We start from the raw sequence: 56,975 nt of genomic DNA, 5'->3' as shown, positions 1-56,975 counted from the left end.
GTGCATTGGGGCGCCACCAGCCAGGACATCATCGACACGGCGACGGTGCTGCAATTGCGCGACACCTTCGATCTGCTCGACAGCAGCCTGCAATCCACCTGTAACGCCGTGGCAAAACTCGCGGCCACCCATCGCGCCACGCCGATGATCGGCCGCACCTGGTTGCAGCAGGCGCTGCCCATCACGCTCGGCCTGAAATTCGCGCAATGGCTCGACGCATTGCTGCGTCATCGCGAGCGGCTCGATGCGTTGCGCGCCCGCGTGCTGGTGCTGCAATTCGGTGGCGCGGCGGGCACGCTGGCGAGTCTGCGCGATGCCGCGCCGCAAGTGACCCGATCGCTCGCACAGGAACTCGGCCTCGCCGTGCCGACCTTGCCGTGGCACACGCAGCGTGATCGCATTGCCGAAACGGCCTCGCTGTTCGGCATGCTGATCGGCACGCTCGGCAAGATCGCGCGCGACATCTCGCTGCAGATGCAAACCGAAATCGACGAACTCGCCGAACCGGCCGCGGCCGGCAAAGGCGGTTCGTCGACCATGCCGCACAAGCGCAACCCGGTCGGCTGCGCGGCGGTGCTGACGGCGGCCACGCGTGCGCCGGGGCTGGTCGCCACGGTGTTCGCGGGCATGGTGCAGGAGCACGAACGCGCGCTCGGCGGCTGGCAAGCCGAGTGGGATGCGCTGCCGGATCTGGCGCGCCTCGCGGGCGGCGCACTCGCCAACATCGAACAGATCGCCGTGGGGCTGAACGTGAACGTGCCGCGGCTCGCCGCCAATCTCGACATCACGCATGGCCTGATTCTCGGCGAAGCGGTCATGCTCGCGCTCGGCGACAGCATCGGCCGGCTCGACGCGCATCATCTGGTGGAGCGCGCGTCGAAAGCCGCGATCCGCGACGGGCAAACGCTTTTCGACGTGCTTGCCGCAGACACCGCCGTGACCGAACATCTTCCGCTCGAGCGTCTGAAGCAATTGCTCGATCCTGCTCAATATGTCGGCCAGGCGCACGCTTATGTGGACGCCGCGCTGGCACTTCACACCACGCGCTCGCAGCGCGACCATTTCAGGGAGTAACCGGCATGCCTTACGCCGCAGTCAACGGCACCGAGCTTCATTATCGAATCGACGGCGACCGCCACGGCAATGCGCCGTGGATCGTCCTGTCGAATTCGCTCGGCGCCGATCTGTCCATGTGGGCGCCGCAAGTCGCGGCGCTGTCCAAACACTTTCGCGTGCTGCGCTACGACACGCGCGGCCACGGCCATTCGGAAGCGCCGAAAGGCCCCTACACGATCGAGCAACTCACCGGCGACGTGCTCGGCCTGATGGACACGCTGAAGATCGCCCGCGCGAATTTCTGCGGACTGTCGATGGGCGGCCTGACTGGCGTTGCGTTGGCGGCGCGTCACGCGGATCGTATCGAGCGCGTCGTGCTGTGCAATACGGCCGCGCGCATCGGTTCGCCGGAAGTGTGGGTGCCGCGCGCCGCGAAAGCGCGCAACGAAGGCATGGCCGCGCTGGCCGATGCCGTTCTGCCGCGCTGGTTCACGGCGGACTATATCGAGCGCGAGCCGGTGGTGCTGGCCATGATTCGCGACGTGTTCACGCACACCGACAAGGAAGGCTACGCGTCGAATTGCGACGCGATCGACGCCGCCGATCTGCGCCCCGAGGCACCCGGCATCAAGGTGCCCGCGCTGGTGATCAGCGGCACGCACGATCTGGCCGCCACGCCGGCGCAAGGCCGCGAACTGGCGCAGGCGATAGCGGGCGCGCGTTACGTGGAACTGGACGCCTCGCATATTTCGAATATCGAGAAAGCCGACGCTTTCACGAAGACCGTGATCGACTTCCTGACGGAGCAGAAATGAACGACGAAGACCGTTACGAAGCCGGGCTCGGTGTGCGCCGTGCGGTGCTTGGCAGTGCGCACGTCGACCGGTCGCTTGCGAACCGTACTGAACTGACGGAAGAGTTTCAGAATTTCATCACGCGCTATGCGTGGGGCGAAATCTGGACGCGCGACGGTTTGCCGCGCCACACGCGCAGCCTGCTGACCATCGCGATGATGGTCGCGCTCAACCGCAGCGAAGAGCTCGCCCTGCATCTGCGGGCCGCGAAGAATAACGGTGTGACGCGTGAGCAGATCAAGGAAGTGCTGCTGCAAACCGCGATCTATTGCGGTGTGCCGGCGGCGAATTCGGCGTTTCACCTGGCGGACAAATTGTTTCGTGAGGATGATGCCGCGGCCGCGCAGCCGTAAGCAATGCAATCGAGATGACGTGCCAGGCAGCGTGCGAATGCACGCTGCTTCTGAACATCGACGATGTTCGATTTCATCCGGCCTGCAACGGGCTGTGATACGGATACCTGGTATCCGGCGGGCGTTCGACATGAACGCCGCGCACTGCGGGATTCGGTCGCATTCCACTTCCCTCGATTTTTGCAGAAAATTCCTGCACTGAAGTCGAATATTCCCGCAACCGTTTCTGACTTTCTTCTTTGTGCCTCATCATTTTCTAAGGTTTTAGCCGACCCAATTCGTTGACAATACGAATGCTGGTGAACTCTCGGTTATTAATCTTTTGCACATTTTAGATGTGAATTTAACTACTTCAAGATAGTGATATTCGTTCGCGCGAGTTTGGCAAGACCGTAGGATTATTCAAGAGCAATGGAGCAGGCACCGACTGGCGAAATCCCGGCAGGTTCATTCGTCGCCGCATGATTTGCCTCTTCGTTGACCGTTAAATCAGCCGGCGCTGTTCAAGGCGATCTGCCAATATGAGCTTTACCTATAAACACGATGGTCGCGAGGAATCTCATCCTCGTGCTCATTTTCGCGATCTTTTGTTGGTTCCCTGGCAGCAACGCCAGCTTATCGTCGCGCTAACCAGGCGGGATATATTGAGCCGATATCGCGGATCGGTAATGGGACTGGCGTGGTCTATCGTTCAGCCGTTGATCATGCTCGCCATGTACACGGTTGTTTTCGGCACGCTGTTGAAATCGCGCTGGCCAGGAACTGACAATAGTTTTCAGTTCGCGGTGATTCTGTTCGTGGGCCTCATTCTGTTCAATTTCTTCGCCGAGTGCCTGAATAGAGCGCCGACCGTTATCACGACCAACGCGAACTACGTCACGAAGGTCGTCTTTCCTCTTGAAATCCTGCCGTGGATTACCGTCGCCTCGGCGGCATTTCACTTCATGACGAGTCTTGCCGTCTGGGTTGTCTTCGCGCTGTGCGTCTACGGAAAGCTTCAATGGACGATCGTCTTTTTGCCGGCGCTCTTCATTCCGCTCGCGTTTGTCGGCGTGGGTGTGGGTTGGCTGTTCGCCGCCACCGGCGTCTACGTGCGTGACCTGACCTATGTCACCACGCTGCTTTCATCCCTGTTGATGTTCCTGTCGCCGGTTTTCTACGCGCTCGATACTTTGACGCCCGCTTTCAGGGCACTCATTCTGGCCAATCCGCTAACTTTCATCATCGAGCAGGCACGAGCGGTCATGATCGCGGGCGAGTTGCCTGACTTTGCGGGGATCGCGATCTATCTGCCATGCAGCATCGCTTTCGCGTGGATCTGTCTGGCCTGGTTCCAGAAGACACGCGAAGGATTCGCGGACGTTCTGTAAAGGCCGAAGCTCATGGAAATGAATCAGGTTGGCAAGCCTGAAACCACGATTCAGGTAACAGGTGCCTCGAAGCGTTTCGACATATACGAAACGCCGCTCGACCGTCTCAAGCATATCGTCTTCCCAAAACGCACCGGGTATTCGCGGGAATTCTGGGCGCTTCGGGACGTTTCGCTGTCGGTCACACGCGGCGAAACGGTCGGCATCATTGGGCGCAACGGTTCCGGCAAGTCCACGCTCTTGCAGATAATTTGCGGAACACTGCGCCCCACCCAGGGTGACATCGCGATCAACGGTCGCGTGGCGGCGCTGCTCGAATTGGGAGCCGGTTTCAATCTGGAGTTTTCCGGCCGTGAAAACGTCTATCTGAACGCCGCCATGCTGGGAATGACTGCCGAGCAGATCGATCGGAAATTCGCCAGCATCGAGCAGTTCGCGGAAATTGGCGATTTCATCGATCAGCCAGTCAAAACTTATTCGAGCGGCATGTATGTGCGCCTTGCGTTTGCCGTGGCCATTCACGTCGACCCGGCGGTCTTGATCATCGACGAAGCCCTTGCCGTGGGCGACGCGCGCTTCCAGGCCAAATGCTTCAACAAGATCAAGGAACTCAAGGAATCAGGCGTCACGATTCTTTTCGTGTCGCATGACGTCGGCTCGGTGCGAACCTTGTGTGAGCGTGCCGTCTGGCTCGATGGTGGGCGGGTTCGGATGGCGGGCAACGCGTTCGCCGTTACCGCGCAATACACGCAGTTCATGTCCGAAGGACTCGGCGAAAGCGAAGCGATCGGAGTGTCTGGTCAGTCGGCAGACAGCTCGGCCGGTGTTGAGGAAGAAGCGAAGCAGAACGATCAGACCGCGGAACGCGTGGGGCGGCTCGCCTCAACTGCCAGTGACGAACCGATCAACCACTGGGGGACACATGTCGGATCGATCGTGTCGGCCCAGGTCCTGAACTCGGCCGGTCGGCACCAAAGCGTGTTCACGGCATTCGAGCCGATGATCGTCCGCCTGGCGATCCAGATTCCTGGAGGCATCGATCGCCGCGCGCTGAGCGTGGCTTTCTCCATCAAGGATACGAAAGGCACGGATCTGATCGTCCGGACCACTCACGACGAGAAAGGCATTGACTTCGATTTCGAAGGCAGTGAGTTCGGCATCGAGTTTCGCCTGAGAAACCAGCTCAACACAGGCCGGTATCTGCTCGTGGCGGCCCTCGAAGACCGGTCTGCCGCAGTGCCGCAGTACTACGAGTACATCGAGGGCGCCTGCTATTTCTCTTCCTATGTTGAAAGCGATAGATACGGGCTGTTCCTGCCGGAGATCACAGAAGAAATACGCATGGAAGAAACGCCTTCAGACAGGCGGTGACGGCATCAGAAAGAGCAATTGGAATAACGGCGACTCGAGAGGTTGGCCATGGACAGACAAGAAGCAATGCCAAACGTAACGCGGAGACACACCCTCGCATCGGTCACGAAGCGGAGCACTTCGATCTCCGACGCGGATGCTCTCATCACGCAACACGAGCAGATTGCAGAGGAGCAGCGTCTCGCGCGCAGAGACCGGTACACACTGGCGAAGCGGTTGTCGGACGCGCTGTCGGAAATCCATAGTCTCAAGCGCTCGCTGAACGACGTATCGAGCGAGCTTGTGCGCGAGGTTCGCGAGCGCGAGCGTGTGCAGGGGTCCCTTGGCGAAATTTTCGAAAGCAGTTCGTGGAAGTTGACCGCGCCAATGCGACGGATTGCGAGCGCGGTTTATGCGCTGGCGGCGCGCGGCAAGACGCAGACGCCGGCGGATGCCGTTGTACCCATGCATGACGTCCTGCCCGTAGCCGGCGGAGACTACGAAGTCCATACACGCGCCCAGGCGACATACTTTGGGAACTACGCGAAGGAACCCTCGAAACAAAGAAGGCACCAGATCAGCCGCCTGCTTACGGCGCATCCGGACCGCCGGGGTGTGGTGCTGTGCCCGGTTGCCTACGATCTTTCGCTCAAGCAGCGTCCCGACCACCTCATGGCCGAGTTCGCAAAGGCGGGCTATCTTTGCGTGATGCTGGAGTACGGCGGGCCTTATCCCGTGATCCAGCCCAAGTCAAACAACCTGTACGTGTCCAACATGGTCGAGGATTTCCTCGGCTATTTTCAGGACGAGCCGGTCACGCTCTATCTTCACTGGCCGGGTTTCAAGTACGTGGCCGAAATCTGCCGTGCCGCATTGACGATTTACGATGTTCTCGATGACCTGACCATTTTCGCGAACTATTCCGACGTCATGCGTTGCGACCATGAGGTCTTGCTGCAGATCGCGAATGTGTGCCTGTTCTCGTCGAATCGGCTGTACGAGGCGAACCGCGCGAAGGTCGCGAATGCGCTGCTGCTGGAAAACGGCGTTTATCCGGAAGACTTCGTTCACGGCGAGCGCGAGCGATGCGACGTGCCGGCGAAGCTGTACGAGATGGTGGCGAACCGGAAGGTTGTCGGCTACCACGGTGCAATTTCCGAGTTGCTCGATTTTGATTTGCTCGACGAAATCGTGCGACTCGACGGGGTGGTGATGCTGTTCGTCGGTCCTGTCGTCGCTTTCGAGCCGCAATACAGCGTCGAGGTTCAGGAGCGCATGGCGCGTCTGAAGACGTTCGACAATTTCATTCACCTCGGCCCGAAACCGTATGCCGAACTGAAGCACTATCTCGCCTGGATCGATGTCGGTATTGTGCCGTTCGTTGTGAGCGAGAAAACCGACCCCGTTTCGCCGCTGAAGCTGTTCGAGTATCTGGCCGCCGGGAAACCGGTGATCGGCACGCCGACCCGGACCATCAGGGAATACGAACACGCCATTATCGTCGCCTCGGGAATCGACTTCGTCGACGCAGTAGCGAGCGGCCAGTGGTCCTCCGCGTACACGGAGGCGTCCGCAGAGGTTGCGAACGCGCACGCCTGGCCGGTGCTTCACGCGCCGTTGCTCAGACAGGTCAACGCCGGGAACGTGACGAGGCTGACGGCCGCTTGCGCGCGGCGCACGGTGAAGGTGGACATCATCAACGTCAACTTCTACGACTGGAACGGCGAAACCGTCTATAAGGGCGGGGCGGAACGCTACGTCTACGACCTCGCAGTCGTGCTGCATGGCATGGGCTGCGAGGTTCGTCTGCTGCAGAACGCCCGCGAGCCGTTCGAGCGCGATTTTCGAGGCGTCAAGGTAGTCGGGATCAATGCCGCCGACAACTTGGATTTCGACGCGATGTCTGGCAAATACGCCCAATTCTGCGCGGATGTCGATCTCATTATCGCGTCACCGACTGAACTTGCCGCGTCGCTCGGGAAAAACAAGCGCGTTATCTCGATCAACCACGGCATTCATTGGGACGGAGCCTCCAATAACCTCGCCACATTTGACCGGGCACGCTATGAACCGTTGTTCCGCGCGCTGCGCAACAGCGACCAATGCGTGTGTGTCGATACGAATTTTATCAACTGGGTGCGAACCTATGACTGGGCGCTCGCCAATACACTCACGTACGTCCCGAACTACGTCGATCTCGAGTCTTTCAGGAGCCATCCGAAGAACTTCGAGACAGAGGAGTTATGCGTTCTGCTGCCGCGCCGGCTTTATGAAGCGCGCGGTCTCTATCTGACCATCAACGCGTTCGATCTTTTGTTTTCGCGGCGCCCGGATATCCGCCTGGTCCTGTGCGGTCAGGCGATCGACCACGATGCGCAAGCGGTGAAAGCGTTCATGGCGCGTCATCCGCACAGGGTGACGTGGATCGAATACGACATGGAGGACATGTACAAAGCCTATGTCGACAGCCATATCGTGCTGGTGCCGACCATGTATTCGGAAGGAACCTCCCTATCCTGTATCGAGGCGCTGGCGACCAATAACGCGGTCATAGCGACCAACGTCGGCGGACTGCCGAACCTGATCGTCGACGGGTACAACGGCAAGCTGATCCGTGCGGACTATATCGAGCTTGCGGCCGCTATCGAAGAACTGGCCGACGATCGAATGAGGCTCGCGAAACTCGCGGCGCACGGACTCGAGTCCTCGGCCGCGTTTGCCAAGCAGGAATGGGAAAAGCGCTGGCGCGAAGTCATCGAAAGCACACTGACTGTCGACTAGGCATCTTTGCTCCCTATCGCGAACGTCCGCGCATTCAATCGAATGAGCAGACCAACAGGCCTTGTAATGACAGACATCAACTCAAAGCAATACTGGGACCATCGTTTTTCGACGGACTGGGTCTCTGCCGGCGGACATGGCCAAACGCGATTTTTCGCGACGATTGCGGCTACGCTGATGCCGGACTGGTTCAAGGACCTGATGTTGCGCGAGCAATGGAAGATTTGCGACTGGGGTTGTGCGGAGGGGCAGGGCGTAGATGAACTGAGCAAATGGCTTGGCGTGAACTCGATCACCGGAGTCGATATTTCGGAAGTGGCGATCGAGAAGGCCCGGGCCTCCTTTCCCCATCGGTGTTTCAAAGCGCAGTCTCTCGACGAGCTAGACGACTACGACGTCATTTTTTCGTCGAATACGCTTGAGCATTTCGACCGCCCGTTCGATGTTGTCGCACGGCTTGCGGAGCACACCAGGCGTTTTCTGGTTCTGCTTCTGCCGTTTCAGGAATATGACCGGATCCCCGAGCATTTCTTCACGTTCGACCTGGCCAACATTCCCGTCTGTCCGGTGCCCGGTTTCGCCGCGGTGGCCTGCCGCGTCGTCGACACGTCGAAAATCAATATCAACTACTGGAACGGGAAGCAGATATTGCTCGTCTACGCGCGGCTCTCGGCGCTCGGAGGCACTCGGCCCGATCTGCGCAATTTCTTTGTTGGCGACGATACTTACGAGGCGTTTGCGCGAAAGCGCAGTGAAGGCATTGCACAGATGCATGCCTTAGAGAGGGAGCAGTTCGCGGCACAGCTTGCTCAAACTCATAGCGAGCGTGCTGCGACGACCGCGCGTCTCGAATCGACAGAGAACAAGCTGCAGCAAGTATGCGCAGAACTCGATGCGGAGAAGATGAAGCAGAAGCGCTTGCAAGAGACGCTCTCCGAACGGGATCAAGCACTCGACGAATTGAAGCAAGCGCTCAGCGAGCGGGAGCAGACAGTCCGCGACCTAACACGAGCAATCACCGAACGCGACCAGACAATGGGCGAAGCGAGCCAGGAACGCCGCGCTCTGTCCGTGGAGATTGCTTCGCTTCATGCGGGCATCAAAAAACACAAGGACGAAGGCGAACATTGCGCCGCGTTGCTGACCGAAGTCCGAGCGCATGCGGACGCGGTCGAAAGGCAATTGAACACGACGCTGCGCTCGAAGACCTGGCGGCTCAGAAGCGCGATCCGCCGGTTGGTCGGTAGAGCCTGACCGTGCAAAAACACACCATCGACTGCGACTCCCCATCCTTTATCAAGTCCCCATACCGGAAAACGCCGTGAAAAAACGTAAGATTATCGTCACTATCGGAACGCGTCCCGAAGCTGTGAAAATGGCGCCGCTCGTCAAGCGGTTGCAGCGCGAAGAGTGGGCGGACTGCCGCGTCCTGGCAACGGCGCAGCATCGCGGCATGCTCGATCAGGTGTTGCGTCTGTTCGAGATCAAAGCCGATATCGACCTCGATATCATGCAACCCAATCAGTCGCTACCCATGCTGACTTCACGGCTCATAGTTCGCCTCGATGAGGTGCTTGCCGCCGAACAGCCCGACGTGCTGCTCGCGCAGGGCGATACGACCACTGTTCTGACGGCAGCGCTCGCATCCTTTTACCGGCGCGTGCCGGTCGGGCATGTCGAAGCCGGACTGAGAACCGGTGATCTGTCGAATCCGTTTCCGGAAGAAATGAATCGTGTGGTCGCAAGCCGGCTTGCGCGCTGGCATTTCGCACCGACGGAGACCGCGAAACAGAATCTCCTCACAGAAGGTATCGATGCAGCGAGCGTGTTCGTCACCGGTAACACGGTCATCGACGCGTTGCTGGACGTGGCAGGGCGCTGCGATGGTGCAACGCCTTTCAAAGGCGATAGCCGGCTGATTCTAGTGACCTCGCACCGTCGCGAGAATTTTGGCGAGGCGTTTCAGAACATTCTTCGAGCAATCAAATCGATCGCCGATAACAATCCCGACGTTCATGTGCTCTATCCGGTTCACCCGAATCCGAACGTGCGTGAAACGGCCTACGCCCATCTCGACAACCATCCACGGATCACGCTGTGCGAACCCCTGGATTACCTACCGTTCGTTGCGGCGATGAAGCAGGCCTATCTGATCCTGACCGACTCCGGTGGCGTGCAGGAGGAGGCGCCCGCGCTCGGCAAACCGGTGCTCGTGCTACGGCGCGAGACAGAGCGCCCGGAGGCGGTCGCGCACGAGGTCGTCAAGCTCGTGGGCACCGAATACGCCGACATTGTCTCGAACACGCAACGGCTACTCGACGACCCGGCCGAATACAAGCGTATGGCGCGAGGCGTGTCGCCTTATGGTGACGGCCACGCGTGCGGACGAATCGTAAGCGTATTGAGAGATCACTTTCAGGTGTAGCGCCATCTTGCGGCGGAGCGGTTATGCCTCGCTATTCTGGCTTGCCTCGTTCACCGCGACCGTGAGCGCCGCCGCATCCGGCGGCACCGGCAAACTCGACCGCACCGCGCGCAGCACCGTGTCCTTGATCACCTCGCACCAATGCTCGAGCGCCGCCTTCTCCATGAGCGGCTCACCCAGAAACGCGCCCAACGTGTACTGATTGGCGTTATAAAAATACCCGAGCGAGGCGATCATCAAATACACATCGCGCGCTTTGACATCCGGACGGAACACTTGCTGTGCCTGCCCCGCGTCCAATAACTTCTGCACCACCGAAATTGCATAGCCGGAAATCTCCTTCAGCTTCAGGGATTTCTTCGCGTGCTTGCCTTGATGCAGATTTTCGCTGGAGAGCAGCGTGACGAACTCGGGATGATCGAGGTAGTACTGCCAGACGAACTCGACCATCTGTTCGAGCCCATGCACCGGGTTGGCCAGATCGAGATCGAGCTTGCTTTCCGCCTCGTTGAACTGCGTGTAGATCGTTTCCAGAACCTCGACGAACAACTGTTCCTTGCTGCCGAAGTAGTAATAAATCATGCGGTCGTGCGAGCGCGCCGCCTTCGAAATACTCTCCACACGGCCACTCGCATAGCCCTGCTTGGCAAAGACCTTGATGGCCGCTTTCAGAATCTTGGCGCGAGTGTCCTGCGCCTGTTTCGCACGGATGCCGGTAGCGCCCGGTTTGCGGGCGGCGGTGGGACTCATGGCGGTCTCGGATCTCTTGTTAGCGTAGGTTGAATGGCACGCGCCGCAGCCGGCCAGGCAGGGGCGCGCCTTCATCATACAGCCCGCATGGACGGTTGCGGGATGCGCTGCGCGATCATTCACTTCGGCGTAGATTGAAGCGTCATTCACACGGTGATGTGGCGTTGCACCAATCACGCGCATGCCAGTAAATACGTTGCGCAGACTAAATTGATCGAGTAGATTTCTAACGAGTTTGGTGTAGCGGATACTACACGAACGGTGAGTGACCGCAACATGGAAATGAGCGGATCACGCGAAAGTGCCTTCAAACAAGGACTATTCGTGAGCCGGAGCGGGACCGATTGTAATGTCGTCGTATGGGAACCCCACCATGACAGAACATACGAAGGTCGATTTCGGAGCGGAGAGCGTCGACGGTGAAACCGCCTCGACGCCGGGTCCGACCGTGCTCGAGAAGGCGGCGCCGCGCAGCGAGCGGATGGCGTCGAACAAGATTGAATGCAACGCGTGCCCGGTGCTGTGTCAAATATCAGCAGGACGCACCGGCGCATGCGACCGTTATGCGAACGCCGACGGCAGGCTCATTCGTGTCGATCCGGTGGTGTTCCTGTCGCGCGCGCCTTTAACAGCCGAAGCGGGCGCAGGCAGTGCGAACGCCACGATCGAATTTGGTGCGGCTTCCGAAGTGCGGGACCCCGCGGCCGAACAGGCGTTGTTCGTGACCGGCGTCGGCGCATCCTCCACGTATCCCGACTACAAGCCGGCGCCCTTTATCGTCGCTTCGAAACTCGACGACGTCGACATGATCACGGTCGTCACCGAAGGCATTTTCAGCTATTGCAGCTTCAAGGTGAAGATCGACACCGACCGCTTCCTCGGGCCGGAGCAGTCGAACGTGCGTTGCCAGGGCGAGATCGTCGGCCATGTGACGACGGCCGAATACGGTTCGCAGATGCTGAGCCTCGGCGGCGTGCATCATCTTACCGGCGGCAGCAAGAAAGAAGGCCGCGTGACGTGCGACATGATGCTCGCGCTCGGCAACAAGGAGGCGGTGGAACTGAGCATCGATGGCGGCGCGAGTCTGGTGATTCGCGCGGGCGCTGCGCCGATTGTCGACGGCGTCGTGGAGCAGCGCATGCGCGTGGGCTGCGGGTCGGCCACGATCGGCATCTTCGCGAAGCAATGGTTCGGTCATGCCGACGAAGTGGTGGTCGTCGACGATCACATTACCGGCGTGCTGACCGAGCATCAGGCGGGTCGCTGTCTCGGCATGACGCGCTCAGGTCTGAAGATTCGCGGACGCAAGTCGACGCCGGGCCGTTATTTTCAGGTGGCCAATCCCGGCACGGGTTGGGGCGGCACCGACATTCAGGACCCGCTCGCGATTGTCGAAGGCTTCGATCCTGCCGTCGCCAGGCCCGGTATGCGCCTGCTGATGGTATCCACCACCGGCGAGCACGCGCAGTGGTACGAACTCGATCAGGATCTCGTGCCGCGCATCGCGGCGATGCCGGAGGCGGTGCGCCGCACGGTCGAACGGATCGGCGAGAACTGCGAGCCGTCGCTGGCCACCGTGCTTTTTCTCGGCGGCGCGGGCGGCAGCCTGCGGGCGGGTGCCACGGAAAACCCGGTGCTGCTCACGCGCGCGATCAAACAGAAACTGGTCAATGTGACCTGCGGCGGCGCACCGGCTTACGTGTGGCCGGGCGGCGGCATCACGGTGATGGTGGATGTCTCGCGCATGCCCGACCGTTCGTTCGGCACGGTGCCGACGCCCGCCATTGTCGCGCCGATCGAATTCACCATGACCTATGACGCGTATCGCGATCTGGGTGGTCATCTCGACGCGGTGCGCTCATTAGAGAGCGTATTGGCTAACGGTCCGGAGCATACGGAGGGCGCGCCGCTCGCGCGCCGAACCCTCGCGCGCAATCCCGACAATCCGTGGCCGCCCGCCATGCCGCCGATGCTCGGTTAACGGCGCCGCCCGCGCCGATCTAAACAACCCAACGCACCTAGAAGACGCAACGCACGTAACGGACACGATGAACCCAACCCGCACCCGACTCGATGCGACCCGCTGGCATTGGCAGCATGGGCCGATCGATCTGATCCTCAGCGCGGACGGCACGCCTTCGGCGGTGCAGGCGGCGTATGAGGCGTGCTGGGCGCGTTTTGTCGACGTGTTGCCGGAGCTGGTGGGCGAGTTGCCGCGGCTTCGGCAGCCTGTGCCGGCCGACTCGACGTTGAACGGCACAGCGTTGCAAGGCGCGGTTGCCCGTCGCATGTGGTCGGCCTGTCATCCTCACCGGGCGCGCTACATCACGCCGATGGCGGCGGTGGCGGGCAGCGTCGCCGATGAGCTGATCACGGCGTTTGCGCGTGAAGACATCTCGCGCGCATTCATCAACAATGGCGGCGACATTGCGCTCTATCTGACCGAAGCACAGCAATACCGCGTCGGCGTGTTCGCCGACCTCGCATCGTTCTCGCCCGTGCGGCTCTCACGCGATCAGACGCTCGACGCCAACCTGACGCTCGACGCGAACCTGCCGGTACGCGGCATTGCGACGAGCGGCTGGCGCGGCCGCAGCTTCAGCCTCGGCATTGCCGACAGCGTCACCGTGCTCGCGCGCAACGCCGCCGCCGCGGACGCCGCCGCGACGATGATCGCCAATGCCGTCGATCTGGATCACGCGGGGATCTTGCGGCGTCCGGCTTCGTCGTTGAAGGACGATAGCGACCTCGGCGACATGCTCGTCACAGTCGACGTGCCGTCCTTACCGCAGCCGCTGATCGATTTCGCGCTGGCGCGTGGCGTCGAAGCCGCCCAGCATTTGCTCGCACAAGGCTTGATTGAAGGCGCCGCGCTATTCCTGCAAGGGCGGGTGCGCGTGGTTGGCATTCATGACACAGGCGGGTTGCTCACGCATCGCGCACAGATAAAAACGGAGGCTCCGTGTTCGAAATACGCCGCGTGCTGACGCACGTCGAAGACATCTTCCACGAGTTCGGCCCCGCGCCCGCGCAGCCGCTCAGGCGCGGCGCGATCGCCGCGGTGATGACGAACCCGTTCGCCGGGCGCTACGAAGCGAAAATCGAGCACGCAATGGAAGCGCTCAAGCCGATCGGCTTCGATATGGCGCAACGGTTGCTGGCGGCGATGGCGGTGCCGCATGCGTCGATTGAGAGTTACGGCAAGGGCGCGATTGTCGGCTCGCGTGGCGAACTGGAGCACGGCGCGTTGTGGCATGTGCCGGGAGGCTATGCGATGCGTGAGTTGCTGGAGAAGAACGGCGTGCCGACCAACGCCATCGTGCCGTCGACCAAGAAGGTCGGCGCGCCGTCCACCGCGCTCGACGTGCCGCTCACGCATGTCAATGCGAGCTACGTGCGCAGCCATTTCGACGCGATCGAAGTGCGCGTGCCCGGCGCGCCCGCAGCGGACGAGCTGGTGTATATCCTCGTGATGAGCACGGGGCAGCGCGTGCACGCGCGGGTGGGCGGCCTCGCGAAAGAGGCGATCGTGGGCAAGGACGGTTTGCGCTGAGCGCGCCTCGCTGGCGCACGGAAAATAACGCAGAGCAGGCATCGGAACTCGGAGAGCGAAATGGCAATCAAGCTTCGCAAGCTGGTCGTGCAAGTGGATGAAACACGCATTGAAATGGGCCAGGCCGTCGAGCCGCCGGCGCGCCGAGCCGTTGCAATTGCGGTGATCGATAACCCTTATGCCGGCCGCTACGAAGCCAAACTCGACGCGCTGATCGAAGCGGGCGAGGAGTTGGGCGCGTTGCTCGGCAACAAGTGTGTCGAAGCGCTCGGCATCGCGCCGGGCGACGCGCAAAGCTATGGCAAGGCTGCTATCGTCGGCGAGGCGGGCGAACTGGAGCATGCCGCCGCGATCCTGCATCCGAAGCTCGGCGCGCCGCTGCGCGCGGCGGTGGAGAAAGGCGCGGCACTGGTGCCGTCCGCAAAGAAGATGGGCACGCTCGGCACCGCGATCGACGTGCCGCTCGGCCACAAAGACGCCGCCTTCGTGCGCAGTCATTTCGATGCCATCGAAGCGCGCGTGTCGGACGCGCCGCGTGCGAACGAAATTGTCGTCGCTGTCGCGGTAACGGCGTCAGGCCGGCCGCTGCCGCGCATCGGCGGGTTGCAGGTGAGCGAGATCAAAGGCGAAGACGGTCTGCGCTGAGTTTGCATTCGTTTATTTCGCTGTTACTGTCCTGCCGTTGACGCGTGCGTGCATGGTGCCGCACGCGCTGCAACGTCTGCTGATCGTGTCGAATGCGCGAGGCCGCGCACTCGCCGTTCAGCAAGCTGCCGAGGGTCGCGATGTTTTCGAATTTGCTGGTACAGCTGGTCAACGGACTCGCCGACGCGTCGACGCTGTTTCTCGTCGCCGCCGGTTTGTCGCTGATCTTCGGCGTGACACGTATCGTCAACTTCGCGCACGGCTCGTTCTATATGTTCGGCATCTATGTCGCGTATAGCATCGCGAGCCGTTTCGGGCACACGGCGGTCGGCTTCTGGCTGTCGGTGCTGGCTGCGGCGCTGGTGGTCGCGGTGCTGGGCGCGCTGGTCGAGATGGTGGTTCTGCGCCGCATCTACCAGGCGCCCGAGCTGTTTCATCTGCTCGCCACGTTCGCGCTGGTGCTGATCTTTCGCGATGCCGCGCTGTGGCTGTGGGGCCCGGAAGACCTGTTCGGTCCACGTGCGCCGCATCTGGCGGGCGCGGTCGATTTCCTCGGCCATCCGCTGCCTACCTACGACATTGCCTTGATCGTGATCGGTCCCGTGGTGTTGCTGCTGCTCTGGTACGCGTTGACACGCACGCGCTGGGGCACGCTGGTGCGCGCCGCCACGCAGGATCGCGAGATGCTTGGCGCGCTCGGCATCAATCAGGCGTGGCTGTTTACCGGTGTGTTTTTCGTCGGCGCGTTTCTCGCCGGGTTGGGCGGTGCCCTGCAAGGGCCGCGCATGTCGGCGAATCTGTCGCTGGATCTGGAGACGATCGGCAACGCTTTCGTGGTGGTGGTGGTCGGCGGCATGGGTTCGATTCCGGGGGCGTTCATTGCCGCGCTGATCATCGCGGAGATCAAGGCGCTGTGCATCGGCATCGGCCACGTGACGATCTTCGGCGTCGGTCTGTCGCTGAGCCGCTTCACGCTGGTGGCTGAATTCGTCGTGATGGCGGTCGTGCTGGTGGTGCGTCCGTGGGGTCTGCTCGGCCGCGCGAGCGCCGCGGTTCGTGGCATGGCGGCGCCGGAAACGCCTTTGCGTCCGGCGGGCAAACGGCTCAAATGGCTGGCCGCTATCGCGTTGCTGGTTCTCGTGCTGGCGCCGCTCGCGGCCAACGCATTTCCGTACATGCCCGTATTGCTGGTCGAGATCCTGATCGCCGTGCTGTTCGCGACCAGTCTGCATTTCATCATGGGACCGGGCGGCATGCATTCGTTCGGCCACGCCGCCTACTTCGGACTGGGCGCATACGGCGCCGCGCTATTCCTCAAAGTATTGAATTTGCCGATGGAAGCCGCGTTGCTGCTCGGCCCGCTATTGGCGGTGGCCGGCGCGCTGGTGTTCGGCTGGTTCTGCGTGCGCCTCTCCGGTGTCTATCTCGCGATGCTGACGCTCGCGTTCGCGCAGATCGTCTGGTCGGTGGTGTTCCAGTGGGACGACGTGACGGGCGGCAGCAACGGCATTCTCGGTTTGTGGCCGTCGAACTGGTTGTCGTCGCCGGTGGCCTTTTACTACGTGACGCTCGCCTGCGCCGTGGTCGGCGTGTGGCTGTTGCGCAAGATGTTGTTCTCGCCGCTGGGTTACGCCATGCGGGCCTCGCGTGATTCCGTGCTCCGCGCCGAGGCGATCGGCATCGACGTGAAACGCGTGCAATGGGCCGCGTTCGTGATCGCGTCGCTGTTCTGCGGACTCGCCGGATCGCTCTATGCCTTCTCGAAGGGCACGATTTCGCCGGAAGTGATCAGCGTGAGCCGTTCGGTGGACGGCCTCGTGATGGTGCTGCTCGGCGGCTTGCAGACACTCACCGGGCCGATTGTGGGCGCGGCCGTGTTCACGTGGCTGCAGGACACCGTCGCGCGGCAAACCGACTACTGGCAGGCGCTGCTGGGCTTCGCGATCCTGCTGTTGGTGATCGCGTTTCCGCAGGGGATCGTCGGCTTCATTCGCGAGCGTTTCGGCGACGATACCGCCGACCCGGCTGAAAAGAGCGCCGTCCCGCCTGCTCAGCGCGCGGCGATCAAGGAGGGGCTATGAGCTTGCTGCGCGTCAGCGGTCTCTCCAAATCGTTCGGCGGCCTCAAGGCGGTCGAGAACGTTTCCTTCGATCTCGAAGCGGGTCAATTGCTGGCCCTGCTCGGGCCGAACGGTGCGGGCAAGTCCACCTGTTTCAACATGGTCAACGGTCAGTTGACGCCTTCGTCCGGATCGATTCGTCTCGACGGTCATGAACTGGTCGGCATGCGTCCGCGCGACATCTGGCGGCTGGGCGTGGGGCGCACGTTTCAGATTGCCGCGACCTTCAACTCCATGACCGTGATCGAGAATGTGCAGATGGCGCTGGTCTCGCGCGAACGCCAGACCTTCGGGCTATGGAAGCCCGCCCGTTCGCGCTACGCCGACGAAGCCCTCGCGCTGCTCGACCAGGTCGGCATGGCCGCGGACGCGAACCGTGCGTGCGGCGTGCTCGCTTATGGCGATGTGAAGCGTGTGGAACTCGCGATTGCGCTGGCCAATCGCCCCAAGCTGCTGCTGATGGATGAACCCACCGCCGGCATGGCGCCGAAGGAGCGCAACGAGCTGATGGCGCTGACCAAACGTCTGGTCACCGAACACCAGATCGGCGTGCTGTTCACCGAGCACAGCATGGACGTCGTATTCGCCTACGCCGATCGCATGATCGTGCTCGCGCGCGGCAAGCTGATTGCCGAAGGCGACGCCGAGACGATCCGAAACGACCCGCGCGTGCAGGAAGTCTATTTCGGCACCGGTAAGACCTTCCAGCCGCACGCACCGCTGCACGACGCAGCCGGCGGCCATCAAGGCCAGGGAGCATTGCAATGAGCGAGCCGATGCTGAAAGTCTCCGGCCTCAACGCGTTCTATGGCCGCGCACATATTCTGTTCGACGTCGGGCTCGAAGTCGGCCGCGGCGAAGTCGTGGCGCTAATGGGCCGCAACGGCGCGGGCAAATCGACCACGATGAAAGCGGTGATGGGCCTGCTGCCGCGCCGTCACGGCGAAGTGAGTTTTCGCGGTCAGAACATCACGGCGTTGCCGCCATACAAGATCGCGCGTATGGGCATGGGCTTCGTGCCCGAGGATCGTCGCGTGTTCGCGGATCTGACCGTGATGGAGAACCTCGACACCGGCCGTCAGCCGCCGCGCGAAGGCGCACCGCAATGGACGCCGGAAAAATTGTTCCGCCTCTTTCCCAATCTCGGCGAAATGCCGCAACGTCCGGGCGGCCAGATGAGCGGCGGCGAGCAGCAGATGCTCACCGTGTCGCGCACCCTGATGGGCAATCCGTATCTGGTGCTGCTCGACGAACCGTCCGAAGGCGTGGCGCCGGTGATCGTCGAACAGATGGCGAACATGATTCTCGAACTCAAGCGCGAAGGGCTGTCGATCCTGTTGTCCGAACAGAACCTGCACTTCGCCGAGCTCGTCAGCGACCGCGCGTACGTGCTCGAAAAAGGGCAGATCCGCTTCAGCGGCACGATCGGCGAACTCGCGCAGAACGAAACAGTGAGGCGCGCTTATCTGAGCGTGTGAATCCATCGGCGCGTGCGAATCACACGCGGTCGCGCATCGCGGGCGCCGGACAGTCGTTGCGAAAGGAGAAGCAGATGGCAGCAGAGACGTTGACAGGCTTGTCGGGCAAGGTCGCGGTAACGAACATCGGGCTGCTGTTATCCGGCGATATCGACCAGCCGATTCTCGACGCGAACACGCTGGTGATCGACGACGGCGTGATCGTCGCGGTCGGCCGCGAAAAGGACTGCGATCTCGAAGGCGCGCGCACGACGGTCGATTGCAAAGGCACGACGGTCGCGCCAGGTCTGATCGACTCGCATGTGCATCCCGTTTTCGGCGACTGGACGCCGCGCCAGAATCAGATGGGCTGGATCGAATCGAATCTGAACGGCGGCGTGACCACGATGATTTCCGCCGGCGAAGTGCATTTGCCCGGCCGCCCAAAAGACGTGCTCGGCGTGAAGGCGCTCGCCATTACCGCGCAACGTTCGTTCGAAGGCATGCGCGGTGCGGGTGTCGGCGGCGGCGTCAAGGTGATGGCGGGCGCTCCGGTGATCGAGAAGGGCATGGTCGAGGAGGACTTCAAGGAGCTTTCGGAAGCGGGCGTCAGGCTGCTCGGCGAAGTCGGCCTAGGCAGTGTGAAGGGCGGCGAAGAAGCCGCGCAGATGGTGGCGTGGGCGCGCAAGTACGGCATTCAGAGCACGATTCACACGGGCGGTCCGTCGATTCCCGGCTCGGGCCTGATCGATCGTGACGTGGTGCTCGCCGCCGACGCGGACGTGATCGGCCACATCAACGGCGGGCATACGTCGCTGTCTTACCGGCATGTCTGCGATCTGTGCGAGCAGTCGAGCCGTGCGCTGGAAATCGTCCACAACGGCAATGAACGGATCGCCTTGCTGACCGCGCGTCATGCGATCGAATTGAAGTGTCCACACCGGATCATTCTCGGCACGGATAGTCCCGCCGGTTCCGGCGTGCAACCGCTGGGCATTTTGCGGATGATCGCGCTGATCGCGAGCCTCGCCGACGTGCCCGCGGAAATCGCCTTCTGCTTCGCGACGGGCAACACCGCGCGTCAACGTAATCTGCGCCAAGGGCTGATCGAAGTGGGCCGTCCCGCCGACCTCGTCTTCATGGACCGCGCGCAACACACTGCCGCCGATACGCTGCTCGAAAGCGTGCAGCTCGGCGATATTCCGGGCGTGGGCATGGTGATGATCGACGGGCTGATTCGCTGCCGGCGCAGCCGCAATACGCCACCGGCCACCGAAGTGCCGGTGGTGCTGTGAACGCCGATCGTACGGCTCGCGCAGCGGGGCTGGCACGCTCATGAACCGCCCCGCGCCTCTTACGCTGAAGGTGAACGGCGCGACGCATCTCGTCAGCGCCGCGGCCGACACGCCGCTGCTCTATCTGCTGCGTAACGACCTCCTACTGAACGGTCCGAAATTCGGCTGCGGTCTCGGCGAATGCGGCGCGTGCACGGTCCTGCTCGACGGCATGCCGACGCGCGCGTGCGTCACCACGGCAAAGGTCGCGTTGGGCCGCGAAATCACTACGCTCGAAGGACTCGGTACGCGCGCCGCGCTGCATCCGGTGCAGCAGGCGTTTATCGAAGAGCAGGCCGCGCAGTGCGGCTATTGCCTGAACGGCATGATCATGACGGCCAAGGCGCTGCTCGATCGCGATCCGCATCCGAGCGTCGAGACGATCCGGCGCGAGTTGTCGCGCAATCTGTGCCGTTGCGGCACGCATGTCGAGATCGTGCGCGCGGTGCAGCGCGCCGCTGAATTGCTCGCGGCGCAATCCGCCGTGCATGAAGGAGCGCGTGCATGACCGGCCCGGACTTCAGCGTCGATCGACGCGCCGCGCCACCTTCGCGACAACAGCTCTATGACGCGCAGAGCGTGCTGATCGTCACGCGGCCGCCGCAGGCGCCGGTCAAGCCGGCAATCGGTCAGCCGGGTTCGCGTTCGTCGTTCGTGCCGACCGAGGCGGACCTGTTCCTCGTGGTGCGCGACGACGGCAGCGTGGTCGCGTTCAACGGTCACGTCGATCTCGGCACCGGCATCGGCACGGCGCTCGCGCAGATCGTCGCGGAAGAACTGGATGTGCCGTTGACACGCGTGTCGATCGTGCTCGGCCATACGCGTGAAGCGCCGAATCAGGGGCCGACGATCGCCAGCGCGACGATCCAGATATCGGCGGTGCCATTGAGACACGCCGCGGCGCAGGCGCGGCAATTTCTGCTGGCTGAGGCGGCGGCGCGGTTCAGCGTGAGCGTTGAGCAACTCGACGTGCGTGACGGTGTGGTTTTTCAACGTGACGGCGGTACTGCCGCGAAAGGCATCGGCTACGGCGATCTGGTGAGCGGGAAACGTGTCGAACTGAAGCTCGATACGAACGCGCCGCTGAAGTCGCCGGACACCTACAGAATCGTCGGCAAGAGTGCGCCGCGCGTCGATATTCCCGCGAAGGCCACCGGCGAATTGAGTTTCGTGCATGACGTACGCGTGCCGGGCATGTTGCACGGTCGAGTGGTGCGTCCGCCCTATGCCGGTGTCGCGCAGGGCGACTTCATGGGCAACAGCCTGCTTCGCGTGGATGAAGATTCCGTTAGCGATTTGCCCGGTATCGTGAAGGTCGTCGTGATTCGCGACTTCGTCGGTATCGTGGCGGAGCGTGAGGAAATCGCGCAGCAGGCCGTGAAGCGGCTGCGCGTGCAATGGAAAGCGGTTGAAGGTCTGCCAGCGCTCGAGACCAGCGAGGAAGTGGAAGCGGCGTTGCGCGCGAACCCGGCCAAACGGCGCGATCTGGTGATCGAAGGCGACGTCGATGCAGTGCTGGCGCAAGAGTCCGGTCGCAAGCTGGAACGCACTTACGTGTGGCCATTTCAGATGCACGCATCGATCGGACCTTCGTGCGCGGTGGCCGACTATCGCGAGGGCGCGTTGAAGGTCTGGTCGGGCACGCAGAATCCGCATTCGCTGCGCGCCGATCTCGCATTGCTGATGAGCATGGACGAAGCGCACATCGAGATCGTGCGGATGGATGCGGCCGGCTGCTACGGCCGCAATTGCGCGGACGATGTCGCCGCCGACGCCGCGCTGCTCTCGCGCGCCGCCGGCAGTCCGGTGCGCGTGCAACTTTCGCGCGAGGACGAGCATGCGTGGGAGCCGAAAGGCGCCGCGCAATTGATGGACGTGCGCGGCGCGTTGAATGCCGGGGGCGAACTGGCCGCATACGACTTTGCGACGCGCTATCCGTCCAACGATGCGCCGACGCTGGCGCTGCTCCTGACCGGCACGATCGCCGCGCAGCCGCAGGTGTTCGAAATGGGCGACCGCACGGCCGTGCCGCCGTACGATTACAGCACCATGCGTATCGTTTGCGACGACACGCCGCCGATCGTGCGCGCGTCGTGGTTGCGCGGCGTGTCCGCGTTGCCGAACACGTTCGCGCACGAGTCGTTCATCGACGAACTCGCGGCGCAGGCGGGTGTCGATCCGGTCGAGTTTCGTCTGAAGCACCTGCGCGATCCACGCGCGATCGAGCTGGTCAAAGCCGTCGCGGAGAAAGCCGGGTGGCAGCCGCATAGCGCCGAACTCAAAGAGGATGAAGGCGACATCGCACGCGGGCGGGGTTTCGCTTATGCCCGCTACGTGCATAGCAAATTTCCCGGCTTCGGCGCGGCGTGGTCTGCGTGGGTGGCCGATGTCGAAGTCAATCGCAAGAGCGGCGAGCTGGCGGTGACGCGCGTGGTGGTCGGCCAGGATACCGGCACGATGGTGAATCCCGACGGCGTGCGTCATCAGATACACGGCAACGTGATTCAGGCGACGAGCCGCGCGCTGAAAGAACGTGTGACGTTCGGCGAGAATGCGGTGACGAGCCAGGAGTGGGGCGCGTATCCGATTCTGACCTTCCGCGAAGTGCCCGTGATCGATGTGGTGATGATGCCGCGCCACGGCGAGCCGCCGATGGGCGCGGGCGAATCCGCGTCGCTGCCCGGCGCGGCTGCGATCGCCAATGCGCTCTTCGATGCCACGGGCGTGCGTTTTCGCCGGCCGCCTTTCACACCGGAGACGATCCGCGCCGCGCTTGCCGATGCGCAAGCCGAAGACAAGGCGGCACGCAGGAAGAGGCGCTGGCGATTGGGTTTTTTAGGCACTTTCGCGGCGGGCGCAGTGGGTTGGCTCGGCGCATTTTCGCTCGCGCCGCACGCTATCGCACCGATCACGCCGCCACTGGCGAGCGCGTTTCCGGCCGATCTCGTGGCGCGCGGCAAACTGCTGGCGTCGCTCGGCAATTGCGCGGTCTGCCATACCGCGCACAACGGCGTGCCGAACGCCGGCGGCAAACCGCTCGATACGCCCTTCGGCACCGTGTACAGCACCAACATCACGCCGGACGGCCTGACCGGCATCGGCAACTGGTCGCTCGAAGCGTTCATGCGGGCGATGCGGCAAGGCATCAGCCGCGATGGACATCGTCTCTATCCGGTCTTCCCGTACACCTCGTTCCAGAACACTTCCGACGACGATCTGAAAGCGCTCTACGCCTACCTGATGGCGCAAACGCCAGTGCGCTCGCGCCCGCCGGAAACGAAGCTGGCGTATCCGTTCAGCGTGCGTCCGCTCATGGCCGCATGGAACGGACTCTTTCTCGGACGCACGGCTTTCGCCGCCAGCGCGACGCAAAGCGCGCAATGGAATCGCGGCGCGTATCTGGTGAATGGGCTCGGCCATTGCAGCGCGTGTCATACGCCGCGCAATGCATTCGGCGCCGAGAAAGCCGGCGCGGCATTCATGGGCGGCGGTGTCGCCGAAGGCTGGGAAGCGCCCGCGTTGTCGACGCTTTCGAACGCGCCCGTGCCCTGGAGCGAGGAAGAACTGTTCAGCTATTTGCGCTCCGGCCACGCACCGCTGCACGGCGTCGCGGCGGGGCCGATGGCGCCCGTGGTCGGCGATCTGGCGGCGCTGCCCGACAGCGATATTCGCGCAATGGCCACCTATCTCAGTTCGCTCAGCCCGTTGGAACCGAACGCCGATCCGGTCGCGGTCGCACGCCAGGTTGAACAGGCGAGCGCGATCTCAGGCGCGCCGACTGGCCTCGGCGCGCGACTCTTCGACGGCGCGTGCGCCGCCTGTCATCACACCGGTAGCGGGCCGCAATTGTTCGGCGCGCATCCATCGCTCGCGCTCAACACGAATCTGCACAGCGCGACGCCTGATAACCTGATTCGCGTGATTCTCGACGGCATCGGCTCGCCTGCGCGGCCCGAACTCGGTACGATGCCGGCTTACCGCGACAGTTTCAACGACGCCCAGGTGGCCGAGCTCGTGTCGTACCTGCGTCAGCAATTCGCCGGTGGCAAGCCGGCCTGGCAGAACGTCACGGCGAGCGTCGCCCGGATTCGCGCGACGGCGCGCGTCGATTGAGTCGATGAGCCGATTGGGTCGAGATGGATCGAGATAAATCGCGAGCCGCTCGAACACCTGATAACAACGACCAGCATTCCCGCAATCCTTTTGATAACGGAGAAACGCATGACCACGCGCGCAGGATGGATTTCTCGCCTCATGGTGCCGACCGTACTGTCGTTCGCCGCTTTGAGCGCGAGCGCACAGCAGACCATCAAGATCGGCGAGATCAATAGTTACAAGGCGCAGCCCGCCTTTCTCGGGCCTTACAAGAACGGCTGGAATCTCGCGCTCGACCAGGTGAATGCCGCGGGCGGCGTACTCGGCAAACAACTCGAAGTGGTATCGCGCGACGACAACGGCAATCCCGGCGACACGATTCGCGTCGCGCAGGAACTGATCGCGCGCGAGCAGGTGCAATTGCTGTTCGGCGGCTTTCTCTCGAACACCGGCCTTGCACTGGCCGACTTCTCGAAGCAGAAGAAGATTTTCTTCCTTGCTGCTGAACCGCTGACCGACAAGATCGTGTGGGCCGACGGCAACAAATACACGTACCGTTTGCGTCCTTCCACATATATGCAGGTGGCGATGCTCGTGCCGGAAGCGGCCAAGCTGAAGAAGAAGCGCTGGGCGCTGGTCTATCCGAACTACGAGTACGGGCAGTCGGCGGTGGCGACCTTCAAGAAACTGCTGACGGCGGCGCAGCCCGATGTGCAGTTCGTCGCAGAACAGGCCACGCCGCTCGGCAACGTCGATGCGGGCGCGGTGACGCAGGCGATCGCCGATGCCAAGCCGGACGCGATTTTCAACGTGTTGTTCGGCGCCGACCTCGGCAAGTTCGTGCGTGAGGGCAATACGCGCGGACTCTTCAAGGATCGCAGCGTGGTGTCGCTGCTCACGGGCGAGCCGGATTATCTCGACCCGCTGGGCGCGGAAGCGCCGACCGGCTGGATCGTCACGGGCTACCCGTGGTATTCGATCGATACGGCGGCCAACAAGAAGTTTGTCGATGCCTATCAGGCCAAGTACCACGACTATCCGCGGCTCGGCTCGGTGGTGGGGTATTCGGCGTTGATGTCGATTGCCGCGGGGATCAAGAAGGCCGGGTCGGTCGATCCGGATAAGCTCGCCGCCGCGTTCAAGGGCCTCGGCGTGGAGACGCCCTTCGGGCCGATCACCTATCGGGCCCAGGACAATCAGTCCACCATGGGCGCATACGTCGGCGTGACGGGGTTGAAAGACGGCAAGGGCGTGATGACGTCCTACCGGTATATCGATGGCGCGAGCGTTCAGCCGTCGGATGCCGAGGTCAAGAAGCTGCGGCCCGCCGAGTGAGGTCGTGACGCCTGCGGCGCGCGGCGCCGCAGGCGGTGGCGCGATGCACGACGTTCGAACTCGCGGCCACTTGCGGGTCGAGGCGGCCGGCGACCGCAGGTCTATGCGGCCACCCACGCGCGCGTCAACGCGGCCCCCAAGAGGCAACGCGCGGCGACAAGCGGAGAATCGGAGGACTACTCCTCCGCGTCGTGCTCGATCACGAATCGCTTCAGATAAGCCAGTACGGCGGCTTCGACCGCGCGATGATCCGCGGTGCTCTTGGAGCCCGCATTTTCTTCGTCGCCGAACAGGGTGGAGGGCGCGTTGTGCACGTCCACTTCCTGGCCTTCGCGAAAGACGCGAATCTCATGGACGTCTTCGGCGTATTCGGCGATCCAGTGCACGCCTTCAATATGCGCGCCTGCGCGAACGGTAGGGATTTTCATGGACGTCTCCCGTCGGGTCGGACCACGCGCCAACCCTTGCCAATACCATACGCTGTCCAACTGACCGGCGCGAGTTCTGTCCGCCGGTTTCTTGATGTTTCGCCGCGATTCCGCGCATTCCTCGAATTTTTGCCACCGTTCGAGCTCCGCTTCGCAATTCCTTGCGCCGGGCGCGAGGGCGCCGGCTTCATCGCATGAGGGCGCTTTGGTGGGGACTGCCCGGCGCGCCGCGCTGCGGCACACCCGTTGCTGCATGACATGGGCCACAACCAACCGGAGAATGTCATGCCCGAACAGAAAACCCTCAAGCGTGCCCACGCCGACAAGCGCGCGGGCAAGTCGTCGAGCACCCAGGCCGGCGAATTCGTCAAGGAACAGGTCGACAAGGTGCGTGCCGGCAAGCACGGCGTCAGGTCGGCCAAGCAGGCGATTGCGATTGGGCTGTCGGAAGCGCGGCGCGCGGGCGTCGCCGTGAAGTCGCCCAAGAAGGGCGCTGCGAGCGAGTCCGCGCGCAAGAAAGCCGCCACGGATAAAGCCGCGGGTCAGCACAAGAGCACCACGAAGAAGAGCGCGGAGTCGACGGCGAAACGCTCGCGCGCCGCCACCAATGCATTGAAGCGTGAGGGAAGCGCCGGCGCATCGCGCACGGCGCTGTCGAAACAGACAAAGACGGCCGCGGCCAAACGTCCGGCGGCGAGCCGTTCCGCTGCAGCGAAGAAGGCCGCCGCGACGAAGGGTGCTGCGGGCCGCTCTGCGGCGGCCAAGAAGGCGGCCCATACGAGGGCTTCGCGCGCGCACCATTGATAGCGCGCGTTCGGGGCGCATCTGGCGCGCGTTTGCCAGGCATTTGCCGATCAGGCGGCGCACACGATGCGCGCCGCCTGATCGAGTGCTGAATTACTGCACCGTAGCCAGCACGTCGCCCACGGTCTTGAAGATGTGCGCAATCTGCTCTTCGTTGATGATGAGCGGCGGCGAGAACGCGAGGATATCGCCCGTAAAGCGCACCAGCACGCCCGCTTCGAAGCATTTGACGAACGCCTCGTAAGCACGCGCGCCCGGCGCGCCGTCGCGCGATTCGAGCTCCACGCCGGCGATCAGGCCGAGGTTGCGCACGTCCTTCACATGCTTCGCGCCGCGCAGCGAGTGGGCGGCCGCTTCGAACGTCGGCGCGAGCGTCGCGGCGCGTTCGAACAGACCCTCGCTGCGATACAGGTCGAGCGTGGCAATCGCGGCTGCCGTGGCGGCCGGGTGAGCCGAATACGTATAGCCGTGGAACAGTTCGATCGCGCCTTGCGCGCCGCTGTTCACGATCGTGTCGTGGATCGTGCGGCTTGCGGCCACCGCGCCCATCGGGATCGCAGCATTGTTGATCGCCTTCGCCATCGTGATCAGGTCTGGCGTGACGCCGAAGTATTCGCTCGCCGTAGCCTTGCCGACGCGGCCAAAACCGGTAATCACTTCGTCGAAAATCAGCAGGATGCCGTGCTTCGTGCAGATCTCGCGCAGCTTTTGCAGATAGCCTTGCGGGGGAATCAGCACGCCCGTCGAGCCGGCCACCGGTTCGACGATCACGGCGGCGATCGTGGATGCATCGTGCAGCGTGACGATGCGCTCCAGTTCTTCGGCGAGATGCGCGCCCCAGGCCGGCTGGCCTTTCGAGAACGCGTTCTGTTCGAGGTTATGCGTGTGCGGCAGGTGGTCGACTGCGGGCAGCAGCGCGCCCGAGAAGGTCTTGCGGTTCGTGGCGATGCCGCCGACCGAGATGCCGCCAAAGCCCACGCCGTGATAACCGCGCTCGCGGCCGATCAGGCGGGTACGCTGGCCTTCGCCGCGCGAACGGTGATAAGCCAGCGCGATTTTCAGCGCGGTGTCGACCGATTCCGAACCCGAGTTCGTGAAGAAGATGCGATCCAGACCTTCCGGCATCAGTTCGGCAACTTTCGTGGCCGCTTCGAAGGCGAGCGGGTGGCCCATCTGGAAAGTCGGCGCGAAATCCAGTTTGGAGAGCTGCTGGGTAATCGCAGCGATGATTTCCTCGCGGCCGTGGCCGGCATTCACGCACCACAGACCCGCGCAACCGTCGAGCACTTCACGCCCATCCGAGCTGCGGTAATACATGCCCTTGGCCGATTCCAGCAGGCGCGGCGCGGCCTTGAACTGGCGGTTGGCGGTAAAGGGCATCCAGAAAGACGACAGATCGTCGATGACAGGGCGCGAAGTCATGTGTGTTTCCTCGAAAGTGGATCCCCAGGGAGACTTCCTTTGGGGCGTAGCAAAACTGTAGCGTTCGCGGTTTAATGGCGGCATAAACAGTTGACGCAGTGTGGCGCTAACTGTGTTGGTGGATTCGCACTAACTGTGTCGATGCGCGCCGGACCGGGGGTCGGGCTCCGTCATTCGCCCGTTCAGCCGCCCGCCGCGGCCCGTTTTTCGTCCTGACCATGATCGAACTAGAACTCGAGCGCGACCGGCGCGCCGCTCCCACGCTCGTCGAGCAGGTGGTGCAAGGCTTCGCGCGCGCCATCGAGGCGCAGTCGCTGCGCGCCGGCGCGCTGCTGCCGTCGGTGCGCCAGCTGGCACAAAGCCACGACCTGAGCACCTTCACGGTCACGGAGGCGTACAACCGGCTCGTTTCGATGGGGCTCGTGGTCGCGCGGCGCGGTTCCGGCTATCGCGTGGCGGCGCGCTCGCAATCCACGCGGGTTGCCGCCACCGACTGGCAGCCGCCGAGCCTCACCGCAACCTGGCTCCTGTCCGACGTGTTCGCCGACCATTCCGTGCCGATCAAGGCGGGCGGCGGCTGGCTGCCGAGCGAGTGGATCAACGAAACCGGTTTGCAGCACGCGCTGCGGGCGGTAAGCCGGGTGCCGGCTGCGCGCCTTGGCGACTACGGGCATCCGTATGGATTCGTGCCGTTGCGCGAACGGATCGCCGAGCAACTCGACCGGCGCGGCTTGCCCGTGGATGTCGCCAATGTCCTGCTTACGCAAGGCGCGACCCAGGCGCTGGATCTGATCGTACGCACCCTGCTGCGCGCGGGCGACGCCGTGATCGTCGAAGATCCCGGCTATTGCAATCTGCTGCAGATTCTCAAGCTGGCGGGCCTCGAGGTGCATGGCGTGCCGCGCACGCCGGCGGGCGTCGATACGGACGTGCTCGAAGCGCTGGTCGCGCAGCACAAGCCGAAGGCGATCTTCGTCAATACCACGCTGCAGAATCCGACCGGCGCGACCTTCGGCATGTCGGCTGCGTTCCGCTTGCTGCAGATTGCCGAGCGTCAGCGCATGTGGGTGATCGAAGACGACGTGAGCCGCGAACTCGCGCCATCCGGCGCGCCGCTTTTCGCGGCCATGGAAGGCTTACAGCGCGTGCTCTACGTTGGCGGCTTTTCGAAGACGGTGACGCCGGGGCTGCGCTGCGGCTATGTGGTCGCCGAACGCGCCGTACTGCGTGAGCTGGCGCGTACGAAGATGGCGGTGGGTTTGACGTCGTCGGAGGCGATCGAGCGGATCGTCGACAAGGTGTTGCTGGAGGGGCGCTACGCGCGTCACGTCGAAGCCGTCAACGAGCGTCTCAAGCTCGCGCATGCGACCGTTGAGGAGCGGCTCGATTCGCTCGGTCTGGAGCTGTTTCACCGGCCGCGCGCGGGGCTGTTCCTGTGGGCGCGCTTGCCGGTCGACGCGGAGCGGGCCGGCGAAGTGGCGACGGCCGCGCTTTCACACGGCATCTGGCTCGCGCCGGGCTCCTACTTCCGTCCCGACGATGCCCCGAGCGCCTGGTTCCGCTTCAACGCGCCATATTCAACTGACGACGCGTTGTGGCGCTTCATCGAGCGGGTCGGGCAGGGCGTGTTATAGCGGTCGGGTTCACGCGCTCTGGCCGAGCAGCTTCAGCGCGATCGGATACAGCGACAGCACCAGCAGCAGCGCCATGGCCACGTTGAAGACACGCAGCCGCTTCGGGTCCGATAGCACCTGCCGCATGGCGGTGCCGAAACCTGCCCACAGGCAGATGCACGGAAAGCCGATCACGTAGAAGATCACCGCCATGGCGATGGCGTTCATGCTGTAGCTCTCGCTGAGGTGGATCGTCGTGGCGGCGGTCAGCACCATCATCCATGCCTTCGGATTGACCCACTGGAAGGCGATGGCTTCGTAGAACTTCATGGGCCGTCGCTCGCCTTTCTTTACCTTCAACTCACCCGAGGTGCCGATCTTCCACGCGAGGTAGAGCAGGTAAGCGACGCTCGCAACTTCGAGCACGGTGTACAGCACGGGAAAGTGGACGAAGGCTTCGCCCAGACCGATGCCGACCGACAGCATCAACAGCACGACGCCGGCGCTGATGCCGGACAGATGCGGCAGCGTGCGGCGAAACCCGAAGTTGACTCCGGAGGCCAGCAACATGGTGTTGTTCGGACCGGGCGTGATCGTGGTGACGAGCGCGAACAGGATGCCGGCGGGCAGCGCACTGAGACTGAGATAAGACATGAAATGCTCCGCTGTCGGACGAAAGGGGATGGGAGCATTCTAGCGATGGTGTCCGGTACAGTACCTGTACGGTTTTTGAGATGGTGTCCGGTACGGGTGGCCGCGATGATGGAGTTTGGGCGATCGCCGTTGGTCAAATGCAATGATAAGTCGTCGCTTATTCGTCAAGTTGATTGCTTAGGCCATCGCCACGTTGGATCGGAAAGATGCTCGGCAAAGTAATCGGACAGCGCCGCCACCTTCGCGGGCCGCGCACGCGCCGACGGCGTGACGAAGTAAAGGCCGCCTCTGGTCAGCGACCAGTCGGTGAGGATCGCTTCGAGTCGGCCATCGGCCAGATACTCGCCGGCGATGAATTCAGGCAGTTCGGCAATCGCCAGGCCGTCGAGCAGCGTGGGCAACAGCGCATCGGAATTCGTCACGCGCAGCGGGCCGGCGGGCATCACCGGCTCCTCCTCGCCCGCGTCGTTCGTGAAGCGCCAGACATCGCTGCGCGCGCGATACGCGTACGAGAGACATGGCCGATCCACCAGCTCGCGCGGATGCGCGGGCCGCCCTTCGCGCGCCAGATATTCGGGCGACGCCACCACGTATTGCGTCACCGCGCACAGCCGCCGCGCCACCAGCGACGAATCGGGCAACGCGGCAATACGCAACGCGGCGTCGAAGCCATCGGCGACCAGATCGACCGATGCATCCGATAGATGCAGGTCGATCGACACTTCCGGGTACGCGCGGAAGAAGCCCGGCAGCAGCGGCGCGACCCAGCGCAGCCCGAACGACATCGGCACGGCCAGGCGCACCAACCCGCGCGGCTGCACCGACATCTCACGCGCCGCGCTTTCCGCCTCCTCGGCCTGACGATAGATATCGCCAGCCTTCTCGCAGATCGTCCTGCCGAACTCGGTCAGCGACAGCTGCCGCGACGTGCGGTTAAAGAGCCGCGCGCCCAGACGATCTTCGAGGCGGGCCACGCCGCGCGAAACCGTCGCCACCGACACCCCCACCGCGCGGGCCGCAGCCGCGAACGATCCCTCCTCAGCGACCTTCGCGAACATCGCGAGTCCCTCGAAATCCGGCAGCCTCGCCATTTCCCCTCATCTTTGCATTTATGCAACGTTAGATTGCAATCAATTCTATTTAGAAAATACCCGGCCGTCGATATTCTCCTCACATCGCAGCACGCAACACCGAACCAGCCAACACCCACTTCCACTGAACGAACCGAAAGGAGCAAGACCATGGCACGCAAACTCGACAACAAGATCGCACTCGTCACCGGCGCAACCAGCGGCATCGGCCTCGCCACCGCGCAGCGCTTCGCCGCCGAAGGCGCGCACGTCTACCTCACGGGCCGCCGTCAGGCCGAACTCGACGCCGCCGTGAAAAGCATCCGCGAAGCGGGCGGCCAGGCGAGCGGCGTGCGTGTCGACTCCACGAAACTGAACGAGCTCGACGCGCTGTATGCGCAGATCAAGGACGAACAGGGCCGACTGGACGTGCTGTTCGCCAACGCCGGTGGCGGCTCGATGCTGCCGTTCGGCAACATCACCGAAGAACACTTCGACGACACCTTCAACCGCAACGTGAAGGGCGTGCTGTTCACGGTGCAAAAGGCGCTGCCGCTGCTGGCCAAGGGCGCGTCGGTGATTCTCACGGGTTCGACGGCGGGTAGCGCGGGCACGGCGGCGTTCAGCGTGTACTCGGCTTCGAAGGCTGCGGTGCGCTCGTTCGCACGCAACTGGATCCTCGACCTCAAGGACCGCCAGATCCGCGTGAACACGATCAGCCCGGGCGCGACCCGCACGCCGGGCCTGCTCGACCTGGCCGGCGACGACGCCGCACAGCGCCAGGGTCTCGCCGATTACCTGGCGGCGCAGATCCCGATGGGACGTCTGGGCGAACCGGACGAAATCGCGAGCGCCGCGCTGTTCCTCGCCTCGGATGACGCGAGCTTCGTCAACGGCATCGAACTGTTCGTCGATGGCGGTCAGCAGCAGATCTAAGCGTGGCCCGGCGCATGGATGCGGTTCTACGCGCCCCATGCGCCCGAACGGAGGTTCATCATGATCGAACATCGTCCTTTTCATTCGCTCGGCGCGATCAGGCGCGACTGGCTCGACGCGCGGCTGCATTTCGGCGTGGGCGTGAGCGGGCGCGCCGATCATCCGCCACTGGGTCCGCTTTACCTGTGGAACGACGATGAATTCGCACCGCGCTCGGGTTTCGGCCTGCATGTGCACCGCGACGTCGAGATCGTGACCTGGGTGCGCTCGGGCGCCATCACGCACGAAGACGACGCGGGCAATTGCGCCCGGCTGGTCGCCGATTCTGTGCAGGTCATAAGCGCGGGCGCGGCGATCTATCACGCCGAGCGCAATGAGGAACATGTGTCCGCGCGGCTACTCCAGATCTGGCTGCGTCCGCGCACGACGGGCGGTACGCCGCGTTGGGCGACGCGCGTCTGTTCGCGCGAATGTCGTGAAGGCTGCTTTATCACGCTGGCAAGCGGCAATGAGGATGATGTCCGCGCGGGCGCGCTGCCCATCAATGCCGACGCACGCGTGCGTATCGCGACGCTGCGCGAAGGCATGACAATAAAGCACGAGTTGCCGATGCCCGCCTCAGCTTATCTTGTTGCGGATCACGGGCGGCTCGATGTGGGATCTATCCAGCTCGCTGCGCGCGACGGCGCAGCCGTCCGGGATGAGGCTAAGCTAGATCTGATAGCGCATGACGATACGGATGTGATGATCGTCGAACTTTTGGGCTAAGGCGAATGAGCCTTGTTGTTGTGTGCGACTGTCACCGACCATATCTCGGCCGTTCGAGCCTCCGACCAAAATCGTCAACAATCGAGAACCGAAACCAAAGACAAAAACGAAAACAGAAACGGGCCATGAGTGCCGGGCGGCAGTCCTATGGGATATTCATGTGCGGTCGAGACAAGATGGAAAACGAGCGCCGCTGAGTGGTGGAAATACGTTTGCCTTCGTGAAGCGGGAGATGTCATGCGTAATCTTCAGCGTACCAAATGCGCCAGATCCTTTCGCATGCACGCGCCGCTCCGGGATATTGGTAAAGCAATGATCGATCAGCTCGCCAAACCTATACCTAAGTATCGGTTAGTGAGGCGACACTGACGATTTTTTCAGCGAGGCATCAGTGCCTCTTGAAAGTGTTTCATCGGAAATCGTATAGAGCCCGGCGCCAACCTTCTCTATGCTAAATCGCGCGTAACTGCTCTGTTGCAATTCAATCCGCGAAACAGTCAACACAATTGGAGTCTGGAATGAAGAGGACGATCGCATCAGTCCTTTGTATCGGCTATTTCGCTTTCGGCGTCGCGGCACATGCTGCCGATTCCGGCTACACGCCTCCTGGGCGGATTAGTCGAAAGGACGCGTCGTCGAGAGTCATTGGTCATTCCTTGCGGGAATAGCGGTTAGCACTCCGGCCGCACTTCACCGGATGTCGAATGCCGCGCAAAGTTCGTTCCGCGCGCTCTCACGCTCGAAGAAATTCCCGGCGTGATCGAAGAATTGCGTCGCATTGCGGCGCTTGCGAAACCGCGCGGGCTTCCTGTTCGAGGTGCTCGATGCCATCGGTTCGGTTTGGGACGCTGGCCACATCGCGGTGCGTCTTTCGCCCGGAAGCTCGTACGGCACGATGTCCGATAGCGATCCGCATGCCACGTTCGGCTATGTCGCGCGTCGTCTGGATGCCTATGGTCTCGCGTATCCGCATGCGGTCGAGCCGAGAGTGCGCGGTAACGATGACGTCGCCGCGTCGGCCTCGGCTAGAGACTTGCGTCGCGTCTTCAAAGGCACACTCATCGCGGCGGGTGGCTTTACTGCGGATAGCGCGCAGCGCATCATTGAAGCAGGCGACGCCGATCTCGTCGCGTTCGGGCGCCTGTTTATCTCCAATCCGGATCTGCCGGAGCGACTGCGCGTCGCGGCGCCATTGAACCACTACGACCGCTCGACGTTCTATGGCGGCGATGCGCGCGGTTACACCGATTATTCCTTCCATAGTGCAGCGCCGGTTATCCAAGGAGGGAGCGAGCATCGTAACCGGCCCCGCCCCAGGATCGCCTGCCGCGGGGCCGAGTTGTTCCTGCGGATTGCGTTGACAGAGACCGATCGGCAACGGCAATTTCATCGACCAGGTTCTGGCGCGATAGACTTCCAACTGAAAACATCTTAGCCACTATACGGACTTCACGATCCTTCAAGGAAAAGCAGCCACATGGACCGGATGGCAGCAATGGAAACTTATGTCAGTGTCGTGGAGGCAGGTTCATTCTCGGCGGCCGCAAAACGGCTTAGGCTCGGGCAGCCGGCCGTCTCGAAGTCGATCGCGCAACTCGAAGAGCGGCTCGGCGTGCGACTCCTGCTGCGCTCCACACGCGGCCTGACACCCACCGATGCCGGTCAGCGGTTCTACGAGCACGCGCGGCGCGCAATCGAAGAAGTGGATGTTGCTGAACAGGTGGTGCGCGACGCGTCTACCGGACTGTCGGGCGTGCTACGCATCAGCGCCGCGGTGACGTTTGCACGCCTGCACATCCTGCCGGCGCTCAAGACCTTTATGAACCGCCACCCGAATCTGCAGATTGATATCGTGCTGGACGACCGCACCATCGACCTGCTCGAACAAGGCGTGGACGTTGCATTGCGCATGGGCTCGCTCGACGATTCGGCCATGACCGCGCGTCGCATTGGGCGGAGCCGGAGGCTGGTCGTCGGCACGCCCGGCTACTTCGCCGAAGCAGGCGTGCCGAAATCGCCCGCGGATTTGAGCCAGCACCAGGCCGTGGTTTATTCGTTGCGCGGCGGGGGCGAATCCTGGGCGTTCAGCCAGCACGGCAAGGAAGTAGCAGTGGTCGTGTCAGGACGCGTCAGTGTCAGCGCCGCCGAGGGCATCCGCACGACGGTGCTCGGCGGCATGGGTCTCGCGATCGCATCGGAATGGATGTTTTCTCCGGAACTTGCCGATGGTACGGTCAAAGCGGTGCTGACCGACTGGGAATTGCCCCTGATCGACCTTTGGGCGGTATTCCCTGCCGGACGCCTGGTGAGTGCGAAGGCGCGCGCCTTCGTCGCTTTCGTGGAGGAGGTACTGGGCGTCGCGTCTGCCGGCAATGCCGGCACGCCCTCAGAACCCTAGCTTGCCAATCGACGCGCCGCCGTCGACGTACAGCGTCTGACCGGTCATGAAGGCGGCTACGTCAGAGAGCAGAAACGCGATCGTCCCGGCAATTTCACCGGGCTTGCCGAAGCGGCCCATGGGCACTGCCGACAGATAGCGCTGCTCGCCCTCGCTTCCCGGTGGGTTGTTCGCGCGGAACAGCTCGGTCTCGGTCGGACCGGGCGCGATGGCATTCACCGTAATGCCCGTGTCGGCTAGTTCCAGCGCCCAGGAACGTGCAAAACTCACCAGCGCCGCTTTCGCCGCTGCATAGGCAGTGCGCTGCGTCATGCCGAGAATCGTCAGGCTGGAAATGTTCACGACCCGTCCCCAGCCCCGGGCCCGCATACCGGGAAGCAACGCCTGAACGGTCTGGACCGCCGGATGGAGGTTCAGCGCGAGGACGTCGTCGAGATCGTCGAGCGCGACTTCACCCAGACGTTGTGGCCTGACCAGCGCAACATTGTTTACCACGCCGTCAAACGAATGCCGGCGCACCAGATCCCGGAGCACGGCGGCGGTTGCATCACGATCGGCGAGATCGACACGGACCAGTTCACCCGGAAAATCGCTTGCTTCACGCGCGAGGCCAACGACACGGTGGCCGTCGCCAATCAGGCGCTCTGTCAGCGCGAGACCGATGCCTTTGGTCGCGCCGGTAACGAGAAAAGTACGCTGTGTCATCAAATGTCCTTTAAGAACAGGAAGGAATCGAAAAGCCGCGGCGGGTTCTCCGGCGCGGCGTAGTGACCGGTTAGCCTTTAGCGCTGAGCGGTAAGGCTCAGGCGTTGGCGGTCGCTTTTTCCAGAACCGGGAACATATGCGACGGGTCGGGACGACGCGTGTAGTCCGGATTGACCTCGGAATACAGCACGATGCCGTCCTGTCCGATGACATAGCGCGCCGGCATCGGCAAGGTCCAACTGGGATCGTTGTTGAACGTCGGCAGATCGTTCTTCAGGTTCCTGTAAAGCTCGACCAGATAGTCGGGCAGCGTGAAACGCAGCCCGAAGTCGGCGCCCGTCTGACCGTTCACGTCGCTCAGCACCGGAAAACCCAGTTCGTTGGTGCGCACCGACTTGCGGCTATTGACCGGCGTCTGCGGTGAGATCGCCACGACGTTCGCGCCATATGTCTGAATCTGCGGCAGCACTTCGTTGATCGCCTGCAATTCGATATTGCAGTACGGGCACCAGACGCCGCGATAGAACGTCACGACCAGTGGCCCCTTCACGAGCAGCGCTGCGGAAGACACGTCGTTGCCATCCTGATCTTTCAGGTTGAAATGCGGAGCGCGGTCGCCGGCCTTAATGGCTCGGGCAGCCTGCCCGCTCGCAATCAGTTCTGCCGTGGCGCGTTCCATCACCGGATGAATCGCCGGCGGTGCGTTGAACGGCGGCTTGCCCGCCTTGAAGTCGGCCCTGAATGCGTCGAGTTTTTCCTGCAGTGACATGAGTGTTCTCCGTCGAGAGAAATAGAGGAATTGAGGAACCAACGAGCCGGTGGATTCAGGCTACGTTCTGCGCTGCCGCAGTGCGCGCCACTTCGGCCGCACTGATACCTTCGAGCGCCAGGCCGTAGCCGATGCCTTCGTCGATCACGCGACGCAGCCGCTGGGTCAGACCGATGCGGGTGTATTTGGTGGTGAGCGGGGGCTGCTTTGCGATAGTCGCGGCGATGGCATGCGCGCGATCCAGCAGTTGATCCGCAGGCACGATCTCGTTGACCACGCCCAGCGACTTCGCTTCCGCAGCAGCGAGTTTTTGCTGCGTGAGCACGAAGTACCGGCCGCGAATGCTGCCGATCATTTCCGGCCAGAGTAGATGGATACCATCGTTGGGAGCGATGCCAAAGGCGGCATGAGGCATGTCCTGGAACACCGTCTCGGGTGTCGCCACCACGATATCGCACAACAGGACGTATTCCGAATGCAGCAGGACCGGGCCGTTCAGCGCGGCGATCATCGGGACTTCGATGTCCAGGATATTCATCAGGATCTTGCGACCTTCGCGGAAGATCTTGTCATAGCCACGCGGCGTAAAGAAATCAAAACCTTCCGGCGAGATCGCGTCCATGAATGCGTCGCCGCTACCTGTCAGGATGACCACGCGGTTATCTGGGTCTTCGCCGACCTGGTGGAACATGTCGGTGAACTGTTCATGCGTATGGCCGTTGAAGACGAGCTTCGCGCCGTCGGTATGGAAACGCACTTCGAGCACGCCGTCCGGCGTACGGGTCAGTTTGGCGTTGGGGTAAGCGTCTTTATAGCGGTCGAACGTGGACATGGCTGCTCCTGGGTGAACTTCGGTATGGGGCTAGACGGGGGCCGCAAGGGGCTCCCCGAGACGGCTTAGGCAGCGACCGGTTTGGTCCACTCGTTACCGGCCATGAAGCCATCGAGTTCGGTGTGGACGATGTGGTTCGTGTAGTTGCTCATCACTTTGGTTGCCACGCCGAGAATGACTTCAAGGACGTTTTGACGGGTGTAGCCGGCGGCCAGGAATGCGTCGACATCTGCGTCAGGGACGAAGCCGCGCTCACGCACTACGAGCGTCGTGAAGCGATGCAGCGCTTCGAGCTTTGCATCCGGCAGCGGCGTTCCGGCGCGCAGCGCTGCGATCACGCCCGCGTCCATCTTGATCATCTTCGCCAGCGTGCTGTGACCGGCCATGCAGTAGTGGCAGTTGTTCTCGAAGTTCGATGTGAGGTAGACGACCTGCTGTTCGTGCGGCGTCAGCGTGCTTTTCGAGAACAGGTCCCACAGCGCCGAGTAACCGGCCAGCAGCGCGGGCGCTTCCGCCATATGCGCCTGAAGGTTGGGGACGAAGCCAAAGGCGCGCTTCGTGTCTTCGAGGCTGGCCTTCGAAGCGGCCGGTGCGTTATCGATCGTGTAGGTTTGGAAGTTGCTCATCGTTTTGCTCCTGCTGGTTGACGGTGAGCAAATGATGAAGGTCAGCGTTTTTTCGAAGAAGGCAGGCACCGTCGATAACAGTCATTCCTGGCAGGCATATAGCAATGGTTGAAGTGCTCACGCCTGAGAGGACAGATGGTCTAACGCAACGGGATGGATCGTTTGAATCTGGTCGACGGGTTTTGATCAATCAACTTTGAGGTGGGACCGACCGCTCCAGCTTCAAAGGCGGCCACACAGGTCGCGTGGGAGCAATTCAACGCTCGGGGTCGATGACGGCGGGCCACGACACGGTGTCCGGCAAGCGGTTGTTATGCTCCGCGCACCAAGCCGACGATGCCAGTCTCAACGCTCTCGAAACACTATGCGAAGTGTGTCAAAGTACCAACTCTTACTCGTGAGCGACCCCGCATGACTACATTACCGATTGCCGATCGATGGTTTGAACTCAAGCGCGTCAGTGACGAAATCACGCTACTTTGGGAACCGCACGTCGTGCCGCTGATGCGCTGCAATATCTGGCATGTGCGCGGGCGCGACCGGGACCTGATGATCGACACAGGGATGGGTATCGTCAGTCTGCAGGATGCCGCCAGGCACCTGCTGCAGAAGGACGTAACCGCCGTTGCGACGCATACGCATTCGGATCATGTCGGCGGGCATCACGAGTTTGAACACACGCTGGTTCACGAATTGGAGGCAGAGAACCTGCGCTCGCCGCGCGAGCCAGGCACTCTTCTGGCATCGGTATTGGGCGACGAAGCAATTCGCCGGTATCGCAAAGCAGGTTATCCGTTCGACGGCGATCTGATCACGGCCCTTCCGAGCGCTGATTATTCGATGTCCGACTATCGCGTGCGGGCGGCAACGGTCACGGAAATCGTCAAGGAGGGGAGCATTGTCGATCTCGGCAACCGGCATTTTGAAGTCCTTCATCTGCCCGGTCACTCACCGGGCAGTATCGGCCTATGGGAAGCGGCATCCGGCACCCTGTTCTCGGGCGATGCGATCTACGATGGCCCGCTGCTGGATGAGATAGGTGGCGCTGATATTCCGACTTATGTGCGCACGATGAAGCGCTTGCGTGAATTGCCCGTGCAAGTGGTCCACGCTGGACACGACGGGAGCTTTGGGCGAAAACGACTGGTCGAGTTAGTCGATGCCTATCTGGCTAAACGTACCTGAGCGCTCGCGAATGCGGTCTGCAATGGTGCGGTGCAATCGACAGCCGCGCGGAGGGGATGGCGGGCGCGTTGTCCGTGATTTTTTCGATGCCGCCTGTCCGTCGGCATGCGGCCCGCGCGTCATTGTGATGGCGGCTCGATGTAATTCATCCGCCTAACCCCATGACGGAGGCTCATATGCAATACCTATTGATGATCTATTCGGAAGAAAACGGCTGGAACCAGATGACCGACAGCGAGCGGCAGCAAGGGGTTGCCGCCTATCAGGCGTACACCGAATCGTTGAAAAAAGCGGAGGTGCTGGTGGGCGCCAACCGGCTGCAGCACACGAGGACGGCCACCACGGTGCGGTTCGTCGACGGCAAGCCGCAGGTGCTTGACGGACCGTATTCCGATTCGAAGGAGCAGCTCGCCGGCTACTATCTGATCGACGTGCCCAACCTGGACGCGGCGATCGCGTGGGCATCGCGTTGTCCCGGCGCGGCGCACGGCCTCATGGAAGTGCGCCCGGTCTGGACTGCCCCGTACGACGCGCCATCTGCTGCATGAGTCCGTCCGGCGGCGGCCATGACGCTGGCGCCGCCGCGCGTGCGATTGCCGAGGCGGTCGCCCGCCGCAGTTACGGCAAGCTGGTCGCGCTATTGGCGATGCGCACGCGCGACGTCGCGGCGGCCGAGGACGCGCTGGCCGACGCATTCGCGGCCGCGCTCGCGGGCTGGCCGGAGCGCGGCTGCCCCGCGAATCCCGAAGCGTGGTTGATGACCGTTGCGCGCCGCCGGGCGCTCGATGGCGCGCGTCATCGCCGTGTCGGCGACCATGTGGTGAATCAGCTCGCGATCCTCGCCGACGAGATCGACGAGCGTGAAGCAGGCATGTTGCCCGACCGGCGGCTTGCGCTGCTGTTCGCGTGCACACACCCTGCGCTCGAGGCCGCGATTCGCACGCCGCTGATGTTGCAGGTGGTGCTGGGACTCGAAGCAAAGACGATTGCGTCCGCGTTCCTGATGTCGCCCGCCGCGATGAGCAAGCGCCTCGTGCGGGCGAAGAACAAGATCCGCGATGCGGGCATTCCGTTCAGCGTACCCGAGCGCGAGGAGTTGCCCGGCCGGGTCGCTGCGGTGCTCGAAGCGGTCTATGCGGCGTATGCGCAAGGGTGGACTGATCCCGTCGGCGTCGATGCCGAACGGCGCGACCTCGCCGGCGAGGCGCTGTTTCTTGCACACCTGCTCGTCGAACTGCTGCCCGAGGAGCCAGAGACACTCGGTCTGCTCTCGCTGATGCTTTATGCGCAGGCGCGGCGCGATTCGCGACGCGATGCGGCCGGCGACTACGTACCACTGTCGGCTCAGGATCCGGCGACATGGGATGCGCCGATGATCGACGCAGCCAACGCACTGCTGCGGCGCGCGAGCGCATTCAACGCGATCGGACGCTTTCAACTCGAGGCCGCTCTGCAGTCGGCGCACGTCTACCGCTGCCGGACGCATCGCCCGAACTGGGACGAAATCGTGCAGCTCTACGATGCGCTGCTCGCGATTGCAGCGTCGCCCGTGGTCGCGGTGAACCGCGCGCTCGCGCTGGCGGAACGGGACGGCCCGCAGGCGGCGCTCGACGCGCTCGACCCGTATGCGGACGATCCGCGGCTGGCCGACTACCAGCCGTACTGGGCCGCGCGTGCGGATCTGCTCGCGCGTGCCGGCGCGACGGCCGAAGCGCTCGGCGCGTACGATCTCGCGATCGGACTCGAGCGCGATCCGGCCGTGCGCCGGTTCCTGCAGCGCAAGCGCATCGAGCTGTTATCGGCGAGACGTTAGATTAGACGTCGCGTTTGCCGTGCGAGGTTGCAAGCCGCTGCTCGGTCTGGACCGTTCGCATCGGAATTGAGTTGAGTCGATATGAATCCAACGTCCGATTTGTAGAACGGTCGTCGACCGGTTGAATCTGCCGCCAATAACGGTCAGTCGACACCTCCGCCTGAATCGTCGACAATCGGCCGATCTGACCATCCAATATTCATCGATGTCGATCGACGTTCCGGGAACCGAAGGTTATGCCGAGTATGCTGGGGCCTTGGCTAACGATTGGCGCAAGATTTCGTTCCGAGACCTCCACCAACCGGTTCTGCACCTGATACCGACGGCACCTTCGCGCATCCTCGACGTGGGGGCCGGCATGGGCCGCGACGCTGCCGCATTGGCATCGATGGGGCACTCGGTGGTAGCGGTTGAGCCCGTCGACGAACTGCGGGCTGCTGCGATCAACTTCTATCCGGCTTCCAGCGTCGTCTGGCTCGACGATAGCCTTCCAGAACTCCGCCTTGTCCGGGAGCGGGCGCACACGTTCACTGTTGTCATGGTTACTGCAGTATGGATGCACCTCGACGAAGCCCAGCGTCGCCGAGGGATGGACACCCTCTCTGATCTGTTGGACGAAGGCGGCCTCGTCATCATGTCGTTGCGCCACGGGCCGGTCTCTACGGGGCGGCGCATGTTTGACGTCTCCGCTGCGGACACGATCAGGCTTGCCGAAGCCCATACCCTGCAACTTCTGCTCAATGTTTGCAGTGACTCAGTCCAGCAAACAAACAGGAGCATGGGAGTCTCCTGGACGCGGCTTGTTTTCCGGAAGTGAGGATCGATGTGGCGGCGACCGCGCGCGGCGATTGTCGGCCATGAAGCGACATTCGACACATCAGGAGAAATCGTCGACAATCGGCGACACCGTGGCCGTAGGGTGCCGGCAACTGCGAGCAAATCGTTGGGTCAGGTTACATTGCAATGCGCTTAGGTCGGGGCCATTTCCTTCTATAAAAGTTCCGGAAGCCGAATTGAAAATAATTTATTATCTATCGCTTGCATCAAGAGGTTGAGAGTTGGGTAAATTAATTTACTTACTTATATTGCCTACACTCCTCGTTATAGTTCCATACGGACTGGTAAAAATTGGAAAAAGCGCCGAAAAATGGCAGGCCGAGGTCAAGAAAATATTAGAAGCAAAAGATATTCCTCAATCCATGGATTTTTTCTACTCAAAGGGAGCCGTTGCATTTGAAGCGATCGCTCTACTGGTCCTCACCGGAACGTTTCTGCTCATAAACACGGCGTGGTTTTGGGCTCCCGCGAAGCAGCCAAATGATCATCTGGCTGCAATCGTGTTTGGCATCATATTTTTTCCCGCAACGATTTTCTTTGGAAAGAAGGCTTGCGAAATTGTCCGAATTTGGTGGAATATCAACGCTCCCGCAATAACGCTTTCAAAAACTGGCTATCAACACGGGAATTTGCAATTCCCATGGGCTTTCATTGAAAACGTAACTGCGACTGGAGGATACAGGGGGGTGCCATCGGTAATGGTGACCTTTAAAAACATCAATGGAAAATCGGGTAAGGATGTAATTAATTTGTCGCTATTGAGAGACCGGCATTTAGAGGAGTACATCAATGTCTACATGTCACCTTCGCAAGAGAACTGATAGGACGGCAATTTTCAGCAATGGAAACAATCCGTGACGAGCGACTTGCCCCTGCTTTTGAGCGTCTGCTTCAGAGCGCGGCCGCTGGCCGCAGTGGGTCGCTTTCTGCCCGACGCTATTCGATCGATGTGGCTTGCGTGCCCGGTTCGACATGGGATTGGATTTGACAGCGTGCAGAGCGAGAAGCTGTCATCCATCTGTCGAGCGCAAACGAAACCTTGGGTCAAAGCGCGAGGCTTCTACTGTAAGTTGGAAATGCCGTAGAGTCGGATCCAGAACAGATGTGCCTGCGCGCTCCCGCATCATGAATCCGCAAACCGTTCGCATTCTCCAGCCTGCTGATCAAAAAAGATGCAAGCCACGGCGAATTGATTGTCGAAACAACACCCGCCACTCATCGAGCGGGGGCTTCGCCTGTATTTATAACGCTCGCGGCGCCTACAATCGCATCGTCGTCGGCCTCGAGGAGTACGACCTGATGTTCGCCGGCGACGGCATCGGCACGCAACGTTACCGCCGCGCCGGACCACTGACCTATGTCCACGATGCTGCGCACGACGTTCGATTCAGTGAGCGTACGGCCCGCGTTCTCGCCGCGGCCGATCGCCGTGACGTGACGAGCGTCGTAGCCAATCAGCAGCACATGCGCGCGTCCGAGGCCACGGCCAATGGATACCGAAACGCCACCGTTCGAACGTGTGGCGTGGACAGTCGCGGCCGTCACCCCATCGGACTTGGCGTGCTCAATAGCCGTGCCGGCTGCACTTCGATCGGATCCGACTAACTCGGCTTTGCCATCGACAACCATTTCGGGCGTGTACTCGAAGCCACGAAACCGTTGGGCGTACCGGGCCTGGCGCGCATCGGCGCCGTCGAATGAAAACGGGTCTTTCCAGCCGAGCCGATTCCAGTATGTGACATGAAACGCCAGAGGCAGAACGTCGGTGCGCGTGTCGCTCAACTCGGAAAGCAACCGATCCGCCGGTGGGCAGGAGGAGCAGCCCTCGGAGGTGAATAGTTCAACGACGACCGGACGCAGTGCGTCGGCGAGCGCATGCGAGGGGAGCAGCGCCGCAGCGCTCGCAATAATGGCAGTGAGAAGGCGGGGCAGCATATTCTGACTCCAGAAAGCGACCGTTATGGTAATCCGCTCTCAAGCACGAGCAGGTTAGTGTTGGAGCGGGCCGGACGAGTGCGATGAATTCTGTCAGTCGCTATCGCTAACGTCCTCGTTAAAGAAACCCAGATATGTCGGTGCGTCTGCCGCGCGAAATCGATTTTCAGCCTGTCGAGCGTTGGCGCCGATCGATTGCAACGTCGCGAGTGACGTCGAGCGATTCGTGATGATGTGCCAGGGGTGCGACGAACGCGGCTGGAGATCTTCGATCTGCGCACCTGAATCTCGCGCCGCTCGCAGCGCCGCTCCGAGGCGATCGCGTGACGGCGCGTAGACCGCGAAACCTTCGTTTGCGAGAGCGGCGGTATCGTACCCGAGCAGCGCACACAGATGCGTCTTGGCGACACGGTCGCGCTCGTCGGCTTCATGCGACTGCGCGATGAGGGCTGCCGTGTCAGCACTTGCGATCTGACCCGCGTGCATGAGCACGGGACCCGCGACAGACCAGGCGTCGGCAGGACAGGCCTTCGCGGCCGGGTCGAGTTTCACGAACGGGTTGACCTCGGCAGGATAGATGCGGCACACACGCGGGCGCCGATCGTAGGCGCCGCAAGACATATCTGGGCGGAGATTTGGGCACGGTCCGGCGAACGCGGCCACCAGTGTCACCGATACACGTACTGGCAGCGTTCCGCTATGCGCGGCAAATGAGCGGCGTTTTCGGTGTTGGGCGAGCAGGTCGGTTTGTTGCGGCTCCTGAGGCCAGACGATCGCGTCGCAGAACAGTTGCACCTCACCACCGCGCGCAATCCAGTCGAGCGCCTCGTGGACGGCGAGAGGCAGCCGCAGATCATGGCAGCAACGGCCACACATGGTGCACGAAAAGTGGGTTGGCATAGGCAGTATCGACGATCATTAGTTGGCGGGTAAAGCTAGTTCGTTCGATAGGCGGCGCCGGTTACAGGTAGGGAGCCTCGTGTTGAAAAAATCATTGATTCGGCGGGACGGAATTGGCTGCTTTTTGTGGACTACAGTCGCAGACTTAATGCGCGCTACATCGACGAAGCTAAGACCCGCTGGACTAACTGCAATTCCGGTGAATTCAGCGGCTGCGACCGCTCGATCGCTTCATGTCCATTCCGTCTCGGGCAGTTGCTGCCGCTCGCTCATCCAACGAAGCCCGCACGCGAGCGGCAGGTCTGCTTCGTTATCCGCCAGACAATGATCAAGCAGGCCAACGTCGACAATGGGTGGACAGGAAATTGATGGGCGCAGGCCGTCGCGAGAAGGCTTATCTGACGCGGGGGAGGTACTGCCGCATCGCGGGCGAATCGGTAGCAGATGATCCGGCGGCTGGCGTGATAGTAGGATCAGGCATGTTGGGATACAAAGTTGCTTTGCCGCACGATTTTATCAGTGCGCTGCTTCTTCGGGCTGCCCGATCTTTCGTTGCCGACCATCAAGCGTCATTCGATGGCTCCGGAGTTCGGACATTGACGCATCCGGTCCCCTGCTGGAAGCGGTCTTACCCAGATCGACACACGTGAGCTGACCGCGCCGAGCAGCTGCCGCGGGCGCCAGTGCAGAAAATCTTTCGGTTCCCAAAAATGCCAATTTCCTCCTACGATACGCACTGTTAGTGATCGCAGACATATCGGGACCATTGCACCGGTCGATCAAGGGAGGGGCAAGGAAGTGGAAAGTTTTCAGATACTCGATCACATCACGGACGGCGTCATGGCGCTCGACCGGGAGTGGAAGTTTCGGAACATCAACCGGACCGCTGCGCGGCTGCTGAAGCGTCGGTCCGAGGACCTGCTGGATCGCGAGATCTGGGCCGAATACCCCGACCTCATCGGGTCGAGTTACGAAGCAGCCTATCGGCAGGCGGCCGAGACCGGTATGCCCAGCACCGCGACCGACTTCTACGCGCCGCTAGGTACCTGGTTTGAAGTGCGGGCGTTCCCATGCGACGAAGGTATCGTCGTGCTGGTTCGCGATGTCACCGAAGCGCGCGCAATCTCCGAACGTTTGTCGCGCCAGGCCACGCATGATGAACTGACCGGCCTCATCAACCGCCGGGAACTGCTGCTGCGCCTGAACAGGCTCGTCGACGAAGGCGCGGCCGCTTCCGTCGATCTGCTCTTCATCGACCTTGACCGCTTCAAGGATATCAACGACTCGTTTGGCCACGCGGCGGGCGATGAAGTGCTGCGTGCCATCGGCGAGAGTCTTTCCGACATGTTTACCCATGGCGCCCATGTCTCGCGCATCGGCGGTGACGAATTCGTAATTTTCCTCGTCGACGCCCCCGAGGGCGAGGCCGTGCGCGTCGCGCGCGACGTCACAGTACGCATGCGCGAGCCAATTCAAACGCCGTGGGTGCGGGCCTCGGTGGGCGCGAGCATCGGCGTGGCGCGCTACCCCGTCTCGGCCTCAAGTGCGGGCGAGCTGCTGCGTAATGCGGACATCGCGATGTATCACGCGAAGCGCTCGGGCGGTTCGCATGTGTGGTCGTTTGGCAAGGAGGATGCGCAGCGCCTCTCGCATCGCCGGCGGCTACGCGCGGATCTGCAGAGCGCGAGCGCCACGCGTCAGTTCGAACTGCACTACCAGCCACAACTGGACCTGCATACTGGCCGCGTCTACGGAGCCGAGGCGCTTCTGCGATGGAACCATCCGCAACTGGGGCTGCTCACGCCGGCCGACTTCCTCGACGTGCTGCTTGAATCGCCGGCCTACGAGGCGACGGGCGACTGGCTGATTCGCCTTGCGTACCGCCAGGCGGCAAAATGGCAGGCGGCGAACCGCGTGCCGTTCAAGGTCGCAGTCAATCTCTCGGCCACGACGATCCAGAACTGCGATCTCGCCGCACTGGTTTCGGAGGCGGCCAAGGCAGCCGGTGTATGCACTTCCGCACTCGACATCGAGGTGACAGAGACTGTCGTCATGAGCGACTTCGCCGCCGCCTCGCGTGCGCTTTCAGCTGTACGAAGGCTCGGCGTGACTGTCTCGCTCGACGATTTTGGCACCGGCTACTCCAGCCTCGCATACCTCACACGGCTGCCTGTCGATCGCATCAAGATCGACAAGTCGTTCGTGCAAGAGCTCACTGTTAAGGAGACCAGTCGCCAGGCACGCGCGATGGTCGAAGCGATGGTGGCGCTCGCGCGCGCGCTGGGCATGAGAACGGTCGCGGAAGGCATCGAGACCGAAACGCAATTCGCCCTCGTCAAAGAGCTCGGTTGCGATGCCGTGCAGGGATATTTCATTGGCAAGCCGGTATCGGCAGCGCGCATCGAACCTTACGCCGAGACACGGTTCGGGGCGGCTGGAGCTTCGTCGTTGCACGACGCAGGAAGCGGATCACGCTAGCGGTCAACACGCACCCCTCGGCGGCTTCGTTAGCGTGTCATCAGTGCGGTCGTGAAAGACCGTTTGTGAACCTGGATGCGCGCTCCGGAGCAACATAGGACGGTCGGCCCCTGTGGGTCGCCTGCTGCCAATCGCCGCCTTACGCGCAATACGAATGAATGCCCCATGCATGAGACAGCAAGCGGCCAACAGGAAGGAGGCCCAGCTTCGTTCAAGATAGCAATTCGTCTCCCTATGCAAAGTCCCGGTATGGCTTGCAAAGGCGCAAAGAGTTGCATATGTTCATACGTAAGCCACCGATCACGAATCTGGAATCTCGCTGGCCGACCATTCACGTGAATGATCACTACCTCTGGAGAGCATCGGTCATGGTCGAGCAAAGGCGGATTCATGCTGTGATCCTCGCCGCAGTGATCGCCTCGGTTGCGCCGACCTGTCAGTCGGAAAACACCACGGACTGGCTGGCGAACACCTATGGCACCCTCGCCGCCCACGTGGGTAACACCGCGCGTTCCATGTGGGTCGCGCCCGAAGGCGTCATCTACACGGCTTCAATGTGGGACGAGTACGAGGGTGGCGTCGCTGTCTACCAGGCCGGCAAGAGCCTCGGCTCGATTGGAGCGCACGGAGAGTTTCAGGGCGGCGCGATCACGGGCAGCGCGACGTCGATCTTCGTGGCACTGCAGCCCGGCGGGACATACGGAAGTGGTGCGGTGGGCCGGTACAACCGCACCACGAGGACTCGCGATCTCCTGATTCAGGTCAGCGCATTTAACAACCTGCCCCGGGTCGACGTCGTCACTGGATTGGCCACGGCGGCCTCGCTCCTTTATGCGAGCGACTTCTATGGCAATCGCGTGCGGATATTCACCACCGACGGTGTCTGGAAGCGGGACATCAACGTCACGGGCCCGGGCGCCCTCGCGGTAGATGGCGCGGGCAACGTCTGGGTCGCACAGAAAGGCGAGGGCTCGGTCGTCGAGTTCAGTCCAACCGGCGCGCTGTTGAACACGATCCAGATGCCGGGTGGGGCGCGGCCATCGGCACTTTATTTCGATGCGTCATCGGGGCAACTCATGGTTGGGGACGAGGGCCCCGATATGAACATCAAGCGCTACAAGCTTTCGGGCACGCCAGCGCTGGCCGGTACATTCGGCATTCAGGGCGGTTATCTCGATTCCACGACGGGAATCAAAGGGCAGGTTGGCGACAAGCGCTTTACCCGCGTCACTGGCATCGGCAAGGACACCGCAGGCAACCTCTATGTGCTCAACAATCCGTGGGGTGGAAGCTGGGATCTCGGCCGCGACGGCGGCACTGACATTCACTCTTACAACAGTTCTGGTCGGCTGCAATGGAAGCTTCAGTCTCTCAACTTTGAGGGGATCGCCGCTGCGGACCCGGGTACTGACGGCGTCTACTTCTATGGCGGCACCGACATCTACACCGGCACCGCAGGTGGAACCTTCGTAGCGAACACTGTCGATCCGTTCGACTATCCATCCGACCCGCGAATCAACATCAACGATCGCTCGCGGGACGAGCATTTCGGTCAGCTTGCCACCGTCGGCGCAAACCGCATCCTCGTGGCATCCGGCCAGAATCCCGATACCTATTACTTTTTTCACTTCAATGCTGCGAATGGCTACATCGCAATACCGGACGCCACGCTTCCTGGTGCGGCGTTCAAGACGACCGCAGCGGTCAGGGCCGGCTTTTGCATTGACAGCAAAGGAGGCGTGTGGGCTGGACTGGACAAGACCGGTTACATCTACCACTATCCGCTGATCGGCTTCGACGCCAGCGGCAAGCCAGCATGGGGGCCCGGCATCCCCATTCGCATTCCCGAGAGCATCAAGCCGTTGACGCGCATCGTCTACCTCGCAGATAGCGACACCATGATTCTCGGGCAGGGGATTGTTGGGAGTACGGACTGGACGTCGATAGGTACGCGGATTGAGGTGTATCACGGCTGGAGCGCGGGCAACACCACGACACCCAATCCGGTGATCAACCTCTCCCACGCTGGCGCCAAGTCGATTGACGCGGCCGGCAGCTATCTGTTTGTCGGCTACTGGTTCGGTAGCGGACAAGCTTTGCCGAACATCGACGCCATCAATCTCGCTACTGGCAACCTCGACACCACACTGGTCAACACCGGTACAGGTACTGTTGACGCCAGCAGCGCCATCGATTCGATGTACGGCGTCAGGGCATACCGTCGGTCGACGGGCGAATACGTGGTCACGAAGAACAACGTCAAAGGTTCCAGCATTACCGTTTATCGCTGGACGCCCTGATCCTGCGTTTCGTTAGTGAGAGTGCGGCTTGTTATGACCGTTTCTGCTCTGCAGAGCAGACTCACGGGTGAATGGCTACGGTGGTGAGAATCAAACGGCCGCTGGGGTCGACCTGCGGTGTTCATCATCTAGCTGAGTGCGGCCAGCTTGAATCATTCACTAGTGTCCGCTTTGGGTGTCTCTGATGAGAGAGGATAACCATCTATTCCGGACTGTTAAACTGGCAGGCGCTGGCTGAATTCTCACTCCATGGATACTCTCGAACAAAACCGCCCATTGTCTGCATCCGAGATGTCGCTCGCTCGTTGGATGCTTGAGCACGGCGAGCCGAAAGCGCGAGAGTTTTTCGAACAACTCGCAGCGGCCGAGGTCACGCCATGGCGCTGTCCGTGCGGCTGTGGGTCCATCAATTTCCAGATCAAGGACCGCGGACCTGCATCACCGGGCGTACATATCCTCGGGGACTTTATTTTCGGCCCAGACGATGAACCAGCCGGGATATTCATATTCGAGAGCGGCGGTTTGTTGAGTGGCATCGAGGTCTACGGGCTCGCGGGCGATGCTCCTGCAGAACTGCCCCGAGAAGACGCGCTTCGGCATTTCTCTCCCGGCGACGGCGAGTCATCGTAGGTCCTGGCCCGTAGCAAAACCACACAAATGGCGCGGGCAATTCGACGGACCGCTTTACGGCTGCGAGTCTCGTATCCGATACTTCCCCTCCGGGGCATTCACGGACCTCCGTTGGCGCAGGTCACATCTTGCGGTGCAGAGAACAACAATTTCGGACATCAGGCGCAGCGCAACGCGTGGACTCCGAAGAGTATCATGTCACCCGTTGGGCACACCCTTGAGCCAAAGCGTCGTACCATCTCGACACGTCGCTACTCGCGCTCGAACCGCACGGCTACGATCTGGGACACTGTGGCCCATTCAAACACACCGTGCCACGCGTCAAATTTGCGAAGTTTGTCTTTGCCGCATTGTCGGTGATGGTTGAAGAAAAGCGCTTTTTGTAAGTCCTGGAAACCAGAACAAAGGGGAATGCCATGGCCAAGTGCGATCGCAATCACGAGGTTCTCTTCAGCGGAGGCCGTCGGCAGTTTCTCGGCTACACCGGCGCCGGGGTGCTCGCGGCGGTGCTGCCCGGCTGCGGTAACAACGACATCCATTCGGCGCCTTATCAGCAGACCATTGCGCTCGGCCAACAGATGATCCAGCAGGCCGTCAGTGATCCAACGAATCCCGTTGCGGCAATCTCGGTCGCGATGGTCAAGGGCAGCACGGTGGTCTGGCAGCAGGCGTTCGGGTTGGCGTCGGTGCCGGGGCAGATCAAGGCAACGCCGCAAACGCGTTTTAACATCGGTTCGGTCAGCAAGTTGTTTCCGGCGCTGGCGGCGGCGATCCTCGTCGATCGCGGGCTGATCACGCTCGACACACCGATCGTCAAATATCTGCCGACCTTCACGATGTTGTCGCCGGAATACGCGCAGATCACCACGCGTCATCTGCTGTCGCATGCGTCCGGTCTGCCTGGCACGAATGGGCGCAATCTCTTCACGTTTCAGCCGGTCGCCGGCTACGCGGCCGACACGCAAGCCGAACTCGCCAACACGCACCTGAAGCATCTCCCTGGTGAGCTGGCCGTCTATTGCAACGACGGCTTCACGATGGTCGAGCAGATCGTGCTTGCCATGACGGGGCAGAGCTTCGCGGACTTCGTCCAGTCGGCGATTCTCGCGCCGCTGAAGATGACCCAATCCAGCTATCTGACGAGCGTGCCGTCCAGCGGATCGTTCTCGCTGCCGTACGTGAACGGCACGCAGCATCAGGAATTCGTCAATGCGTACGCGACCGGCGGACTGAGCTCGACGCCCACCGACATGATGAATCTCGCACAGATGATCTACGGCGGCGGCGTGTTCCAGGGACAGCGCATCGTGTCTGCGGCGGGCATCGCGCAGATGGGTATGGATCAGACAAAAAGCCTGACGATCAACCCGTCGCCGGAATGGCGCTGGGGTCTCGGCTGGGACACGGTCGTGCAGCCGGCGCTCAACGCCGCAGGCGTACTGGGCTGGGAAAAGGACGGCGGCACCGCGTTCTACTCGACCGAATTTTTCGTTGTGCCCAACTCGCAGTTCGCGCTACTGGTAACCGGCAATGCGGGCTACAACGCCCGCGCGATTGCCGAAACGCTGGTGCTGTCGGCGTTGAAGGAAGATGGCACGATTCCGTCGCTGCCAGCGAAACTCGCTACCACGGCGCCGCCGGTCGCATCGGGGCCGGGCATTGCGAGCGGAGCGGGCATCTACGGCAATTCCGATTCGCCGTACCAGGTGCTCGCCAACGCGGACGGTAGTCTGCAGATCAACCAGTGGGACGCCGATACGCGAGGCTGGGCGCAGATCGGCGCATACCGGTACCGCAGCGACGGCTGGTGGTGGAGCGATACCGATACGGCGTCGTATCGCTTCGCCGTCGTGTCGGGCAACGACAGTGAAGGAAGTGCGTTCAGCTTTCGCTATCTGATGAAGCGGGTCGTGCCGGGCGCGGGCTATGCGTATCTGACGCTGCCGGTCGGCCAGCAACTCGCACCGCTGGCGGCGCTCGACAGCGCGTGGCAGCAACGCGTCGGCACGCAATGGACATTGACCAACGATTCGCCTAGCGCGGTGCCGATTGCCGTTCTTGGCAATCCGCCGGCGTTTTTCGCGACACTCGCCGAGCTTCCGGGCTACGTGCTGTACGGCAACGAAGATCTTCGCTATCAACTGTTCGTGCCGGTGAGCGATACGCTCGGCGGCATGTCGATTAAAGTGCCGGGCAATTTTGGACGCGACCTTTACGAAATCCGTTTCGCGTCGACCACCGCGACGACGCTGACGATCGGCAGTTCGATCTACGCGCGGATTTGATGGGGAGACGTGAAGCGACCGGGAATGGTTGTCTGGACGACGATTTATCAGCCCCGGCGGTGCTGTCACGTTGCTGGGTTGGTCGAGTCAGTGTCCGCCCTCGGGAAATTTGTTTGATGCTGATATTCTTCGAGTTACTGATTAATCAGTGAATGTTTTTTTCGAGTCAACGGATTTGTCCGGCTTCGGTTTGATACAACGTTGATCGAATTGCGTCGAGTTCTTGCAAGGGTGATTTGGTTCCGGCTTTGTCCTGCAATGTGGTTGAATGGCGACGAGCGCTTCGGCTCGCCGTCGACTAGCGGCACTTACCAGGGCATCTCATACTTAACGCACAAGCGCGACCGGCCACGGCCCGGACTCACGGCATCTCGGACGCTCGCGCCAATGCTTGTGTGTCGACATATTCCCGAATGATCGTCAGCTTGCCATTTTGAACAGTAATGGCGAAGACCCAATGATCTTCCCATGTCCTCTTGGTGGCGTTAACCCTTCCCTTAGCAAACCCGATCACGAGCACCCGGTCTCCCTGCGCGACGAATTCACGTGTCTCCACGAATGAAGTCTCCATTTTTTCGGATTCTTTCTGGAGAAGATCTTCCAACCCGTCGTGCCCGCGGCGCGTGCCTGCCAGCGGCCAGTCTTCGCCGGGAATGATCCATTCAACATCTCCGGCACACAAGGCCAGCAGACTTTGCATATCACCGCGGCCGACTGCCGCAAAAAAGTCCTTTACGATCTGGACATTCTGATCGACGCTCATCCCGATGTCTCCCTTCTTTTATCTCCGGCCGTGTCCGCTCTGACTGGACACGCTATCGGCCCGCCGATGAGAACGTGACGTCGCTGATTCAGCCGATATCGACCTTCAAGGCGATGTCCCAGGTGCCAGCGCCGTTTTTGGCCACGCCGATCATCATCAGGCCGAGCGCCTCAAGCGTCTGGGCCATCTGCAGGCCTCCGACATCGAGCGGACGCAGCCCGATAGTTTCGAGGAAGGTCGAGACACGCGCCTTGGCTTTTGTGTCGTCGGCTGCGATAAACGCGTCGAGGCGTCCACCCTTGGCGAGTACGTGACCGAAGATGGTATTGAAGGCCTTCACGACATGGGCGCCGGCGGGAAGGCCCTTGGCGGTCTCCTGCGCACCGGAACTGCCGTGCGGAGTCACGAGGCCCGAAAGGTCGGGCGCAACCGGGTTGGTGATGTCGACGATGACTTTGCCGTCGAGCGCCTTTCCGAAGTCGGCCACCACCGCCGCCGCGCTGGGGTATGGCACGGCGAGAATGACGATGTCGCCCGCGGGCGCGGCGCCGTACTTCCCTGTGATCGCTCCGGACGCGAGCTGGTCGGCCAGTGCCTGCGCCTTTGCGTTATCGCGGCTGATCACCTCGACAGCCTGTCCAGCCTTGGCGACGCGGCCAGCGATCGCAGTGGCCATCGCTCCTGTTCCGATAATGCTGATAGTGCTCATGTGCAGTTTCCTCGTTAGTTGGGGCATTGCTGTCTGCGGGCTCGTTCCGACCCGGCTCCCTGCCGTCGGCCCAGTTCAGCCGGCGGGGAAATAATGACCGTTGCCCATGTCCTCGAGCAGGCCTGGCTGAGCAGGCTCCCAGCCGAGAGCCTTGCGCGTGATGGCGTTGGACGCCGGGAAGTCGCCCGTGACCACAGCCGAGAGGAACCCGAAGTAGCCGGGCACCATCAGTTCGTCAGCGGGAATGCTCACGGCGGGCACGCTCAGGCGAGCGGCGATGGCCTCAGCAATCTCGCGGAACCGGATACCCTCGTCGGCAACAGCGTGCCAGGTCTTGCCGGCAGCACCTTTCTCCAATGCCAGTCGGAACAAAGAGGCCAGATCGCGGATGTGCACGGCAGGCCACCGGTTCTCGCCGTCTCCGGGGTAGCCAATGACGCCCTTCTCCTTCGCAAGCCCGATCAGGATCTGGAGGAAGCCGACGCGATCGGCCGTGCTGTGTGCGATGAGGGGAATCCGCACGACCGAAGACCGCACGCCTTGCTCGGCAAGGCCGACGACAGCGGTCTCCACGACGTTGCGAGCCCGCAGGGTGCCTGCGTCCAGGGGCCTGCTGGGAAGGGCGGGGTCATCCTCTGTCGCCGGTCGGCCCAGGCTGACCGGCGCGACAATAGGGGCCTCCCGACCCACGTTCGTGGGCGCGCCGATGCTGCCTGCGACGACCAGCGGTTTACCGGTCCCCGCCAGCGCCTCGCCGAAAGCGAGCACGATTGAGAGCTCCGAATCGCCCAAGGCGGCGATCCCACCGGCTTGAAGCAGGTCAGCCCGGTATCCGACGTGGATGACGCCGTCGGACTCGGCCGCTGCCGCCTTGAGCCCATCGAGGTCGCTAAGATCTCCGCGACGCGCCTTGGCGCCGAGAGCGGACACCGCAGCAGCCGACTCGTCCGTTCGCGCCAAGGCGGTGACCTCGTGGCCAGCCGAGACGAGGTCGGGGATGATGTGCGAACCGGCGTGGCCGGTCCCGCCAGTGATGAAAACGTGCATAAAACTCCCCCTTGTGGGTGATGTGATGCGATGAAGTGGCGACCTTGAACTGGAGCGGTAGCCAGGACAACATGAGAGAACTGGGTGTTGAACGCCTTAAAAACATCCGCATAGGCAGGCGCCGCCTTAACGATCTCCCTCGCGCCGAAACTGCCTTCTGGAGTCACAAATCCCCTGAAGTCCGAGTCGATGGGATTAGTGATGTCAATGACGAGCTTGCCTGCTAGCGTTTTTCGGTACTGCTTCACTACTTCGAGAACGGCGGCGTAGCGACCCGCCAGGACAACGAGGTCGCCCGCCGGTGCGGCGCCGAACGTCCTGGTCGTCGCACCAGCACCGAACTGGCGGGTCAGGGCCTGCGCCTTCGCCTTATCGCGACTCATCACCTCAATAGTGTGTCCAGCCTTGACGGCAAGGCGACCGATCGCTGCGGCCATACTGCCCGCGCCGATGATGCTGATCGTGCTCATGTGCAGTCTCCTGGTGAGTTGACTGGTGCCTGCACCGCTGCAGACCATGCTAAACACATCACTTGCAAAAAACAAGTAAACGATTGAAATTCACTTGTCATATGCAAGCGATGTTAAGATGTAGCCATGAAGACAGCACGTAAAGACGATGTTCGATCCCACTGCGCGGTGAACTACGGCGTGGAGATCTTTGGCGACCGCTGGTCGCTCCTGATCATTCGCGACATCGTTTTCAACGGTAAAAAGACGTATGGCGAATTCCTGAAATCGGAAGAGGGAATCGCGACCAATGTCCTCGCGTCCCGCCTTGCCTTTCTTGAGGAGCAAGGCATTCTCTCGAGGGCGCCCAATCCCGACGACAGGCGCAAGGACTTCTACACGCTGACAGAGAAAGGTCTGGACCTTATTCCGGTTGTAGTCAGTGTAGTGATATGGAGTGCGAAATATGATCGGAAATCGTACGTGCTGCGCGATAAGGAGTTCAGTGCTCGGTTAGCTGCGAATCCCGCCCAAGTGGGCGAAGAGCTGAAGGCGCTGGTCCGCGATGGCGGATGTCTGTTTCCTGAGAGCAAGGGCTGAGCAGGATCGCAAATGCGCTTCGTCACGTCAAACGAGTAACTCGACAGTCCGCGGACTGAAAGGTGCATCGAATAGTGTGACCGACGTCCGAAATGGGTCCGTCATCCGCCATTGATGATTGCCCAACGCCTGCGGCCGCTCAGGGTCGAGCCTGGTCAATGACCTTCCGGAGCAGTTCGGCCCGGACGAACCTTTCGACGTCACGCCAGCCTTCGCCAGCCATCCAGCGCACGTGTAACGCACAAAATGGTCGAGCGTCCGGCCGACCGAATCAGCACGATGCACTTGGGGCGCCGTCATCAAGGCCCATTCGAAAATTCGCTCAACTCGTGCCGCGCACCGCCGTTAACCTAGACGACATCCCACACCAATTCGACGAGACACGTCGCCTGCTACGCGAGTCACTCTTTCGAATCGTCAGGGTCCGGACTGCAAGCTTGCCAGTGTTGGCAACACCGCACAATGCGCGCCTGTGATGGACGGCGTGCGATCGCTCGATACATACCCCATGCTCCTCAAAAGACTCTGTACCGCATTCGTAT

The 56,975-nt window shown here is 61.9% G+C and carries 51 protein-coding genes and 2 pseudogenes (1 of these 53 running past the window's edge); 37 read left to right on the top strand and 16 right to left on the bottom strand.

Translation table 11 applies throughout. The features are described 5' to 3' along the window. The 9 genes from P0D68_RS11880 to wecB form a co-directional block, all read left to right on the top strand. Positions 1–1,074: the 3' portion of a 3-carboxy-cis,cis-muconate cycloisomerase gene (locus P0D68_RS11880; protein ID WP_408293739.1), read on the top strand. Its footprint begins 306 nt before the window's first position; the window shows 1,074 of its 1,380 coding nt (coding positions 307–1,380); the start codon falls outside the window, past its left edge; the stop codon is at positions 1,072–1,074. A gap of 5 nt (positions 1,075–1,079) precedes the next feature. Then, positions 1,080–1,871 carry a 3-oxoadipate enol-lactonase gene (pcaD, locus tag P0D68_RS11875; RefSeq protein ID WP_091806731.1) on the top strand — a complete coding sequence of 264 codons (792 nt, stop codon included), beginning with the start codon at positions 1,080–1,082 and terminating at the stop codon, positions 1,869–1,871. Next, positions 1,868–2,263 (top strand): 4-carboxymuconolactone decarboxylase, encoded by a 396-nt coding sequence (gene pcaC / locus P0D68_RS11870; protein ID WP_091806734.1) that lies wholly within the window; start codon positions 1,868–1,870, stop codon positions 2,261–2,263. Before pcaD ends, pcaC begins: the two co-directional genes overlap by 4 nt. A 63-nt stretch (positions 2,264–2,326) precedes the next feature. Beyond that, complete coding sequence (locus tag P0D68_RS11865) at positions 2,327–2,548, top strand: hypothetical protein (protein ID WP_143048408.1); 222 nt, start codon at positions 2,327–2,329, stop codon at positions 2,546–2,548. 236 nt (positions 2,549–2,784) lie between these two features. Next, on the top strand, positions 2,785–3,633 hold the full coding sequence (locus P0D68_RS11860; protein ID WP_408293735.1) for an ABC transporter permease: 849 nt from the start codon (positions 2,785–2,787) through the stop codon (positions 3,631–3,633). Positions 3,634–3,645: 12 nt separating this feature from the next. Further along, a complete protein-coding gene (locus P0D68_RS11855) occupies positions 3,646–5,004 on the top strand; it encodes an ABC transporter ATP-binding protein (protein ID WP_408293732.1) in 1,359 nt (452 codons plus the stop codon). Positions 5,005–5,052: 48 nt separating this feature from the next. Beyond that, positions 5,053–7,764, top strand: coding sequence for a glycosyltransferase (locus P0D68_RS11850; protein ID WP_408293730.1), 2,712 nt, complete (start codon positions 5,053–5,055; stop codon positions 7,762–7,764). Between the two features lie 66 nt (positions 7,765–7,830). Next, positions 7,831–9,018, top strand: a complete 1,188-nt coding sequence (locus tag P0D68_RS11845) for a methyltransferase (RefSeq protein ID WP_408468430.1) — start codon at positions 7,831–7,833, stop codon at positions 9,016–9,018. A gap of 67 nt (positions 9,019–9,085) precedes the next feature. After that, positions 9,086–10,189, top strand: a complete 1,104-nt coding sequence (wecB, locus tag P0D68_RS11840; protein ID WP_408293726.1) for a non-hydrolyzing UDP-N-acetylglucosamine 2-epimerase — start codon at positions 9,086–9,088, stop codon at positions 10,187–10,189. Between the two features lie 21 nt (positions 10,190–10,210). Here wecB and P0D68_RS11835 read toward each other — a convergent pair whose 3' ends face one another. After that, entirely contained in the window at positions 10,211–10,939 is a 729-nt protein-coding gene (locus P0D68_RS11835; protein WP_408293723.1) for a TetR/AcrR family transcriptional regulator, read from the bottom strand. A gap of 373 nt (positions 10,940–11,312) precedes the next feature. On the opposite strand from P0D68_RS11835, the gene P0D68_RS11830 reads away from it, so the two are divergent. The 11 genes from P0D68_RS11830 to P0D68_RS11780 all read left to right on the top strand — a co-directional run bounded on the left by P0D68_RS11830 (position 11,313) and on the right by P0D68_RS11780 (position 25,477). Continuing rightward, entirely contained in the window at positions 11,313–12,920 is a 1,608-nt protein-coding gene (locus P0D68_RS11830; protein WP_408293720.1) for a 6-hydroxynicotinate reductase, read from the top strand. Between the two features lie 67 nt (positions 12,921–12,987). Further along, positions 12,988–13,926: a UPF0280 family protein gene (locus P0D68_RS11825; protein ID WP_408293717.1), complete on the top strand. Its 939-nt coding sequence runs from the start codon at positions 12,988–12,990 to the stop codon at positions 13,924–13,926. Further along, positions 13,902–14,492, top strand: a complete 591-nt coding sequence (locus tag P0D68_RS11820) for an amino acid synthesis family protein (RefSeq protein WP_408184290.1) — start codon at positions 13,902–13,904, stop codon at positions 14,490–14,492. The genes P0D68_RS11825 and P0D68_RS11820 overlap by 25 nt, the downstream gene beginning before the upstream one ends. A 60-nt stretch (positions 14,493–14,552) precedes the next feature. Beyond that, positions 14,553–15,137, top strand: coding sequence for an amino acid synthesis family protein (locus P0D68_RS11815; protein ID WP_091806770.1), 585 nt, complete (start codon positions 14,553–14,555; stop codon positions 15,135–15,137). A gap of 140 nt (positions 15,138–15,277) precedes the next feature. Beyond that, complete coding sequence (locus P0D68_RS11810; RefSeq protein ID WP_408184288.1) at positions 15,278–17,218, top strand: ABC transporter permease; 1,941 nt, start codon at positions 15,278–15,280, stop codon at positions 17,216–17,218. Beyond that, positions 17,215–18,024, top strand: a complete 810-nt coding sequence (locus P0D68_RS11805; RefSeq protein WP_408184287.1) for an ABC transporter ATP-binding protein — start codon at positions 17,215–17,217, stop codon at positions 18,022–18,024. The genes P0D68_RS11810 and P0D68_RS11805 overlap by 4 nt, the downstream gene beginning before the upstream one ends. After that, positions 18,021–18,734 (top strand): ABC transporter ATP-binding protein, encoded by a 714-nt coding sequence (locus tag P0D68_RS11800; protein WP_091806776.1) that lies wholly within the window; start codon positions 18,021–18,023, stop codon positions 18,732–18,734. The genes P0D68_RS11805 and P0D68_RS11800 overlap by 4 nt, the downstream gene beginning before the upstream one ends. 74 nt (positions 18,735–18,808) lie before the next feature. Next, positions 18,809–20,008: an amidohydrolase family protein gene (locus tag P0D68_RS11795; RefSeq protein WP_408293712.1), complete on the top strand. Its 1,200-nt coding sequence runs from the start codon at positions 18,809–18,811 to the stop codon at positions 20,006–20,008. 40 nt (positions 20,009–20,048) lie between these two features. Then, complete coding sequence (locus P0D68_RS11790) at positions 20,049–20,555, top strand: (2Fe-2S)-binding protein (RefSeq protein ID WP_408293709.1); 507 nt, start codon at positions 20,049–20,051, stop codon at positions 20,553–20,555. Next, positions 20,552–24,160, top strand: a complete 3,609-nt coding sequence (locus tag P0D68_RS11785) for a molybdopterin cofactor-binding domain-containing protein (RefSeq protein WP_408468426.1) — start codon at positions 20,552–20,554, stop codon at positions 24,158–24,160. Before P0D68_RS11790 ends, P0D68_RS11785 begins: the two co-directional genes overlap by 4 nt. 108 nt (positions 24,161–24,268) lie before the next feature. Then, on the top strand, positions 24,269–25,477 hold the full coding sequence (locus P0D68_RS11780) for an ABC transporter substrate-binding protein (RefSeq protein ID WP_091806787.1): 1,209 nt from the start codon (positions 24,269–24,271) through the stop codon (positions 25,475–25,477). 176 nt (positions 25,478–25,653) lie between these two features. Here P0D68_RS11780 and P0D68_RS11775 read toward each other — a convergent pair whose 3' ends face one another. Then, complete coding sequence (locus P0D68_RS11775; protein WP_007178046.1) at positions 25,654–25,905, bottom strand: hypothetical protein; 252 nt, start codon at positions 25,903–25,905, stop codon at positions 25,654–25,656. 285 nt (positions 25,906–26,190) lie between these two features. Between P0D68_RS11775 and P0D68_RS11770 the strand changes: the two genes are divergently transcribed. Next, positions 26,191–26,709 (top strand): DUF6496 domain-containing protein, encoded by a 519-nt coding sequence (locus tag P0D68_RS11770; RefSeq protein ID WP_408293703.1) that lies wholly within the window; start codon positions 26,191–26,193, stop codon positions 26,707–26,709. Positions 26,710–26,802: 93 nt separating this feature from the next. On the opposite strand, the gene aptA is transcribed toward P0D68_RS11770, so the two are convergent. Next, entirely contained in the window at positions 26,803–28,131 is a 1,329-nt protein-coding gene (gene aptA / locus P0D68_RS11765) for an omega-aminotransferase AptA (protein ID WP_408184281.1), read from the bottom strand. Between the two features lie 218 nt (positions 28,132–28,349). On the opposite strand from aptA, the gene P0D68_RS11760 reads away from it, so the two are divergent. Then, positions 28,350–29,765, top strand: coding sequence for an aminotransferase-like domain-containing protein (locus tag P0D68_RS11760; RefSeq protein WP_408293700.1), 1,416 nt, complete (start codon positions 28,350–28,352; stop codon positions 29,763–29,765). A 9-nt stretch (positions 29,766–29,774) separates the two neighbouring features. Here the strand turns inward: P0D68_RS11760 and P0D68_RS11755 are convergent, their stop codons facing one another. Both P0D68_RS11755 and P0D68_RS11750 read right to left on the bottom strand, forming a co-directional pair. Beyond that, the gene (locus P0D68_RS11755) at positions 29,775–30,398 is read right to left on the bottom strand and encodes a LysE family translocator (protein ID WP_408293698.1); all 624 of its coding nucleotides are present in this window, start codon (positions 30,396–30,398) and stop codon (positions 29,775–29,777) included. A gap of 164 nt (positions 30,399–30,562) precedes the next feature. Beyond that, complete coding sequence (locus P0D68_RS11750; protein ID WP_408293695.1) at positions 30,563–31,489, bottom strand: LysR family transcriptional regulator; 927 nt, start codon at positions 31,487–31,489, stop codon at positions 30,563–30,565. Between the two features lie 150 nt (positions 31,490–31,639). Between P0D68_RS11750 and P0D68_RS11745 the strand changes: the two genes are divergently transcribed. Together P0D68_RS11745 and P0D68_RS11740 are read left to right on the top strand one after the other, a co-directional pair. Continuing rightward, on the top strand, positions 31,640–32,404 hold the full coding sequence (locus tag P0D68_RS11745) for an SDR family NAD(P)-dependent oxidoreductase (protein ID WP_408293693.1): 765 nt from the start codon (positions 31,640–31,642) through the stop codon (positions 32,402–32,404). A 60-nt stretch (positions 32,405–32,464) separates the two neighbouring features. Continuing rightward, positions 32,465–33,172 (top strand): pirin family protein, encoded by a 708-nt coding sequence (locus tag P0D68_RS11740; protein WP_408293691.1) that lies wholly within the window; start codon positions 32,465–32,467, stop codon positions 33,170–33,172. A gap of 204 nt (positions 33,173–33,376) precedes the next feature. Here the strand turns inward: P0D68_RS11740 and P0D68_RS11735 are convergent. After that, a pseudogene (locus P0D68_RS11735) lies at positions 33,377–33,472 on the bottom strand (catalase); the annotation flags it as partial. Between the two features lie 487 nt (positions 33,473–33,959). Between P0D68_RS11735 and P0D68_RS11730 the strand changes: the two are divergent. Both P0D68_RS11730 and P0D68_RS11725 read left to right on the top strand, forming a co-directional pair. Then, positions 33,960–34,607: an oxidoreductase gene (locus P0D68_RS11730; RefSeq protein WP_408293688.1), complete on the top strand. Its 648-nt coding sequence runs from the start codon at positions 33,960–33,962 to the stop codon at positions 34,605–34,607. A gap of 42 nt (positions 34,608–34,649) precedes the next feature. Beyond that, positions 34,650–35,570 carry a LysR family transcriptional regulator gene (locus P0D68_RS11725; RefSeq protein ID WP_408184277.1) on the top strand — a complete coding sequence of 307 codons (921 nt, stop codon included), beginning with the start codon at positions 34,650–34,652 and terminating at the stop codon, positions 35,568–35,570. Here the strand turns inward: P0D68_RS11725 and P0D68_RS11720 are convergent. From P0D68_RS11720 to P0D68_RS11705, 4 genes are all read right to left on the bottom strand, one after another. Then, entirely contained in the window at positions 35,559–36,275 is a 717-nt protein-coding gene (locus P0D68_RS11720) for an SDR family oxidoreductase (protein ID WP_408293685.1), read from the bottom strand. The genes P0D68_RS11725 and P0D68_RS11720 overlap by 12 nt on opposite strands. A gap of 97 nt (positions 36,276–36,372) precedes the next feature. Further along, entirely contained in the window at positions 36,373–37,044 is a 672-nt protein-coding gene (locus P0D68_RS11715) for a peroxiredoxin-like family protein (protein ID WP_408293682.1), read from the bottom strand. Between the two features lie 55 nt (positions 37,045–37,099). After that, positions 37,100–37,876, bottom strand: a complete 777-nt coding sequence (locus tag P0D68_RS11710) for an enoyl-CoA hydratase/isomerase family protein (RefSeq protein ID WP_408293679.1) — start codon at positions 37,874–37,876, stop codon at positions 37,100–37,102. A 65-nt stretch (positions 37,877–37,941) separates the two neighbouring features. Then, positions 37,942–38,502 carry a carboxymuconolactone decarboxylase family protein gene (locus tag P0D68_RS11705; protein WP_091806807.1) on the bottom strand — a complete coding sequence of 187 codons (561 nt, stop codon included), beginning with the start codon at positions 38,500–38,502 and terminating at the stop codon, positions 37,942–37,944. Between the two features lie 411 nt (positions 38,503–38,913). Between P0D68_RS11705 and P0D68_RS11700 the strand changes: the two genes are divergently transcribed. From P0D68_RS11700 to P0D68_RS11680, 5 genes are all read left to right on the top strand, one after another. Next, positions 38,914–39,687, top strand: a complete 774-nt coding sequence (locus P0D68_RS11700; protein ID WP_091806809.1) for an MBL fold metallo-hydrolase — start codon at positions 38,914–38,916, stop codon at positions 39,685–39,687. A 176-nt stretch (positions 39,688–39,863) separates the two neighbouring features. After that, positions 39,864–40,235, top strand: coding sequence for a YciI family protein (locus P0D68_RS11695; RefSeq protein WP_408293675.1), 372 nt, complete (start codon positions 39,864–39,866; stop codon positions 40,233–40,235). Beyond that, positions 40,232–41,500, top strand: coding sequence for an RNA polymerase sigma factor (locus P0D68_RS11690; protein WP_408293672.1), 1,269 nt, complete (start codon positions 40,232–40,234; stop codon positions 41,498–41,500). Before P0D68_RS11695 ends, P0D68_RS11690 begins: the two co-directional genes overlap by 4 nt. 205 nt (positions 41,501–41,705) lie before the next feature. After that, positions 41,706–42,317 (top strand): class I SAM-dependent methyltransferase, encoded by a 612-nt coding sequence (locus tag P0D68_RS11685; RefSeq protein ID WP_091806817.1) that lies wholly within the window; start codon positions 41,706–41,708, stop codon positions 42,315–42,317. Between the two features lie 241 nt (positions 42,318–42,558). Then, entirely contained in the window at positions 42,559–43,158 is a 600-nt protein-coding gene (locus tag P0D68_RS11680) for a hypothetical protein (protein WP_408293669.1), read from the top strand. Between the two features lie 394 nt (positions 43,159–43,552). On the opposite strand, the gene P0D68_RS11675 is transcribed toward P0D68_RS11680, so the two are convergent. Both P0D68_RS11675 and P0D68_RS11670 read right to left on the bottom strand, forming a co-directional pair. Further along, on the bottom strand, positions 43,553–44,272 hold the full coding sequence (locus P0D68_RS11675) for a DUF1223 domain-containing protein (RefSeq protein WP_408293666.1): 720 nt from the start codon (positions 44,270–44,272) through the stop codon (positions 43,553–43,555). Positions 44,273–44,365: 93 nt separating this feature from the next. Beyond that, a complete protein-coding gene (locus P0D68_RS11670) occupies positions 44,366–45,148 on the bottom strand; it encodes a YkgJ family cysteine cluster protein (RefSeq protein WP_408468525.1) in 783 nt (260 codons plus the stop codon). Positions 45,149–45,298: 150 nt separating this feature from the next. Here P0D68_RS11670 and P0D68_RS11665 point away from each other — a divergent pair, with 150 nt between their 5' ends. The 5 genes from P0D68_RS11665 to P0D68_RS11645 all read left to right on the top strand — a co-directional run bounded on the left by P0D68_RS11665 (position 45,299) and on the right by P0D68_RS11645 (position 52,865). Beyond that, complete coding sequence (locus P0D68_RS11665; protein WP_408468419.1) at positions 45,299–45,541, top strand: hypothetical protein; 243 nt, start codon at positions 45,299–45,301, stop codon at positions 45,539–45,541. A gap of 429 nt (positions 45,542–45,970) precedes the next feature. Continuing rightward, on the top strand, positions 45,971–47,650 hold the full coding sequence (locus tag P0D68_RS11660) for a putative bifunctional diguanylate cyclase/phosphodiesterase (protein ID WP_408468417.1): 1,680 nt from the start codon (positions 45,971–45,973) through the stop codon (positions 47,648–47,650). 368 nt (positions 47,651–48,018) lie between these two features. Next, positions 48,019–49,950 (top strand): SMP-30/gluconolactonase/LRE family protein, encoded by a 1,932-nt coding sequence (locus tag P0D68_RS11655; RefSeq protein WP_408294410.1) that lies wholly within the window; start codon positions 48,019–48,021, stop codon positions 49,948–49,950. A gap of 249 nt (positions 49,951–50,199) precedes the next feature. Next, positions 50,200–50,580 carry a hypothetical protein gene (locus tag P0D68_RS11650; protein WP_408293660.1) on the top strand — a complete coding sequence of 127 codons (381 nt, stop codon included), beginning with the start codon at positions 50,200–50,202 and terminating at the stop codon, positions 50,578–50,580. Positions 50,581–50,996: 416 nt separating this feature from the next. Continuing rightward, on the top strand, positions 50,997–52,865 hold the full coding sequence (locus tag P0D68_RS11645; protein ID WP_408293657.1) for a serine hydrolase domain-containing protein: 1,869 nt from the start codon (positions 50,997–50,999) through the stop codon (positions 52,863–52,865). 361 nt (positions 52,866–53,226) lie between these two features. On the opposite strand, the gene P0D68_RS11640 is transcribed toward P0D68_RS11645, so the two are convergent. The 4 genes and pseudogenes from P0D68_RS11640 to P0D68_RS11625 form a co-directional block, all read right to left on the bottom strand. Next, positions 53,227–53,628, bottom strand: a complete 402-nt coding sequence (locus tag P0D68_RS11640; protein WP_408293654.1) for a nuclear transport factor 2 family protein — start codon at positions 53,626–53,628, stop codon at positions 53,227–53,229. 88 nt (positions 53,629–53,716) lie between these two features. Further along, a complete protein-coding gene (locus P0D68_RS11635) occupies positions 53,717–54,364 on the bottom strand; it encodes an NADPH-dependent F420 reductase (protein ID WP_408293651.1) in 648 nt (215 codons plus the stop codon). A gap of 48 nt (positions 54,365–54,412) precedes the next feature. Then, positions 54,413–55,384, bottom strand: a complete 972-nt coding sequence (locus P0D68_RS11630) for an SDR family oxidoreductase (RefSeq protein WP_218157150.1) — start codon at positions 55,382–55,384, stop codon at positions 54,413–54,415. A gap of 197 nt (positions 55,385–55,581) precedes the next feature. Beyond that, positions 55,582–55,902 (bottom strand): annotated as a pseudogene (locus P0D68_RS11625) (NADPH-dependent F420 reductase); the annotation flags it as partial. Between the two features lie 78 nt (positions 55,903–55,980). Between P0D68_RS11625 and P0D68_RS11620 the strand changes: the two are divergent. Continuing rightward, positions 55,981–56,433, top strand: coding sequence for a winged helix-turn-helix transcriptional regulator (locus P0D68_RS11620; protein ID WP_091806850.1), 453 nt, complete (start codon positions 55,981–55,983; stop codon positions 56,431–56,433). Positions 56,434–56,975 lie beyond the last annotated feature (542 nt).

This window comes from Paraburkholderia sp. RL17-380-BIE-A (genome assembly GCF_046028085.1).
Lineage (GTDB): Bacteria > Pseudomonadota > Gammaproteobacteria > Burkholderiales > Burkholderiaceae > Paraburkholderia.
Note: the sequence above shows the minus strand (reverse complement) of the source record. Positions and strands in the feature narration are given on the sequence as shown.

What these genes read in the sequence shown, in the direction of transcription:
- P0D68_RS11635 (WP_408293651.1), bottom strand. Translation starts at nt 54,364, where the DNA reads ATGCCCCAACTAACGAGGAAACTGCACATGAGCACTATCAGCATTATC.
- P0D68_RS11675 (WP_408293666.1), bottom strand. Translation starts at nt 44,272, where the DNA reads ATGCTGCCCCGCCTTCTCACTGCCATTATTGCGAGCGCTGCGGCGCTG.
- P0D68_RS11720 (WP_408293685.1), bottom strand. Translation starts at nt 36,275, where the DNA reads ATGACACAGCGTACTTTTCTCGTTACCGGCGCGACCAAAGGCATCGGT.
- P0D68_RS11775 (WP_007178046.1), bottom strand. Translation starts at nt 25,905, where the DNA reads ATGAAAATCCCTACCGTTCGCGCAGGCGCGCATATTGAAGGCGTGCAC.
- P0D68_RS11695 (WP_408293675.1), top strand. Translation starts at nt 39,864, where the DNA reads ATGCAATACCTATTGATGATCTATTCGGAAGAAAACGGCTGGAACCAG.
- P0D68_RS11655 (WP_408294410.1), top strand. Translation starts at nt 48,019, where the DNA reads ATGGTCGAGCAAAGGCGGATTCATGCTGTGATCCTCGCCGCAGTGATC.
- P0D68_RS11845 (WP_408468430.1), top strand. Translation starts at nt 7,831, where the DNA reads ATGACAGACATCAACTCAAAGCAATACTGGGACCATCGTTTTTCGACG.
- P0D68_RS11725 (WP_408184277.1), top strand. Translation starts at nt 34,650, where the DNA reads ATGGACCGGATGGCAGCAATGGAAACTTATGTCAGTGTCGTGGAGGCA.
- P0D68_RS11690 (WP_408293672.1), top strand. Translation starts at nt 40,232, where the DNA reads ATGAGTCCGTCCGGCGGCGGCCATGACGCTGGCGCCGCCGCGCGTGCG.
- P0D68_RS11790 (WP_408293709.1), top strand. Translation starts at nt 20,049, where the DNA reads ATGAACCGCCCCGCGCCTCTTACGCTGAAGGTGAACGGCGCGACGCAT.
- P0D68_RS11815 (WP_091806770.1), top strand. Translation starts at nt 14,553, where the DNA reads ATGGCAATCAAGCTTCGCAAGCTGGTCGTGCAAGTGGATGAAACACGC.
- P0D68_RS11745 (WP_408293693.1), top strand. Translation starts at nt 31,640, where the DNA reads ATGGCACGCAAACTCGACAACAAGATCGCACTCGTCACCGGCGCAACC.
- P0D68_RS11755 (WP_408293698.1), bottom strand. Translation starts at nt 30,398, where the DNA reads ATGTCTTATCTCAGTCTCAGTGCGCTGCCCGCCGGCATCCTGTTCGCG.
- P0D68_RS11825 (WP_408293717.1), top strand. Translation starts at nt 12,988, where the DNA reads ATGAACCCAACCCGCACCCGACTCGATGCGACCCGCTGGCATTGGCAG.
- P0D68_RS11850 (WP_408293730.1), top strand. Translation starts at nt 5,053, where the DNA reads ATGGACAGACAAGAAGCAATGCCAAACGTAACGCGGAGACACACCCTC.
- P0D68_RS11780 (WP_091806787.1), top strand. Translation starts at nt 24,269, where the DNA reads ATGACCACGCGCGCAGGATGGATTTCTCGCCTCATGGTGCCGACCGTA.
- P0D68_RS11865 (WP_143048408.1), top strand. Translation starts at nt 2,327, where the DNA reads ATGTTCGATTTCATCCGGCCTGCAACGGGCTGTGATACGGATACCTGG.
- pcaC (WP_091806734.1), top strand. Translation starts at nt 1,868, where the DNA reads ATGAACGACGAAGACCGTTACGAAGCCGGGCTCGGTGTGCGCCGTGCG.
- P0D68_RS11650 (WP_408293660.1), top strand. Translation starts at nt 50,200, where the DNA reads ATGGATACTCTCGAACAAAACCGCCCATTGTCTGCATCCGAGATGTCG.
- P0D68_RS11670 (WP_408468525.1), bottom strand. Translation starts at nt 45,148, where the DNA reads ATGTGTGGCCGTTGCTGCCATGATCTGCGGCTGCCTCTCGCCGTCCAC.
- P0D68_RS11855 (WP_408293732.1), top strand. Translation starts at nt 3,646, where the DNA reads ATGGAAATGAATCAGGTTGGCAAGCCTGAAACCACGATTCAGGTAACA.
- P0D68_RS11800 (WP_091806776.1), top strand. Translation starts at nt 18,021, where the DNA reads ATGAGCGAGCCGATGCTGAAAGTCTCCGGCCTCAACGCGTTCTATGGC.
- P0D68_RS11835 (WP_408293723.1), bottom strand. Translation starts at nt 10,939, where the DNA reads ATGAGTCCCACCGCCGCCCGCAAACCGGGCGCTACCGGCATCCGTGCG.
- P0D68_RS11740 (WP_408293691.1), top strand. Translation starts at nt 32,465, where the DNA reads ATGATCGAACATCGTCCTTTTCATTCGCTCGGCGCGATCAGGCGCGAC.
- P0D68_RS11795 (WP_408293712.1), top strand. Translation starts at nt 18,809, where the DNA reads ATGGCAGCAGAGACGTTGACAGGCTTGTCGGGCAAGGTCGCGGTAACG.
- pcaD (WP_091806731.1), top strand. Translation starts at nt 1,080, where the DNA reads ATGCCTTACGCCGCAGTCAACGGCACCGAGCTTCATTATCGAATCGAC.
- P0D68_RS11770 (WP_408293703.1), top strand. Translation starts at nt 26,191, where the DNA reads ATGCCCGAACAGAAAACCCTCAAGCGTGCCCACGCCGACAAGCGCGCG.
- P0D68_RS11715 (WP_408293682.1), bottom strand. Translation starts at nt 37,044, where the DNA reads ATGTCACTGCAGGAAAAACTCGACGCATTCAGGGCCGACTTCAAGGCG.
- P0D68_RS11805 (WP_408184287.1), top strand. Translation starts at nt 17,215, where the DNA reads ATGAGCTTGCTGCGCGTCAGCGGTCTCTCCAAATCGTTCGGCGGCCTC.
- P0D68_RS11705 (WP_091806807.1), bottom strand. Translation starts at nt 38,502, where the DNA reads ATGAGCAACTTCCAAACCTACACGATCGATAACGCACCGGCCGCTTCG.
- P0D68_RS11750 (WP_408293695.1), bottom strand. Translation starts at nt 31,489, where the DNA reads ATGGCGAGGCTGCCGGATTTCGAGGGACTCGCGATGTTCGCGAAGGTC.
- P0D68_RS11810 (WP_408184288.1), top strand. Translation starts at nt 15,278, where the DNA reads ATGTTTTCGAATTTGCTGGTACAGCTGGTCAACGGACTCGCCGACGCG.
- P0D68_RS11685 (WP_091806817.1), top strand. Translation starts at nt 41,706, where the DNA reads ATGTCGATCGACGTTCCGGGAACCGAAGGTTATGCCGAGTATGCTGGG.
- P0D68_RS11620 (WP_091806850.1), top strand. Translation starts at nt 55,981, where the DNA reads ATGAAGACAGCACGTAAAGACGATGTTCGATCCCACTGCGCGGTGAAC.
- P0D68_RS11645 (WP_408293657.1), top strand. Translation starts at nt 50,997, where the DNA reads ATGGCCAAGTGCGATCGCAATCACGAGGTTCTCTTCAGCGGAGGCCGT.
- P0D68_RS11860 (WP_408293735.1), top strand. Translation starts at nt 2,785, where the DNA reads ATGAGCTTTACCTATAAACACGATGGTCGCGAGGAATCTCATCCTCGT.
- P0D68_RS11760 (WP_408293700.1), top strand. Translation starts at nt 28,350, where the DNA reads ATGATCGAACTAGAACTCGAGCGCGACCGGCGCGCCGCTCCCACGCTC.
- aptA (WP_408184281.1), bottom strand. Translation starts at nt 28,131, where the DNA reads ATGACTTCGCGCCCTGTCATCGACGATCTGTCGTCTTTCTGGATGCCC.
- P0D68_RS11640 (WP_408293654.1), bottom strand. Translation starts at nt 53,628, where the DNA reads ATGAGCGTCGATCAGAATGTCCAGATCGTAAAGGACTTTTTTGCGGCA.
- P0D68_RS11710 (WP_408293679.1), bottom strand. Translation starts at nt 37,876, where the DNA reads ATGTCCACGTTCGACCGCTATAAAGACGCTTACCCCAACGCCAAACTG.
- P0D68_RS11700 (WP_091806809.1), top strand. Translation starts at nt 38,914, where the DNA reads ATGACTACATTACCGATTGCCGATCGATGGTTTGAACTCAAGCGCGTC.
- P0D68_RS11785 (WP_408468426.1), top strand. Translation starts at nt 20,552, where the DNA reads ATGACCGGCCCGGACTTCAGCGTCGATCGACGCGCCGCGCCACCTTCG.
- P0D68_RS11630 (WP_218157150.1), bottom strand. Translation starts at nt 55,384, where the DNA reads ATGCACGTTTTCATCACTGGCGGGACCGGCCACGCCGGTTCGCACATC.
- P0D68_RS11830 (WP_408293720.1), top strand. Translation starts at nt 11,313, where the DNA reads ATGACAGAACATACGAAGGTCGATTTCGGAGCGGAGAGCGTCGACGGT.